This window comes from Salmonella sp. 32082101201600294FB01SM01, assembly GCF_017572865.1.
Taxonomy (GTDB): Bacteria; Pseudomonadota; Gammaproteobacteria; order Enterobacterales; family Enterobacteriaceae; genus Salmonella; species Salmonella enterica.
The window spans coordinates 1-57671 of the sequence record NZ_JAGESB010000006.1 but is presented as its reverse complement, the minus strand read 5'-3'; the positions used below and the strand labels follow the sequence as shown (position 1 = coordinate 57671).

Below are 57671 nucleotides of genomic sequence, written 5' to 3'. Positions count from 1 at the left end.
CTTTTTCGGCTGCCATATTATGAATGATGAGAGCGTGGTGTTCGGCCTGTCGCAAAAAACACCCGAACAACGTAAAGCCGCCTACTGGCTATGCGGTCTGGGCGTCGCCCTATTCTGGCCGATTGGCACACTGATTGGCGCAGGTGTCGGCAAACTGCTCCCGGCCCCAGAAACCATTGGTCTGGATGCCGTATTTCCGGCAATCTTACTGGCGCTGGTGATCCCGGCGTTTAAAAACCGCACCACATTGATTCGTGGTTGCAGCGGCGCCGCGCTGTCGCTTGCCGCCGTTCCCTTTGTGGCTGCCGGATTGCCGGTGTTGCTTTCGCTGCTTGGCCTACTGGCGAGGAAAAAATAATGGGCAATATGACGCTATTTATTATCGGTATTGCTCTTTTGTCTGCGGGAACCTATTTGATGCGCCTCGGCGGCGCGAAACTTGGCAGCCGTCTGGCGCTGTCTGAGCGTTCACAGGCGCTGCTCTCGGATGCGGCAACGGTGCTGCTATTCTCCGTCGCGCTGGCGACCACCTTTTACGAAGGCGAACATTTTGCCGGAATGGCGCGCGTTCTTGGGGTTGGCTTCGCCGTATTTTTAGCCTGGCGTAAAATGCCGCTTATTGTGGTGATTATCGCCGCTGCGGTAGTGACCGCGTTATTACGAATGGCGGGTATTAATTAACGTCTTACAGAACAGTTGGGCGTGACACCCTATAAGTGATGAAGGCTGGGCCGCCCTATGCTGAAGAGGCCCAGAATTTTCGCATCAGGCGGGATAAATGCTTTCCATATAAATGCCGATCCTCAATTACACTACCAGTGTCTTCCAACGTGACGTCAACATCTTGTGATAGCTTCAGATTACTGGTTTTTCTAATAACTCTCTTTAGTTAATGTTTACGTCGGCTATTTTTACGGATATTGCCTGACGAAGAACACATGAACGAAAAAAGCGCCTGATCGGCGCTTTTTATTGGCGTTATAGCGTAATTTTATAGGCGCTTGCGCCAGCCTGCACGCAGTTAATGTGCCGTCACTCAACGCAGGCGATTATAATCATCCACCATCTCGTTATAACTTCTCAACGACGCCGGATAAGAATCCGCAACCATCCATCCTGTTGCAGGGTCCTGCACCCGTTTCTTTTCAAAATCAGAATACGGAACATTGTCCCTGATGCGACGAATATATTTTTTAGCTTTTAGCTGATAATCCGCCGCAGAATTAACGAAAGGAAAATTCCGTCCATCAGTATCCGACTGTTTCAATTGCGCAATCATTGTTTCCAGTTCCGCGACTTTTTTCATCATCGCTTCGGCATCAAAGGTATCGGCAGAAATAACCTTGTTGATCTGCTTTGCCGAAATCATGACAGCCAGAGAATAATAGTTAAATGTTTTACCTTCCGATTCTTCTATTTTCTTCAACTGTGTCAATTGCCGCTTGTCATTTATTTCCTGAATAGCCTCATGATATTTTTCCGAGACGGGTTTAAAATCCTCGATATTCTTCAGTAATGTCTGATGCAGCGCCTTACCTTTAGCAAAGGCATCATCTTTATAGTTTTCCTGGGTATAATATTTTTCCATTTCGTTAATGGTATTACCCAGCGCGGCGGCGCTATCAATATAGCTAACGGCAACGCCATCAATAGGCTCAAGCAATGGCGTTAAGGCGGCCACCTGTTTCATCTCTTTCTGGCAATTCGTTATGTAAGACTCCGTAATACCATAAATGCCATAAACCAGGCTCTCTTTCCCTGTCGGACCTTTTTTAAAGTCTTTCACCCAATCCGCGTAACGCGCCAGACTGTGCTGAACGGGCAATTGAAGTTTATTAAAACAATCGATATAGACATCCATTTTTTCACTATAAACTTCTTCAGCGTCAACCTCCGGCTGAGCTGGCGTTTCTGGCTTCGCCGCCGGGGGCTGAGTTGCGGTTTCTGGCTTCGCTGCTGGGGGCTGCGCTGGACTTTCGCCAGATTGCGCTTCCGGCGTCTGAGAAGGCGCTGGCGTCGCAGGCTGACTGCTGGCGGCCGGCGTCGCCTCGGTTTTAACATTATTGTCATCACATCCTGTTGCGCCCAGGGTCATTAGCGCAATGATTATCGCTGAGGATAATAAATTCCTTTTCATTTAATTGCCTTCTGTATATTTACGTTGGGGTTCTCTTATTTTAACGAACACATTGATATTGATAATGTTAATTATAATGAAACATGGATTAAGTATTTTTCGTGTTGAATAAATCACATACCTATTTTCTTCATTAAAATGAATCTGTAAATTTCAATAATGTTATTTATAGGTTACTCTAATGAAAAAGAATTTGTTATCATCAATCTGGCCGGATCTCAAAAAATGCATAGAACTAAAACGGGTCTATTTACAGTAAGACTTGCCGAGACCCAACTCTCGCCCAGCGCCTACGGTGGCGGATGTTGAATGTTGGGTTTCGCTTCGCGCCACCCTGCCTACAAAGTCCGCAATATCAACATGTTGTAAAACGATCTCGCAAGCCTTAAAGCTGCGCTCCATCAGGTACTGAGTTTGTCATTACAACAGACAGCGGGAGCATTTCCCGCTGTCTCAGATGATTGACAAGCCTTGCCTGAGTTTTGCCGGATGGCGGCGCTTGCGCCTTATCCGGCCTACAAACAACGCTAATTTCAACAAATTACACTATTTCTGACAGTATTCGGCGGGAATATAACCCCGCAGGTTACATCCCGTACCGTTCAGCAATGGCGCGGTGTTTCTCTTCATTTACGCCTGCGGCCTGCGCCAGCCGCCACCAGCATAGCGGATGCTCCCAGTCGGCGGTCAAACCCGTCAGCGTTTTATCGATATCCGCCTTCGTTACCGACTGCGGCGCGCTGATAACAAAGTAAAATCCAGGGAGGGGAGTCGCATCATCGCCCTGATGGCTATCGGTTAAGGTGTAATCATCCGGGCTACTGCTCCAGTAATGCCACCCCAGCTCCCTGATAGCCTCGCGGAAAGCATTGTACTGCGCTTCTTCCGGCATGACACCGTCGCAAAACCAGGATTCGCCGTACTCTGTTGGGATCACCGTTTTCAGGCTGGCATACAAAGGCGTGAAGTTCTTCCGCTCTTCTTCGTCTTCCGGCGGCGTATTCAGCCGCTCAGCGTCAAAGACCACGATTTCACCGACATGCTGTGGGTAATCAGTACGATAAGTGGGTTCGACTACTCTTGCCGTCACCGGCCCAATACGCTGGGCGAAATAGTATCGGTATTCGTAATCTTCGCGGAAACGCAGGTTTATTAGCCCCCAGTTTTCATCAATAAAACCTTCGCCTTCGGTGAGTTCAATCTCCAGCTCCGCCGCAAGCCTGCGCACGATATCCCATTTCTGCAAAATGCTGGCCGCCGCCATCATATCCCACTGGGTGTTGCGGGGATCTTCTTCGCGCCGTGTGAGCAGTGCCAGTAGCTGCTGTAAATATTCCAGTTGCCTGTCGTAAGCTTCCTGTTTTTGCGCCGCCCACGCGCACATCCGGTAAGCGCCAATCCATTCGCCGCCAATTTTAGTTTGCAGCAGTTTTTGCCCTGTCGCTTCCAGTTGCGCCCAGTCTTCCTGCGAGCCGAGAACCCGCGCACGGAACCACAGCGCCATATGCTCCTGTCCGGATGCGTCATACTGCCGGGCCAGTCGTTCAATCTCCTCCAGCTCGTCTTTCGCCAACAGCAGGTCCAGCAGATCAAAAGGAAGACCGTTGTCCTCTTGCAGATGGTTTTCAACATAATGGCGCAAAAGCGCGATCGACTCGTCCCGCGCGTAACAGGCGTTCAGCGCATTGACCAGTCGGCCAAGTAACTCCGCATCCTCAGGTGACTGCATAAAGGCGCGGCGGAACTCTTCAACATCTTTTTCTGGATCGGCCTCTGCGTCTTCCGCCGTACTTTCAGTTTGTGGCATAGCGGGGCGCGCCGACAGTTCTGCTTCTTTGGCGGCAATTTTCTCGCTGAGTTCCAGATACTCCCGGTCAACGCCCAACAGGGCGCGCAGTTTTGGCATATGCCGCTGGGCAAGTTTAAACGCCTGCTTCGCGACCCAGACAGATTCACGATCCAGCGCCAGGTTAATCTGCATTTTCGCCAGATCCACCAATTTACGGTGCGCCCCCACCTTAGAATAGTGTTCCAGCATGTGCTGGAAAATTCTCGCCAGCCGCCAGTGGTTACGTTCCGGATAACGGGGAAGCAACACAATCAAAATATCCAGCCACAGATCCCAGGAGTAAGGCGTAAGGTCCGACCAGGCGGGTAACGCTTCCCAGACCTCCTCGTCCTGCCCGCCGCTCAGCGCCATGATGTACAGCTTTTTCAGCGGATAACCAATGCGATCGCGCCCCCAGTAGTCATTTTCGTCGATCAAATGTTCAACCAGCTCACGCGCCTCTTCATAGCGCTGCAGCGCGATCAGGATATCGACTCGCGTCGAGAGCAATGCCTCAACGTATTCCTCTCCCGAATCCTTCACTGCCGCAATCTGTTTATCCACATATGCTAACGCTTCTTCGTGCCGATGGGTGTCCATCAGGGCGCTGGCATATTCCGTGGACAAACACTGAAAACAGTTCCAGGTGGGGTCGATGCGCGCAATCGTCTCTTCGCATACCGCCATTCGCTCTGCCGCCCAGCCAGGGCCATCTATGTTTTCATAGCAGGCGGATAAATCCTGGGTGACGCAGATGGATTGCGGACAGTCTTTCGCTTCTTCCCGGTGCGCTTTTTCAAATAGGGCGACAACGTCAGGCAGGACTTTTTCGCCTTCACTATAATTCGTCAGGCGGTGACGCATCTCCCAGTGCCCGATAAATATCTCCAGCCACGGATTTTTGGCGACCTGATTCAGGGCTTTCATTTCTGGCAACAGCGCATCGCACTTTTCCAGTTGTAAATTTAGCGCGCCTTCAGAAAAGTCATCAATTATCTGGGGAATATATCCCTGCCCGGCATCCCGCAACTCTTTACTGTAGTTGTTGTACCACTCCCATGTATCCATTTTTACATTCCTTGCTTAATTAATGAGGGGATAATCTGCGTGAAATCTTCCAGTGCCTGATGCAGATCCCATTGCTGTTCTTTATTCCCATTACTACATAAAATAACTTTCAGGGATTTTAATAATCGTAGCGCCGCCACCGGTTGCTGATGATTTTGCAATGCCGTAACTAATTGTTTGACGCAGGCGTTATTTAAATTGAGATATAAACTGGAGGTTTTGGTTTGTTTAATCTGCGAAGTAAACTGGCGCGCCAGCATTAATGCGGCGGTACTCATTCGCTTGTCCGCATCGTCCTGTTCAAGGATTTGTTTTAATTCGGCTTCACGATCGAGGGTCACCACCAGCGGCAAAACATCCGGGTCAAAGCGGGAGATAATTAATTGCTCGCCGTCGCATAAATGCGCTTCCAGATAATCGACCTGTTCCGCCGGTAAATCGGCGAGCGTAAAGAGCTGCTCGTTGCCGCTTTGCGTGCCGACTTCAATAATCCGACAATGGTATAACAGCGCCCAGCGTCGTAAAAACGGGACCACAGCATAGCGATCGCCTCTGGCGACAGGCCGTTGCAGAATATGGAATAGCATCTCTTCAAAGCCGCCATCAGCGCCCAACAAAATATGGATGCTGTTATTAATGCGGAGTTCCTTCGCCAACACCGCGCCTTTCGACGTGGGCACCTGCAACCGATCCTTCAGCAGATCAAAAAGACGATCATCACACAGCGCCGCGCCCAGCAGCGCTTCGTTATGACGCATTAAAACGCGTCGCCATATCTCCGGCTGGTTTTGCGCGAGATCCGACAAACCGGTAATCAGCGCTTCTTTCAATGCCTCCTGTACCGCAACCCAGGTTTCGTCCCGCTGCAAATCTTCCCGGCTTGCCGTCGGCGTGAGTTTCGACGATTCAATCACGCCGCCAATAAACCCCGCCCACGGCGGCAGGAGTTCACGCGCTTCGTCATCAAGCAGCATTCCGCGTAAAAAGAGGGATAGATTACGGTTGTCGCTGGTGCCGTAAGTCGCGCCGTCCTGAATCCACAGAATGCCCACAGCATCGCTGCCCCCCTGCGGAACCACCGGCAGGGTGCAGATAGGTTCGAAGGACGATTCGAACTGCGCCGCGAACGCGAGGTTTTTACGCTGGACCAACGCACGGTGCATCGTCACGCCTTCCGGCGTCGATTCGCGCCAGGGCGGCTGGAGTTTATTTACCGGTTCGGTCGCATCGCCGACAAAAACAGGCTCATGCAACAAAATGCAGTACCTTGAGAGTACGCGATTAAGTAGATTATTACTGGCAAGATGGCTGTATTCTTCTTTCAGCGTCAGGATCACCTGGGTTCCCGGCGCGACGGCGTCAGAAGGCGTAACGGTATAGCGCTGCCCATCAACAGAGTGATATTTCCAGCCCTGGTCCGGCGTTTGCCAGGACGTGGTCAGCACGGTGACATCTTTCGCCAGCACAAACGCCGACAAAAAGCCCAACCCGAACATACCAATTAACCCTGTGTCATCATCCTGCTGGCGCAGCATCCGGGTATAGCCCACCCCAACGGTCGCCAGAAAGCCATGAATTTCGCTTTCCGTCAGGCCCGCGCCGGTGTCAGATATCGTTATAGTCGATTTTGCCACATCCGCCACAACGCGGATGTGGTTATCCTGCGGGGCATCGGGCTGTTCGATTCGTCTGCGGACAATCGCATCGTGCCCGTTCTGCACCAGCTCCCTTACCGCAACAACGGGCGTTGAATAAAGATGCTTACTGAGAACTTCTATTAATCCATTTAAATTGACTTCAGTAGAAAAAGAACTGTCGGATAGCTGCAATGCACTCATTTTTCAACACTCATAATCCATCACCTGCTGTTGAAAAGTTTTATTTTTACAGTCGGTGCGTAGTTTTCGGTTTAACACGCAATCATCGCATCCAGCTCATATTCATTATTGATACGATGATTGTTTCTTGGCTATACACTTCATCCTTCAAGCTGCCTCTGCGTTGGCTGCGCTCATTCACCCCAGTCACGTACTTATGTACGCTTCTGGGGATTCATTCTCTTGCCGCCTTGATGCAACTTAAATGATTTTTTGTATATATATAATCGGACAAATAATTAATATTACCGTCATGAGTATATACACAATCGGGAATAGTTACGATATTAGCAGTTGTATTGATAATGTAAAAATCATTGTAACTTATTCAACGCCGTTATATTTTCAAGAAAAACAAACAGTATAAATCATATGAATATTATTAAAAAATTGAATGAAAAACAAAAATCGCCATTAATTAAGCCCTGCGGAAACGTTGACGACATCACAATAAATAAAGAATATTTAATGTTTTTTAGTCACTGGTACATTCCGTTCTATTTACGAGGTTAACGGACCATCAGACGTTTATCACGTTGCTTAAGTAATTCTTCCCAATAAAAACACTTTACCTGAAAGTTTAATCATTCAGTTCATTAAATTAAACCTTGTCACTAAATCATTATAACCTCTGATTACCTTATCAAAAGAACCCTCAGCCCATGCCGGATTCTCTTTATCGCTGTCGGTCAAAGGGATGTGATCTCGTTCACGACGAACTCGCGTTTTTACAGCCAGCACATATTTGTCTGCAGCCTCAAGAAACTGCTCGCGCTGAAAAGAACCACTTTTGGTGTCATTTTGTTTGGCTTTCAGTTGCGCAACATGCTCATTCAACGCCTGTACTTGCTTCATCGCGTCATCCACATTAAACCCGTCATTTTGCAAAAGCTGATTGGTTTTCTTACTAATTAACATCATTGACAGTGAATAGTAGTCAAACGACTTACCTTCTTTAGCTTCAATCTTCTTCAACTGTAACATCTGGCGTTGATCATTCATTGTACGAATAGCATCTTCATAGGCCTCTGATGCCGGTTTGAATATCGATAATGTCTGCATAAACTGAGTATGCAGAGTTTTCGCTTTCGTGAAAGCATCATCCTTGTAGTTTTCCTGGGTATAGTAACTATTCATTTCACGTATTATTTTCTTCATGTCTATTGAAGAATTAATATAGTTTAGCGCCAGAGTATCGATGGGCTTTAGTTCAGGTTTCAATGATGAAACTTTTGTTATTTTTGCCAGACATCTATCTAAATCGACAGTAACATCTCCCATCCCTCTGATATACCGTTCTTTACCCGTTGGACCTTTATCCATGTCCACCCAATCGGCATAGCCTTTAACACTCGAAAGAATCATGGGATTAATATCATTATAGCATTCAACATAAACATTCATTTTTTGTGCCAATATTGCATCCGAATCATTCTGATTTACGGAGGTACTGGTAGCCGAAGAGTCTGTTAACGTACTTTTCTGGGATTTTTTGTCATCACATCCTGTTGCGCCCAGGGTCATTAGCGCAATGATTATCGCTGAGGATAATAAATTCCTTTTCATTTAATTGCCTTTTATATATTTACGTTGGTGTTCTCTTATTTTAACGAACACATTGATATTGATAATGTTAATTATAATGAAATATGCATTAAGTATTTTTCGTGTTGAATAAATCACATACCTGTTTTTTTTCATTAAAATGAATCTGTAAATTTCAATGATATTATTTATAGGTTATTCTAATGAAAAAGGATTTGTTATCATCAATTATTATCGCTATGCTGATGACTGCCGGGCTAAGCGCTTGTGATGAAAAAAAAGCGGACGAACAACCTGTAGCTCAGAGTGCAGATTCATCAGCGAGCAATACACAATCCACATCAGCGGAAAGCGCAGATGCGAACGATGTTCTTAACCAAAAGCTGAATGTTTACATTGATTGTTATAATAATCTCCAGGCAGATATTTACCGTGCTGTAAATCGTTATGCTAACACATTCGACGATTTCCGCGCCGGTCCTACCGGTAAGGAAGACGATCCCTCTCCGCTGGTTCCTGTGTATCCTGCACTTATCCAGGACTGCCGGAAAGACATCAAGGCGGCGGCTGAATTAAAGCCGGCGTTTGCCTCTCTGGATAGTGCTGCACTGGCATTTATTAATGCGGCTGGGCCACTAGCTGAAACAATCAATAGTATGAATAAATACTATGATCAAGATAACTTCAAGGATGATGCCTTTGCTGGCGCTAAAGCGTTCCATAAAACGTTTATAAAACAGTTTGATGAGTTTGATCCCATTGCGAAGAAATATATCGCCGAGATTACCATTATGAGTGGGCAGCATGCGGCTAATGAAATTAAGGCAGCCGAGAAGAAAGAAGGTAAATCCATTAAGTACTATACGCTTTTGACGATGCAGGAAGCCGAGACGCTTAATGACGCTGTAGCTGATGATTCTTTTGATGTGGCAGCAGTAAGCAAACAGCTCGCTGATTTTGAAGAGCATACTCAGAAGCTAAACGAGAAGATCAACGTTGATATAGATAAACATCGTAGCTTCCCTGGTTTTATTTCTGAGCTGGAAAAATTCCAGGGCAAGGTGAAAAAACGCATTCGGCGCGTGCGCGATAACGTGGCGTATACCGCGCATGAGCAGGACTACCTCAATAGAGGCAACGGCGATATGGTAGACGGTTCTTATGAGGCTGTGGTTAAAGCTTATAACGGGCTCATCGATACCTATAATGGCTATCATCTTGAGCGTGAGTTCTAAGCTTTGCACGCTGCAAATCGCGTGCATATGACCGCTGAACTGAGCAAATAAGTCGTTAGCGACTGTCGAAAGAGCGCCCCAGGGGCGCTTTTTTCGTTCGAAGTATTACCGGTTAGCAAGCGCCTCGTGAATGGCTGGAATAAGCTGCGATCCAGCATAAAAACGATTAAAATTTGTATGGCCTCGCCACTATACGTGATTCCGTTATTAAGAGAGGCTGTAAAATTGAAAAAATATATATTTTACGCAAATGTAGAGGGTACTATTTTAGTCTGCGATTAACCGCTGCGGATGGGTATAAATCGTCGCCCGACCCGGCTTACAGAACCCCACCAGCGTAAGATTACACCGTTCAGCGACGTCAACCGCGAGCGTGGTGGCAGCAGAAACCGCAAACAAAATTTCCACACCGCACATCGCCGACTTCTGCACCATTTCGTAACTCGCGCGACTGGAAACCAGCGCCGCGCCTTGCCGCCATTCCTCACCCTCCGTGGCGCGGCGGCCGAGCAGTTTATCCAGCGCAACGTGGCGTCCGACATCTTCATGGCCCCCCGCCAGTTCACCCGACGGCATGACCCACGCCGCAGCGTGCGTACAACCCGTCAGCTTACCCGTCGGTTGAAAATCATTCAGATGTTTTAACGCGCGATCAAGGTTACCGAGATTAAACGTTTGGCTAAACGGCAGCGGTTGCACCGGCTTACCGATGTCATTGAGCTGTTCCACGCCACACACGCCGCAACCGGTGCGTCCGGCCAACGCGCGACGACGCGCTTTCAGCCCCATAAATCGACGGCTGGAAAGATCAATCTGCACTTCAAGTCCGTTACAGGACGGTACAACGTCCATGCCATAGATTTCACGCGGGCTGTCAATGATCCCTTCCGACAGAGAAAACCCCATTGCAAAATGCGTCAGATCTTTTGGAGAGGCCATCATAACGACATGCGAAATACCGTTATACACCAGTGCCACAGGCACTTCCTCGGCAACATCATCAAGTTGGGGGGACTGCAAATCCTCGCGTTTCCAGAGAGCCAACTGGCGTGAGGTTGTGAAATCAGTCACATTTAGGACTTCTTCAGACAGTATATTGTTCACTTTCTTTTAACCATATAAGAACACACACACCAACATTATGGTATTCTGTTACAACTCCTCCCGGATGGAGGAAAATTTATCCAATTCTGAACCTTTGCGGGCCCGTCCGCAAAGAAAAATAACAACCACTCCCTGAGCGTTTCGGATAGAGAAATGTGAAAGAGAAGTGACAATGTCGAAACAAGGAGCAAACCATGCAGGTCAGCAGAAGGCAGTTCTTTAAGATCTGCGCTGGCGGTATGGCAGGCACCACGGCGGCGGCACTGGGCTTCGCGCCCGGCGTAGCGCTAGCGGAAACACGGCAATATAAACTGCTGCGCACCCGCGAAACCCGTAACACCTGCACCTACTGTTCCGTTGGCTGCGGGCTGTTGATGTACAGCCTCGGCGACGGTGCGAAAAACGCCAAAGCATCTATTTTCCATATCGAAGGGGACCCGGATCATCCGGTAAGCCGTGGCGCGCTGTGCCCGAAAGGGGCCGGTCTGGTGGACTTTATCCACTCTGAAAGCCGCCTGAAATTCCCGCAATACCGCGCGCCGGGTTCAGATAAGTGGCAACAGATCAGTTGGGAAGAAGCGTTTGACCGCATCGCTAAACTGATGAAGGAAGATCGCGACGCCAACTATCAGGCTCAGAACGCCGAAGGCGTTACCGTTAACCGCTGGCTCACCACCGGGATGCTGTGCGCTTCCGCATCCAGTAACGAGACGGGTTATTTAACGCAAAAATTCTCCCGCGCGCTGGGTATGCTCGCGGTCGACAACCAGGCGCGTGTCTGACACGGACCAACGGTAGCAAGTCTTGCTCCAACATTTGGTCGCGGTGCGATGACCAACCACTGGGTCGACATCAAGAACGCCAACCTCGTCGTGGTGATGGGCGGTAACGCCGCAGAAGCTCACCCGGTCGGGTTCCGCTGGGCGATGGAAGCCAAAATTCACAACGGCGCGAAGCTGATTGTGATCGATCCGCGCTTTACGCGTACCGCGTCGGTGGCCGATTACTATGCGCCAATACGCTCTGGTACTGACATTGCCTTCTTGTCAGGCGTGATGCTGTATCTGCTGACCAACGAAAAATACAACCGTGAATACACCGAGGCCTATACCAATGCCAGCCTGATCGTGCGTGAAGATTTTGGCTTCGATGATGGTCTGTTCACCGGCTACGACGCAGACAAGCGGCAGTACGATAAAACCAGTTGGCACTATGAGCTGGACGAAAACGGTTTTGCCAAACGCGATACGACACTGCAACACCCGCGCTGTGTCTGGAATCTGTTGAAACAGCATGTCTCACGCTACACGCCGGACGTGGTAGAAAATATCTGCGGTACGCCAAAAGCGGACTTCCTGAAAGTGTGCGAGTACATTGCAGAAACCAGCGCAAAAGATAAAACCGCGTCGTTCCTGTACGCGCTGGGCTGGACGCAGCATTCCATCGGCGCGCAGAACATCCGTACTATGGCGATGATCCAGCTTCTGCTCGGTAACATGGGGATGGCGGGCGGCGGCGTTAACGCCCTGCGCGGTCACTCCAATATTCAGGGACTGACCGACTTAGGACTGCTGTCGCAAAGTCTGCCGGGCTACCTGACGCTGCCGAGCGAAAAACAGACCGACCTGCAAACCTATCTGGCTGCCAATACGCCGAAGCCATTGTTGAAGGATCAGGTCAACTACTGGGGCAACTATCCGAAATTCTTCGTCTCGATGATGAAGGCCTTCTTTGGTGATAAAGCGACAGCGGAAAACAGCTGGGGCTTTGACTGGCTACCGAAGTGGGACAAAGGGTACGACGTGTTGCAGTACTTCGAGATGATGAAACAGGGTAAGGTCAACGGCTATATCTGCCAGGGCTTTAACCCGGTGGCCTCATTCCCGAACAAAAACAAAGTGGTCGCGTCGCTTTCCAAACTGAAGTACCTGGTGACTATCGATCCGCTCAACACCGAAACGTCCACCTTCTGGCAAAACCACGGTGAGTCGAACGACGTTGATCCCGCGAAAATCCAGACCGAAGTGTTCCGTCTGCCTTCCACCTGTTTTGCCGAGGAAAATGGTTCCATCGTTAACTCAGGTCGCTGGTTACAGTGGCACTGGAAGGGCGCGGACGCCCCGGGAATTGCCATGACCGACGGCGAAATCCTCGCCGGTATCTTCTTACGCCTGCGTAAGATGTACTCTGAACAGGGCGGCGCCAACCCGGAACAGGTGTTGAATATGACCTGGAACTACACCAAACCATACGAACCCGCCTCTGAAGAAGTGGCGATGGAAAGTAACGGTAAAGCGCTGGCCGATCTTATCGACCCGACAACTGGCGCGGTGGTGGTGAAGAAAGGTCAACAGCTCAGTTCGTTCGCGCAACTGCGCGATGACGGTACGACGTCCAGCGGCTGCTGGATTTTCGCCGGTAGCTGGACGCCGGAAGGCAACATGATGGCGCGTCGTGATAACGCCGACCCGTCTGGTCTCGGCAACACGCTGGGCTGGGCATGGGCATGGCCGCTTAACCGCCGCATCCTCTATAACCGCGCCTCCGCCGATCCGCAGGGTAATCCCTGGGACCCGAAACGTCAGCTACTGAAATGGGAAGGCGGAAAATGGGCCGGATGGGATATTCCGGACTACAGCGCCGCCGCGCCCGGCAGCGACGTCGGACCGTTTATCATGCAGCCGGAAGGGATGGGTCGCCTGTTTGCCATCGATAAGATGGCGGAAGGGCCGTTCCCGGAACACTACGAGCCGTTTGAAACGCCGCTGGGCACTAACCCGCTGCACCCGAACGTTATCTCTAACCCTGCCGCCCGTATCTTTAAAGACGATGCCGACGCGCTGGGTAAAGCGGATAAGTTCCCGTATGTCGGAACCACTTACCGTCTGACCGAGCACTTCCACTACTGGACCAAGCACGCGTTGCTTAACGCTATCGCCCAGCCGGAACAGTTTGTGGAAATTGGCGAGAAGCTGGCGAATAAGCTCGGCATCGCGCATGGCGATACCGTGAAGGTCTCCTCAAACCGCGGCTATATCAAAGCCAAAGCGGTGGTGACCAAGCGTATTCGCACGCTGAAAGCGGACGGCAAGGATATAGATACCATCGGTATTCCTATTCACTGGGGCTACGAAGGCGTGGCGAAAAAAGGCTTTATCGCCAATACGTTAACGCCTTTCGTCGGTGATGCGAACACGCAAACGCCGGAGTTTAAATCCTTCCTTGTGAACGTGGAAAAGGTGTAACGGAGACGACCTATGGCTTATCAATCGCAAGACATCATTCGTCGTTCCGCCACTAACGGTTTCACCCCCGCGCCCCAGGCGCGGGACCACCAGGAAGAGGTGGCGAAACTCATCGACGTCACCACCTGTATCGGCTGTAAAGCGTGTCAGGTGGCGTGCTCCGAGTGGAACGACATCCGTGATGAAGTGGGCAATAACGTCGGGGTGTATGACAACCCGGCGGACTTAACCGCGAAATCCTGGACGGTGATGCGCTTCTCGGAAGTGGAACAGAACGACAAACTGGAGTGGCTGATCCGTAAGGATGGCTGTATGCACTGCGCCGATCCCGGCTGCCTGAAGGCCTGTCCGGCGGAAGGGGCGATCATTCAGTACGCTAACGGTATTGTCGACTTCCAGTCCGAGCAATGTATCGGCTGCGGCTACTGTATCGCTGGCTGCCCGTTCAACGTGCCGCGCCTCAACCCGGAAGACAACCGCGTCTATAAATGTACGCTGTGCGTCGACCGCGTGACCGTGGGGCAAGAACCGGCCTGCGTGAAGACCTGTCCAACCGGCGCTATCCACTTTGGCTCCAAAGAGGCGATGAAAACGCTGGCGGGCGAGCGCGTGGCCGAGCTGAAAACCCGTGGTTATGACAACGCGGGTCTGTACGATCCGGCGGGCGTAGGCGGTACGCATGTCATGTACGTGCTGCATCATGCCGACAAGCCGAATCTGTATCACGGTCTGCCGGAAAACCCGGAAATCAGCGAAACCGTTAAGTTCTGGAAAGGCGTCTGGAAACCGCTCGCCGCGTTCGGTTTTGCCGCGACCTTTGCCGCCAGCGTCTTCCACTATGTCGGCGTCGGTCCGAACCGCGCGGAAGAGGAAGATGACAACCTGCATGAAGAGAAAGACGAGGTGCGCAAATGAAACGACGTGACACCATCGTGCGCTATACGGCGCCGGAACGCATCAACCACTGGATCGTCGCCTTCTGCTTCGTGCTGGCGGCGGTGAGCGGGCTGGGCTTTTTATTCCCATCCTTCAACTGGTTGATGCATATCCTGGGCACCCCACAACTGGCGCGAATTCTGCACCCGTTTGTGGGCGTGGTTATGTTTGCCTCGTTCATCATCATGTTTTTCCGTTATTGGCACCACAATCTAATCAATCGGGATGATATCTTTTGGGCGAAGAATATTCGTAAGATCGTCGTCAACGAGGAAGTGGGTGACACAGGGCGTTATAACTTCGGTCAGAAATGCGTATTCTGGGCGGCGATTATCTTCCTGGTGCTGCTGCTGGTGAGCGGGGTAATTATCTGGCGTCCGTACTTTGCGCCTGCTTTCTCAATCCCGGTGATCCGATTCGCGTTAATGTTGCATTCTTTTGCCGCAGTAGCGTTAATTGTGGTTATCATGGTGCATATCTACGCCGCCCTTTGGGTGAAAGGCACCATTACCGCGATGGTGGAAGGCTGGGTAACCCGGTCGTGGGCGAAGAAACATCACCCGCGCTGGTACCGAGAAGTCCGCAAGACAACGGAAAAAGAAACTGAATGAGTATTCGCATAATCCCGCAAGATGAGCTGGGGTCGAGCGAGAAACGTACGGCGGATATGATTCCGCCGTTATTGTTCCCCCGACTCAAAAACGTCTACAACCGCCGCGCCGAACGTCTGCGCGAGCTGGCTGAAAATAACCCGCTGGGCGATTACCTGCGCTTTGCCGCGCTTATCGCGCACGCACAGGAAGTGGTGCTGTACGACCATCCGCTGGAGATGGATCTGACCGCACGTATTAAAGAAGCGAACGACCAGGGCAAGCCGCCGCTGGATATCCACGTGCTGCCGCGTGATAAGCACTGGCAAAAACTGCTGCATTCGTTAATTGCCGAGCTAAAACCCGAGATGAGCGGCCCCGCGCTGGCGGTGATTGAGAACCTGGAGAAAGCCTCAGAGCAGGAGCTGGAGCAGATGGCCAGCGCGCTGTTTGCCTCGGATTTTGCCTCCGTCAGCAGCGATAAAGCCCCATTTATTTGGGCCGCGCTCTCCCTTTACTGGGCGCAAATGGCCAGCTTGATTCCAGGCAAAGCCCGCGCGGAATACGGTGAAGCGCGCCAGTATTGCCCGGTGTGCGGTTCGATGCCGGTCTCCAGCATGGTGCAAATCGGCACCACGCAGGGGCTGCGTTATCTGCACTGTAACCTGTGCGAAACCGAATGGCACGTCGTGCGCGTAAAATGCAGTAACTGCGAACAGAGCCGCGACTTACACTACTGGTCGCTGGAAAATGAGCAGGCTGCGGTGAAAGCCGAAAGCTGCGGCGATTGCGGGACTTACCTGAAGATTCTGTATCAGGAAAAAGACCCGAAAGTAGAAGCAGTGGCCGACGACCTCGCCTCGCTGGTGCTGGACGCGCGCATGGAACAGGAGGGCTTCGCCCGCAGTTCCATCAACCCGTTCCTGTTCCCGGGGGAAGGGGAATAAGTTCTCTGGTATACCGGCTAGCAATCTACGTTAGCCGGATCATTGCTCAATAACGCAATGCTTGTATAACGTTTCTCGGGTCGTTGGCAATGGCGCGAAGTAACGCTTTGGCTGGCCCTGTCGGTGAACGTCTTCCTTGCTCCCAGTTGCGCAGCGTATCCACGTTGACCGAAATCAGTTCTGCAAACTTAGATTGCGACAACCCAGATGCCTGCCGTATTTCTTTAATCTTCATTGCATCAATATGAAAGGTACGAGAAGGCTCACGGGTCCCTTCAATGATTTCATTCATTTGAGACATACTTTGAGTTAATCGCTCAAATAACACTTTATCCATCTACCACCTCTCATTCAGCATACGAAGTACCGCTTTTTCCTGCGGCGTGAGATCATCTTTAATGCCTTTTTGATAAATCAGAAGCAAGCGAATCTCATACCGTTGACTACGGTGAAAATAGATAATTCGCACGCCACTACGCTTTCCTTTGCCTCGCGATCCCCAGCGCATTTTTCTCAGGCCGCCCGTTTCCTGAATGACATCACCACAATCTGGATGCTGAGCCATAAAAACCTGAAGCTTATGGTATTCATCATCATCGAGCAGTTTTTTAACATCTTCAGTAAAGAGTTCCGTTTCTATAAATTGCATATTCCATACGCCATTGGCTTATAGTAGTGAAAATAATCTATACGTCAATGGCGTATAGCATCATCATTTCACAGTACAAAAATTAAAAACCCAGCGCCAACCGCATTCCATTTTTTGCGAACCTCTATCCAGAATCATTATCCCCTCATTTCACCACTTTCCATCCCCAACAAATCAGGTTATAAACTGTACATACATACAGCTTAAGGAGCCTTATATGCCACTGGAAAAAGGAATTGCCGAACTGGTCGCCGGGTTTATCGCTGCGGGCCGCCCCCCTTCACGAGAGCAGAATATTGATGACCGGAGAGCGGGTTATATTGCCAGCACGTCGCTGGCGGGTGAGAAAGAAATTCGGGTGAGTTCGGAAGATATCGTGCTGGAAGGGATGACATTTCGCGTCGTTTCGCCGCCAAACGCATCCGGTTCTCTACCCTGTATCCTCTACTATCACGGCGGCTGTTTTGTTAGCGGCGGCTTTCTGACTCATGACCCCCAGCTACGGCAACTGGCCTGGAAAAGCGGCTGTAAGGTGATTGCCATTCAGTATCGTCTTGCGCCAGAACACACCTTCCCTGCGGCTCATGACGACGCTGAACGCGGGGCCAATATCGTCCATCAATACGCGGAGCAGTTAGGCATCGATCGTGAACGTATCACGCTTGCTGGCGACAGCGCAGGCGGGCACTTGGCATTGGTCAGCGCGCTACGCCTGAAATCCACCGCCCACTGGTCTCCGGCGAAGCTGCTGTTGATCTACCCGATGCTTGACGCTACTGCCAGTTTCCCCAGCTATGCCAGCAACGGGCAAGACTACATCATCACCCGCGATACGCTGTTATCGGGTTTCGAAATGTATCTCTAGGATACCGACCTCCGCCACCCGGAAGCCAGTCCGATATGGCGTGAAGATTTTGCCGGTTTACCGCCGGTGCATATCCTCACCGCAGAGTTCGACCCACTGCGTGATGAAGGCGAAGCGCTATATCACCGTCTGAACGACCAGGGTGTGGAATGTACTTGCCAGCGCTATCTCGGCGTTATCCACGGTTTTTTCCAGCTCGGAGGCGTGAGCCAGGCGGCACGAAGCGCCATGCGAGATGTGGCCTGGCGTGTTGTAAGTCCATCAACAGGCAAAATGACCTAAAATTCAATTTTGTTTTCAACTTGAAAACTGGATAACGTTGCGCTAAATTGTTTTCAGGTTGAAAACTTTGTAATGGAACTACATTGTGCATGTTATCAGCCGAAAACCGTTCAATGAAGCGATGCTCATGTATCCAAACCATGAGCTTGCCCTCACTGAGTTGCTGAATGTTCTTGAGAAAAAAACATTCACTCAGCCTGAAGAGATGAAGCGGTATATTCCTTCACTGGATAATTTTAAGTACAGAGATAAATGGTGGGTGATTGATGTTTCTGGTAACAGCCTGAGACTCATTTCCTACATAGATTTCAGGTTACATAAGATATTTGTGAAACATATCGTTTCCCATGCCGAATATGACAAACTGACCGCATATTATCGGGGTAATAAAGAATGAGAACTCATCGCCAGATGGATGCAACCAGCGCAAAAAAGATCGTTGATACCTTCAGCGATGCGGTAAAAACCGTCCCACTGATGGGGGAAGACCGAAATGACAATGAGTATCGCAGGGCACTAGCGCTAGTGGAGTTTCTGGTCGACCACGACGATCTTGAAAACCCACTATTTGAATTGCTCTGTGCCCGAATCAGTGAATACGAAAAACATGCGCCGGAATTCAAAGCACTCAACCAACACCTGGAGAAAACGCCCCCTGGCGTTTCAGTATTGCGAACGCTCATGGATCAATACGGTCTCAAAGCAGCAGATCTTGCCAACGAACTTGGTTCTAAATCGAACGTCAGCAACATCTTAAATGGCCGCAGAGCACTAACGGTTAATCATATTAAAGCGCTTACACAACGCTTTAAACTACCAGCGGATGCCTTCATCGAGTAGTTGGATATGTCCAGCTACTCTTCCTCATTCCCGCCCTCTTCATACGGGCCGAACGGTTTCGCAGGTAGTACGATATAAATGCCTTCGAAAATTGCTCCGGCGGTCTCGCCGCCCAACAGTTCAACCTGCAGCTGGACACGCGCTTTTTTACCCCGCGCCAGCCTGTCCAAATCACCGCTTAGCGAGCCCAAATCAGCCACGGCGTTTGGCTTTCCGCTAATCGGTTTACTGTAGCGAATATGGGCGTCAGCAAGAATAATCGTCCCGCCCAGGTGACGTTCACGGAGCATCAGCCAGATAAGTCCCCATCCGGTCAGCGTCGCCAGGGAGAACAGGCTGCCGGCAAACACCGTGTGATGCGGATTTTGATTACCGGTTTCCGGCATCGTGGTAATAAATTTTTGCCCGGTGTACTGCTGAATGCGCACCCCCATCTTTTCGCTCAATGGAATGTGCTCATACCAGGCCTGCTGAAGCTGCCCGCACCAGTCGCCGCGATGCAGGATATCATCCAGCGATGCTACCGGTTTAATCATCAGAAAATGGCGGATTGGCGTAGTTGTGGGCGTAGTAATCTCCCCTTGATTGACAAATCCGAGTTTGGCAAAGAACTCAACCGCATCTTCACGTGCGCTACAGGTTACACGCTTCACGCCTTCCTGGCGGGCGACAGACTCCAGAGTCATCGCCATTAATGTCCCCAGCCCTTTATCCTGTACCGAGGGATGTACAGCCATAAAACGGATAGACGCCTCGTTATCTGCATTGATATACAGGCGGCCCACTGCAACTAAGTTTCCTTCTTCGTCCACCACCATTTGATGGTGCGCCAACGCATCCCAGCCATCCCGTTCCGACCCTTTCGGCTGGTGCAGCGGTTTACGCAGCATCTCCCAGCGAAACTGGTAGTAACGTTCTAATTCTTCTTCTGTTTGCGGAACTCGAAGGTGATACATAGCCGTACTCTCTCTTGTTATCCGCGGCCACGCCGGAAGCTGACTCATACCTGGAGCCAGAATGTCACGGGACCGTCATTAACCAGCTCAACCTGCATATCGGCAGCGAAGCGTCCGGTTTGCGTGTTTATCGCCTGCTGGCGGCAGCGTTCGACAAAATATTCATAAAGCGCCTGCGCGCGATCCGGCGCAGCCCCGCCGGAAAAGCTTGGTCGCATACCGCGCTCGGTATCTGCCGCCAGCGTAAACTGCGACACCACCAGCACGCTGCCGCCAGCCTGTTGTACATTCAGATTCATCTTGCCGTCAGCATCGCTGAAGATACGGTATCCCAGCACGCGCTCGCACAGACGATTCGCTTTTTGTTCGTCATCTTCTTTTTCGACACCCAATAACACCAAAAGTCCTGGGCCGATTTCACCCGTCACCTCGTCCTCCACGGTGACGCTGGCACGGGTTACGCGTTGAATTAATGCAATCATGGTTGGTCAGCTTCTTCTTGTTCTGCGGCTTGTTTGAGTTTTCGGTATTCCCCGAGAGTGACAGTTATTTCTGCGCCAAGCAAGACTATACACCAGGTCCAGTATACCCAGACAAACAGGATTGGGATCACTGCCAGTACGCCATAAATGAGCTGATATGACGGGAACATGGTGATATAAAGCGCGAAACCTTTCTTTCCGGCCTCGAACAGCAACGCTGCGACAAACGCGCCGACAAGGGCGTCACGGTTCGGTACGCGAGTTGTTGGGACAATACTGTAAAGTAACCAGAATGAGATCCACGAGAGCAGCAGCGGAAGGATGCGCAATACATTGTCGATGACCGTATTCAGATCGCTGGCCCAGCGTAAAGAAAGCAGGTAGGAGCTGATCGCCAGGCTGGCGCCAGCGAGAAGCGGGCCGAGCGTGAGGATCATCCAGTACACCGCAAAAGAGTACACTTTTGGCCGTGTGCGTTTGCTGCGCCAGATAGTGTTTAAGGCGCTATCAATGGCGTACATCAACAGCAATGCCGTCACAATCAGTCCACAGGCGCCCACCGCCGTCATTTTGTTGGAATTAGCGACAAACTGCTCAATATAGCGCTGAATCACGTCTCCGGTGGCTGGCATAAAGTTAGCAAAAATAAAATGGCGTAACTGAATGCTGACATCAGAAAACATCGGAAAAGCAGCGAAAAGGGCAAAAACGACGGCAATAAGCGGTACTAAGGAGAGTAATGAGACATAGGCGAGGTTTCCCGCCAGAGTCGTCATATTATCCTCATCGATACGCTGCCATAATAGCTTGAGCCAGGCCCGAACAGGGCGCGTATGGCGTCCAGCTTTTTGGTGAACGGTTTTTAGCATAACAGCTTCGCGAAATAGTCAGGGATGGTGGCTTTATCCTTCACCAGAATGCTGGTGATCCCCAACTGGTTGGCCCCTTCTATATTATCGGCATTGTCGTCGAAAAAGACCGCATCGGCAGCGGAAAAACCTTCTTTCTGCAGGACGTGCTGATAAATACGCGCTTCCGGCTTACGCATTCCCAAATTCTGCGATAAATAGATATGGTCGGCGGCAGCGCGCACCTCCGGGTATTCCTCCGGCCAGAAGTGGGTATGCAGTCGGTTAGTATTGGATAGCACCACCACGCGATGCCCCTGCTCGCGCAGTTTATGCATGATAGCAATCACTTCGGGCCGTAATCCGACAAATACCGCCTGCCAGCCGTGCGCAAATTGTTCATAACTGAGCGATAACGCCATTTCATGACAGAAAGCTTCAGCAAACGCTTCGTCCGTTATCTCACCGCGTTCATGTTGGTGAAAAGTCTCGCCCATCGTAAATTTTTGCTTCAGCGAAGCCAGCGGTACTCGACTCAGATCGCTCCACACACCTAATACGCGGTTAAAGTCGATGTCGACAATCACATTACCTAAATCAAAGATGTAGAGCATGTCATTCTCCTTGCTAACCGGGGATGAATAACTGTAGCGGGAAAGGAGAAGTTTGACTATGTATCCCTTTATAAATCAATTAACAAAAAGACAATAGAAACGCAGACGATGTTCAATATCGCCTGCATCACAGCGCCGTTTTATTGGCCGGATAAAGCGCTGACGCGCCCCTCCAGCGCAAGGACGCTTGTCACGCTGAAACGGCGTCGTCCAGCGAAGGACTCACCTGAACCACTTCGATTTGCTGGGATTGAAGTAAATTCTGTAATGCCGGACCGGGATACTCGTCCGTAAACAGAGCGGTAATCTGTGACACATTGCCGATCTCAACCGCCGCAGAAGCATGGTATTTCGTATGATCGGCGGCCAGCAAAATATGTCGCGAGTGGGCCATCATGGTTTTCACTACGCTGGCTTCGTTGACATCAAACTCCAGTAACGCGCCATCGCTCTCTATCGCGCCTACACTGGTGACGAGATAATCCGCCCGGAACCCCGCCACAAACGCCGCCGCGGATGGCCCGATAATGCCGCTATTATGCGGGCGCAGCGTGCCGCCAGGCACCATCACTTCAAAACGAGGGTTATTATAAAGAATGTGCGCGACGCGCAGGCTATTGGTGATAATGCGCAGATGATTATGGTTGAGCAGCGCGCGCGCCACCTGCTCAACCGTCGTTCCAATCGTGATAAATATCGTGGAGCCATCCGGAATATAGTCAGCCACGGCTTCCGCAATGGCTTTTTTCTCTTGCGTCCAGGAGACCTCTCGCTGCTCAAAGGCGGTATTGACCACACTGGACGCTCTGCCGGCGCCGCCGTGATGACGCGTAATCAGCCCCTGCTCGCTTAATTTACGAATATCGCGGCGAACCGTCTGGGTAGAGACCTCCAACAAACTGGCTAACTCATCGATATTCATATAGCCGCGCTCATCAATAAGCATTAACAGCCGATCGTGTCGCGGATTACCGGTCAGTTCGGTAAGACTCATGAGCATTCCTCTAAAAGCTTCCTACTGCTCATATTATACAAAAAGTGACAAGAAAGATCGGGTTTGCTCACAATCAGGGATACCCGCCCGGCCACCCGGGCGCGTACACTTCAGCGCGGCAACGCCGCTGGCGAATCTGACAGCCTCTTCGATGGCGTATCCGCTTGCCAGGCCAAATGCCAGTGCGCCATGAAAAACATCACCCGCGCCGGTAGTATCCACCACCTCCACGGTAAAACCCGGTTGGTGGCGCACCGCCGCTTTTTCCAACCAGTTGCAGCCTTCGCTGCCTCGCGTGACATAGACATGTCCATTTGTGAGCATTTGTGCTTTTTTTAGCGCATCAATGGCTTCGCTCATCCCCGTCAGGCGTGCCAGCCCTGGCTCGGAGAAGGCGGCGTGGTCGCTTAACGCCACCAGCTCGCTAATATCCTGCGGCGTAATATCGCCATCAAGAACAGTCATGACGCCAGCCTGACGCGCCAGCGTAAACGCCTGTTTTGCGCCGTCATGCCAGCGCACATCCGCCAACACCACATCCCACTGCGAAAAATCGATGTCGTTAAGCCAGTCGGCGTCAGGTAATAAATCCGGGCTGGGATAATTAACGATAATCCGCTCTCCTTTGGCATCCACCATAATCGCTGACTGCGACGACATGGCCTGCGTGTAGCGGCGGGTATAACGGGTATTTACCCCCAGGGATTCCAGTTCCGCCAGCAGGCTGTTTCCGGTGTCGTCATCGCCCACACGGCCAATAAAGTCCACCTGCGCGCCCAATTTCGCCGCAGCCACGGCAGCGGTCGCCGCAGGCCCGCCGCCCACTTCCGTATAGCGCTTCGCCACATATTTACCCCCTTCTGTCGGTAATCCTTCCACGTAATAGATGCGATCCATCACGGTAATACCTACACAAGCAATACGAACCATGGTCATTCCTCAAGCATTTTCGATGTGCTCATTTTAATTTCACGAAATGTTTAAAAAGTGACGGCTGTCAATTTTTTGACTATAAATTACAAATACGATCACAAACAGACAGAAAAAGGCTCATTAATGACAAAAAATGACACCACCGTGTTCAGGAGAACGATATGGCAGTTATAGCATTTATCGGGTTGGGACAGATGGGCTCTCCTATGGCGAGCAATCTGCTAAAGCAGGGCCATCAACTCAGCGTCTTCGATGTTAATCCCGACGCCGTACAGCGTCTGGTAGACAAAGGCGCGCAACCTGCAAGCAGCCCGGCTCAGGCAACCATCGGCGCTGAATTTGTTATCACCATGCTCCCGAACGGCGATCTGGTTCGTTCCGTTTTGTTTGGCGAGCAAGGCGTTTGTGAAACCCTTTCCCGTGAAGCGCTGGTCATTGATATGTCCACTATTCATCCGTTGCAAACCGATAAGCTGATTGCCGACATGCAGAGCAAAGGGTTCAGCATGATGGATGTGCCGGTAGGCCGGACATCCGACAACGCGATTACCGGCACATTGTTGCTGCTGGCAGGCGGTACGGCGGAGCAAGTAGAGCGCGCTACCCCTGTTCTGATGGCGATGGGTAATGAGCTGGTCAACACCGGCGGCCCGGGAATGGGTATTCGCGTAAAACTGATCAACAACTACATGAGTATTGCGCTAAATGCGCTCTCCGCCGAAGCCGCCGTGCTGTGTGAAGCGCTGGGGCTTTCCTTCGACGTGGCTTTAAAAGTGATGAGCGGCACTGCCGCAGGCAAAGGGCATTTCACCACCACCTGGCCGAATAAAGTGATGAAAGGGGATCTGTCTCCCGCCTTCATGATCGATCTGGCGCACAAAGATCTTGGCATCGCGTTGGATGTCGCCAATCAACTGCACGTACCGATGCCGCTCGGTGCCGCCTCCCGGGAAGTTTATAACCTGGCGCGGGCCGCAGGCCGCGGTCGGGAAGACTGGAGCGCCATCCTGGAACAGGTGCGCATCAGCGCCGGGCTGACCGCCAACGTAAAAAAGTAACGACTGTATAAAGGAAAATTGAATGAACAACTACACCATCAAAGACATTACGCGAGCGTCCGGCGGGTTTGCCATGCTGGCTGTCGATCAGCGCGAGGCGATGCGTTTAATGTTTGCTGCTGCTGGTGCGAAAACACCCGTTGCCGATAGCGTGCTGACGGATTTCAAAGTGAATGCGGCGAAAATTCTTTCCCCGTATGCCTCTGCCGTTCTGCTGGATCAGCAGTTCTGTTATCGCCAGGCCGTAGAACAAAACGCGGTCGCTAAAAGCTGCGCCATGATCGTCGCGGCGGATGATTTCATCCCGGGCAACGGTATTCCCGTTGATAACGTTGTCATTGATAAAAAAATTAATGCGCAGGCGGTAAAACGGGATGGCGCGAAAGCCTTAAAACTGTTGGTGCTGTGGCGCAGCGACGAAGACGCGCAGCAGCGTCTGGATATGGTCAAAGAATTCAATGAATTATGTCACTCCAATGGTTTGCTGAGCATTATCGAACCGGTTGTACGCCCGCCGCGCTGCGGCGACAAGTTCGATCGCGAGCAGGCGATTATCGATGCGGCCAAAGAGCTGGGCGACAGCGGCGCCGATCTTTACAAAGTTGAAATGCCGCTCTACGGCAAAGGCGCGCGTTCCGATCTTCTTACCGCCTCACAACGCCTGAATGGGCATATCAATATGCCGTGGGTCATCCTCTCTTCCGGTGTGGACGAAAAACTGTTCCCTCGCGCGGTCAGGGTCGCCATGGAAGCTGGCGCATCCGGGTTCCTGGCGGGACGCGCGGTCTGGTCATCAGTGATTGGTTTACCGGATACCGAGCTGATGCTACGTGATGTTTCCGCGCCTAAATTGCAACGTCTGGGCGAGATCGTCGATGAAATGATGGCAAAACGTCGTTAATACGAGGATGAAAGAATGAAATGGTTTAACACGTTGAGCCACAACCGCTGGCTGGAGCAGGAAACCGACCGCATCTTTAATTTCGGTAAAAACGCCGTGGTGCCGACAGGCTTCGGCTGGCTGGGAAATAAAGGGCAAATTAAAGAAGAGATGGGCACCCATCTTTGGATCACGGCGCGTATGCTGCACGTTTATTCCGTGGCGGCGTCGATGGGCCGACCGGGCGCTTATGATCTGGTCGATCACGGTATCAAAGCCATGAACGGCGCGCTGCGCGACAAAAAATACGGCGGCTGGTATGCCTGCGTTAATGATCAGGGCGTGGTAGATGCCTCTAAACAGGGTTATCAACACTTCTTCGCCTTGCTGGGCGCGGCCAGCGCCGTCACGACCGGGCATCCTGAAGCCAGGAAATTGCTGGATTACACCATAGAAGTGATTGAGAAATACTTCTGGAGTGAAGAAGAGCAGATGTGCCTGGAGTCCTGGGATGAAGCCTTTAGCAAAACCGAAGACTACCGTGGCGGCAACGCCAATATGCACGCCGTCGAAGCGTTCCTGATTGTTTATGACGTTACCCATGACAAAAAATGGCTGGATCGCGCACTGCGTATCGCGTCGGTAATTATTCATGATGTGGCGCGCAACGGTGATTACCGCGTCAATGAGCACTTCGATTCACAGTGGAACCCTATCCGCGACTACAACAAAGATAATCCTGCCCACCGTTTCCGCGCCTACGGCGGTACGCCAGGCCACTGGATTGAGTGGGGCCGTCTGATGCTCCATCTCCATGCTGCGCTGGAAGCCCGCTTCGAAACGCCACCCGCCTGGCTGCTGGAGGATGCGAAAGGTCTGTTCCATGCCACTATCCGCGACGCCTGGGCGCCAGATGGCGCAGACGGCTTTGTCTACTCAGTCGACTGGGACGGTAAACCTATCGTATGTGAACGCGTGCGCTGGCCGATTGTGGAAGCGATGGGTACGGCCTACGCCCTCTACACCCTGACGGGCGATAGCCAGTATGAAGAGTGGTATCAGAAATGGTGGGACTACTGCATTAAGTACCTGATGGACTATGAAAATGGTTCCTGGTGGCAAGAGCTGGACGCCGATAACAAAGTGACCACCAAAGTGTGGGACGGCAAGCAAGATATTTACCATCTGCTGCACTGCCTGGTCATTCCTCGTCTGCCACTGGCGCCAGGCCTGGCTCCAGCGGTCGCGGCGGGTCTCCTGGATATCAACGCGAAATAGGTCATGAGGATGGCAGCCATGCACAGCGGTGGAAAAACTATTCAGCTTAATGCGGGCCATTACCAGGCGAAAATCGTCACGGTTGGCGCAGGTCTGGCGGAACTGACCCATCATGGACGCCATGTGGTCATCCCGCATAAACCGGAAGAAATACCCATGGCGCATCTGGGGAAAGTATTGATTCCCTGGCCCAATCGCGTGACAAATGGCTGCTACTCCTATAACGGCAAGGTTTTCCAGCTTGCCGTTAACGACCCGGTTTCGCAGACCGCCATTCACGGTCTGTTAGCCTGGCGAGACTGGCAGATTAATTATCAGTCGGCGACGGAAGCGTCGCTAACGATTTTTCTGCCGCCCTCTTACGGCTATCCCTTTGCGTTGATATCGGAAGTAATTTATCGGTTAGATGCCGCCAGTGGGCTGCGCGTATTGATTCGTACGCAAAACATTGGCGATGAATCAGCCCCTTATGGCGCGGGCGCACATCCTTATTTGACTTGTAATCTACAAAGCATCGATAGCTGTGTATTAACACTGCCTGCAAGCGAAGAATTGCCCGCAGGCAGGGATTTTTCCGCATCATGCCTGCTCGGCGAAACGCGCCTTGATCATGCGGTTAAGACCGCGACTACCCCGGCTGAGTGGGAGGTCAGACTTACCAGCTCAACGCAGAACATGTCTACATTTTTACGCAGCAACCAACCCTGGCTACAGATCTATACCGGCGAAAAACTCAGCCGAAAAGGTCTCGCGGTAGAGCCTATGAGCTGCCCACCCGATGCATTTAATTCCGGGATCGCACTGATTCATCTTGCCCCAAAAGCGATCCATCAACTGCATTTTTCCATCGGCTGTGACTAGCCCAAATGGATTACCGAATTACCCTACATTCACGGAGATTACAATGAATTCTCTACCACAACGGTCAACCGATTTTGAACTGACAACATCACAGGATGGTTTTGCGCTTAACTGGCAGCAGCGCCTGATTTTACGCCACAGCGCCGAAAACCCCTGTCTGTGGATTGGCGCGGGCGTTGCCGACATTGATATGTTCCGCGGCAACTTCAGCATCAAAGACAAACTTAACGAGAAGATTGCATTAACGGAGGCCACGGTCAGCGAGCTACCCGACGGCTGGCTGGTACAATTCAGCCGTGGCGCAACAATTAGCGCCACCCTTCGCATCTCCGCCGATGAGGCGGGACGCCTGAAGCTGGATCTGCAAAACGACGACCTGCACCATAACCGTATCTGGTTACGCCTCGCAGCTAATCCAGACGACCATATCTACGGCTGCGGCGAACAGTTCTCTTATTTCGATTTGCGCGGCAAGCCGTTCCCGCTGTGGACCAGCGAACAGGGCGTTGGCCGTAATAAAACCAGCTATGTCACCTGGCAGGCAGACTGTAAAGAGAACGCCGGCGGCGACTATTACTGGACCTTCTTCCCGCAACCGACCTTTGTCAGCACGCAGAAGTATTACTGCCACGTCGATAATAGCTGCTATATGAATTTCGACTTCAGCGCGCCGGAGTATCACGAACTGGCGCTGTGGGAAGATAAAACTACGCTACGTTTTGAGTGTGCCGACACCTACATCGCCCTGCTGGAAAAACTGACTGCGCTGTTAGGCCGCCAGCCGGAGCTGCCGGACTGGGTTTACGACGGCGTCACGCTAGGCATTCAGGGCGGTACGGAAGTTTGCCAGCAAAAACTGGATACCATGCGCAACGCAGGCGTAAAAGTGAACGGTATTTGGGCGCAGGACTGGTCCGGTATCCGCATGACCTCCTTTGGCAAGCGCGTGATGTGGAACTGGAAGTGGAATAGCGACAACTATCCACAGCTGGATAGCCGGATCAAACAGTGGAAAGAAGAAGGCGTCCAGTTCCTCTCTTATATCAACCCATACGTCGCCAGTGATAAAGACCTCTGCGCTGAGGCGGCGAAACACGGCTATCTGGCGAAAAACGCCACGGGCGGCGACTATCTGGTCGAGTTTGGCGAATTCTATGGCGGCGTGGTCGATCTGACCAATCCTGAAGCTTACGACTGGTTCAAAGACGTCATCAAAAAGAACATGATCGCGCTCGGCTGCAGCGGCTGGATGGCGGATTTCGGCGAATATCTGCCGACCGACACGTATCTGCACAACGGCGTCAGCGCCGAGATCATGCATAACGCCTGGCCTGCGCTGTGGGCGAAATGTAACTACGAAGCGCTACAGGAGACCGGCAAACTCGGCGAGATCCTGTTCTTTATGCGTGCGGGTTACACCGGCAGTCAGAAATATTCCACCATGATGTGGGCAGGCGACCAGAACGTTGACTGGAGCCTTGATGATGGTCTGGCCTCGGTAGTGCCTGCGGCATTGTCGCTGGCGATGACCGGCCACGGTCTGCATCACAGCGATATCGGCGGCTACACCACCCTGTTTGACATGAAACGCAGCAAAGAGTTGCTGCTGCGCTGGTGCGATTTCAGCGCCTTTACGCCGATGATGCGCACCCATGAAGGCAACCGCCCCGGCGATAACTGGCAGTTCGACGGCGACGCGGAAACTATTGCCCACTTTGCCCGTATGACCACCGTCTTTACCACGCTGAAACCGTATCTCAAGCAGGCGGTGGCGCAAAACGCGGCTACCGGTCTGCCGGTCATGCGTCCGCTATTCCTGCACTACGAGAACGATGCCACAACCTACACCCTGAAATATCAATATCTGCTCGGTCAGGATCTGCTGGTCGCGCCGGTTCACGAGCAGGGGCGTTGCGACTGGACGCTGTATCTGCCGGAAGATCACTGGGTGAATATCTGGACCGGCGAAGCTCACCACGGCGGTGAAATTACCGTGGATGCGCCCATTGGCAAGCCGCCAGTCTTCTATCGCGCGAAGAGCGAGTGGGCTTTACTTTTTGCTTCTTTACGGAATATCTAATACGGCTCGCCCGCAGGGAAACCTGCGGGCAGATGGAGAAGAATAATGAGTCAAACATCATCGAATCCGGCAACCCTACGCTTGCCGTTTAAAGAAAAACTTGCCTATGGACTGGGGGATTTAGGTTCCAATATCCTGTTAGATATCGGGACCCTCTATTTACTCAAATTTTATACCGATGTGCTGGGTTTACCAGGGACTTACGGCGGGATCATTTTCCTGATCGCCAAATTTTTCACCGCATTTACCGATATGGGTACCGGCATTATGCTCGACTCGCGGCGTAAAATTGGTCCGAAGGGCAAATTCCGCCCGTTCGTGCTTTACGCGGCATTTCCAGTAACGCTACTGGCGATTGCTAACTTTGTCGGCACACCGTTTGAGGTGACGGGAAAAACCGTCGTCGCAACGATACTGTTTATGCTGTACGGGCTGGTTTTCAGCATGATGAACTGCTCGTATGGCGCGATGGTGCCCGCGATTACCAAGAACCCGGATGAACGCGCCTCGCTTGCCGCGTGGCGTCAGGGCGGCGCCACTCTCGGCCTGCTGCTGTGTACCGTTGGCTTTGTGCCGGTCATGAACCTGATCGAAGGCAATGCCCAGCTCAGCTATATTTTCGCCGCCACGCTATTTTCATTGTTTGGCCTGCTATTTATGTGGCTGTGCTACGCCGGCGTTAAAGAGCGCTACGTCGAAGTGAAACCTGTCGATAACGCGCAAAAGCCCGGATTATTGCAGTCGTTCCGCGCCATCGCCGGTAACCGTCCGCTGTTTATTCTGTGTATCGCCAACCTTTGTACTCTCGGCGCCTTCAACGTCAAACTGGCGATTCAGGTTTATTACACCCAGTACGTTCTTAACGACCCGATCCTCCTCTCCTGGATGGGCTTCTTTAGCATGGGCTGTATTTTTATCGGCGTCTTTTTGATGCCCGGCGCAGTAAGGCGTTTTGGCAAGAAGAAAGTCTATATCGGCGGGCTGTTAATATGGGTGGCGGGCGATCTGCTCAACTACTTCTTTGGCGGCGGCTCGGTCAGTTTTGTCGCCTTCTCCTGCCTGGCGTTCTTCGGTTCCGCCTTCGTCAACAGCCTGAACTGGGCGCTGGTTTCCGACACGGTGGAGTACGGTGAATGGCGCACCGGCGTCCGCTCGGAAGGGACGGTTTACACCGGCTTCACGTTCTTCCGTAAGGTCTCCCAGGCGCTGGCAGGGTTCTTCCCCGGCTGGATGCTGACGCAAATCGGTTATATCCCGAATGTGGTGCAATCGGCAGGCACCGTCGAAGGCCTACGCCAGTTGATCTTTATTTATCCTTGCGTGCTGGCGGTCATCACCATTATTGCGATGGGCTGTTTCTACAACCTCAACGAGAAGATGTACGTGCGAATTGTGGAAGAGATTGAGGCCCGGAAACATACGGTTTAACAACAATAAAATATAACGCCCTGCGGGGCGTTTTGAGAGGCGATTATGTCTAATCATGATCCGCTAACGCTAAAGTTGAGCCTGCGGGAAAAATGCGCCTATGGCGTGGGCGATTTCGGCTCAAATCTGATGCTGTGTATCGGTACGCTGTATCTACTGAAGTTTTATACCGATGAACTCGGGATGCCTGCATATTACGGTGGAATTATCTTTCTGGTGGCGAAATTCTTCACTGCTTTTACCGATATGCTCACCGGCGTATTGCTGGATTCACGCCGTAATATTGGCGCAAAAGGAAAGTTTCGGCCTTTTATTCTGTATGCGTCATTTCCGGTGGCTCTGGTTGCTACTGCGCAATTCTTTGCCACTCACTTTACTTTACCCGTTAAAACAGCCTTCGCGACGGTGCTGTTTATGTTGTTCGGTTTGTTCTACAGCCTGATGAACTGCTCATACGGCGCGATGGTACCCGCTATTACCAAAAATCCGCATGAGCGGGCCCAGCTCGCCGCATGGCGACAAGGCGGCGCTACCATTGGCCTTCTTCTTTGTACCGTAGGTTTTATGCCCATTCAGGCGCTGTTTACCCGTTCCCCTTCGCTGGGTTATCTGATTGCAGCAGTCATTTTTTCGGTCTGCGGGCTGTTCAGCATGTGGTGGTGCTTTAGCGGGGTGAAAGAACGGTATATCGAAACCGTACCTGACACGCATAAACCCAGCATATTGAAGTCCTTCTGCGCGATTTTTCGTAATCCGCCGCTGCTGGTGCTCTGCGTTGCCAATTTGTGCACGCTGGCCGCCTTTAATATCAAGCTGGCCATTCAGGTTTATTACACTCAGTACGTGCTGAACGATATTCATTTGTTGTCATGGATGGGTTTTTTCAGCATGGGCTGTATCCTGATTGGTGTTTTATTAGTACCTGCTGCGGTAAAACGCTTCGGGAAAAAACAGGTTTATCTTGGTGGTCTGATATTGTGGGCCGTTGGCGATATCCTGAATTTTATCTGGGGTGGAACGTCATTCCTGTTTGTTATTTTCTCTTGTATCGCCTTCTTCGGTACCGCTTTCGTCAACAGCCTGAACTGGGCGCTGGTTCCGGATACGGTTGACTACGGTGAATGGAAAACGGGTATTCGCGCTGAAGGCTCGGTGTATACGGGTTATACCTTTTCCCGCAAAATTTCCGCTGCGCTTGCTGGCTTTTTGCCAGGTATTATGCTGACGCAAATCGGTTATATCCCCAACATAGCTCAAAGTGACACCACGTTGCTTGGTTTGCGTCAGCTCATTTTTTTATGGCCTTGCGGTCTTGCCATTATCGCAGCACTAACGATGGGCTTTTTTTATAAGCTCAATGAACAACGTTTCGCTTTTATTATCGAGGAAATTGCCCAACGAAAGAAAACAGGTAATCAAATTGTCGCGACTAATAATAAACAAAGTATTTCTACTGTAAATAATTAAACGACGCTTGCCGCTTTATCCATCCCGATGGATGGCGGCTTCCCTATATTTGAAAAATGGATTTATTATGAAATCTCTGAATACTCTAGTGATATTAACTTCAGTAATATCCACCTCTGTTTTTGCTGGCGCTTATGTAGAAAACCGTGAGGCCTATAACCTGGCGTCTGACCAAATGGAGTTTATGCTGCGCGTCGGCTATAACTCCGATATGGGGGCCGGAATTATGTTGACCAATACCTATACGCTACAGCGTGATGATGAATTAAAGCATGGTTATAATGAGATTGAGGGCTGGTATCCGTTATTTAAACCTACAGATAAATTAACCATCCAGCCAGGCGGGTTAATAAACGACAAAAGCATTGGTTCCGGCGGCGCCGTCTATCTGGATGTTAACTATAAATTTACCCCGTGGTTTAATCTTACGGTACGTAACCGATATAATCACAATAATTATAGTTCAACCGATTTGAATGGCGAACTGGATAATAATGACAGCTATGAAATCGGTAACTATTGGAATTTTATCATTACCGATAAATTTTCTTATACCTTTGAACCACACTATTTTTATAACGTTAATGATTTTAATAGTAGTAATGGTACGAAGCATCATTGGGAAATCACTAACACCTTCCGTTATCGTATCAATGAACACTGGCTGCCCTACTTTGAATTACGCTGGTTAGATCGTAACGTGGGCCCCTACCATAGAGAGCAAAACCAGATTCGTATCGGGGCGAAGTATTTCTTCTGATATTATCGCCTCTATTTTCCGAATCTGCATCACAGCGGGTAGTTGTTCTGCCCGCTCATTCATCCTGAATCAGACTCCCGATATCCCTCCTCTAAGCGCCATGATAATATTCGCAAAGCGTTTTACCATATTTATGCTTATAGAGAAGGGAAACAAATGAATAAGCGATTTAATATTGATTGGGACAATGAATTAACCCAGGAACAGCTCATTAATTTAATTTTAACCGATGAAGATCTGCCAAAGCTTCGCTCGCTGACCATTGGTAACTGGGGTGATTGTTGGGAAGACGAAACCTGCCAGCCTATTATTGATATGATTGTGGAGAACGCCTCCCGCTTTACTCACCTGGAATCACTGTTTATCGGTGATATGGAGAGCGAAGACTGCGAGATCTCCTGGATTAAACAAGGTGACTATTCCAGGCTCTATGCGGCGTTACCCAATCTGAAAGAACTGATCATTAAAGGCGCGTCGGATCTACGACTGGGTGCTATACATCATGAGAAACTGGAGCACCTGGAAATCATTTCCGGCGGCATCCCTTCTAACGTGCTTGCCGAACTACAAAATGCGCAGCTCCCTGCATTAAAAACGCTGAAGCTCTTCCTGGGCGTAGAGGAATACGGTTTTGACGGTTCGCTGGATGACGTGATGGCGCTGGCATCGAAAGATCTTTTCCCTCAGCTCACCCATCTGGGGTTGATGAATAGCGAAGAGCAGGATGGTATCGTCCGCCGGGTGCTGGAAAGTAATATCCTGCCGCAGCTTAACGTGCTGGAACTCTCATGCGGTACCTTAACGGACAACGGCGCAGAGGCGCTGCTGGAGCATAAAGACCGAATTGCGCATCTGGAAACACTCGATCTCCACCACCACTATTTGACGCCGGAGATGCAGGAAAAGCTAAAAGCCACACTGCCGATAAACCTGAATCTTTCAGAAGCTCTGGAGCCTGAAGATTACGATGGCGATATTTATATGAATGCGATGTACACCGAGTGATTGTGTTGGGGAATGTGCACATTCCCCTACTCACCGATAAAGGGATTTATTGTGATTACGCTCATTGGCCCCCGTCAGAGCAAGCGCACGCATTATTTTATGCAGGCTGCCGCCGTACTTGGGGAATCCGTCACGGCGCTGACTCATCCGCACGCGCTGGACGCTTCGCTGACCTCTGGCATCGTTAAAATCGACCCGCCAGTACACAGTGAAACTGACATCCGCAAAATAAACGCGATCGGCCTGGACTATATCCATTTTTTGCAGAACATGGCGGCGCGTCCTGGCGTCACATGGCTTAACCATCCGGCGGGCCTCATTCACCTGTTGGATAAAAAACGCTGCAAGCGGCGCTTACTGGAACACGGCATCCCCACGCCGCCGTTGGTAGCGGAAGACGTAAAAAGTTTTGCACATCTCACCGCCATCATGGAGGAAAAAAGGGTCGCCAGCGTGTTCATTAAACCCTCGCTGGGTTCTGGCGCGGCGGGCGTTATCGCTTTGCGCCGCCATCCTGATGGCATAAAGCAGGTGCTTTACAGCGCAGTTGCCATATCAGGACAACAGCTATTTAACAGCAAAAAAATCCAACAGTATCGTCAAAAAGAAGATATCCAGCTCATTATTGATGGCGTTCTTCAGCAGGAAAACCTCGTCGAACAGTGGCTGCCCAAAGCCAGCGTAAAGCATAAAACCTATGATTTACGTATCGTCTGTCTGGATGGCGAAATTATCTGGCGAGTGGTCAGAACCTCCTCGCAGCCCATTACTAACTTACATCTGCAAAACCAGGCTTACTGCTTCGAAAGTCTGGAGTTATCTGCCGCAAAAGTGACTGAGATCGATACGCTCTGTCAAAATGCCATGCGACTTTTCCCTGGCATTCGCTTAGCGGGTATTGATGTTTTACTTACCACCAGCCTGACGCCGTATATTATTGAAATTAATGGCCAGGGTGATTTGATTTATCAGGATGCGCAGCAGAATAATCTAATTTATCAGGCGCAAATCCGGGCCATGAGGAAGCAAAATGTATAATTCAATGGATGAAGTCCCCGTCTCGCTGCACGCGTCGATTGACACAGGCGATGGCGAATTCGATATGAATGCGCTAATTAGTAATAACGCTCATATTCTTTTTATTGTGCTGGACTCGTTACGCTACGACATTGCGCTTCAGGAACAAACCGCCGGAAATACGCCCAACCTTAATCATTATGGACAATGGACGAAATGCGAAGCGGCCGGTAATTTTACCTGGCCTTCGCATCACGCCATGTTTTCAGGTTTTATGCCAAAACCTATTGATGATACCGTTAATCAGACCATGCTGTTTTTCCCAAAAGATATCGGACTTGGTCGTAAAGGGCCGAAAAATGCATTTGCCTTTGATGACGCAACATGGATAAAAAGTCTGGAAAATAAAGGCTACCAGACCATCTGTATTGGCGGCGTCTCTTTCTTTAATAACCGCTCCGGCATGGGAAAAGTGTTCCCGTCGATGTTTAAAGAGAGTTACTGGTATCCACGCTTTGCCTGTACGGTTAAAGAAAGTATGGATAACCAGATCCATTATATCCAGAAAATCATGGCCGAGCGTGCTGGCAGCCAACCGGTCATGATGTATATCAATATCGATACGATTCATTATCCTAACCATTTTTACGTGGAGGGCGCGGCCCCTGGCGATACCGTTGAGACCCATGCCGCCGCGCTACGCTATATCGACGCCCGCATCGACGGATTACTGAACATTTTCCGCCAAACCGGCGGCGAAACGTTCGTTATTGTCTGTTCCGATCACGGTACCTGCTATGGCGAAGACGGGAAATATTTCCATAGTTTTAACCATCCGATCGTTAATACCGTTCCCTATATGCATTTCTTGCTGAGCTGTAATCATTAATATGAATAACAATGATATTTATCGTCAGTATATGTACAGTTATCCGCATAAGACGGCTTATCGGGAGCTGGAGAACGTCAGCTTTAGCGAAGTAAAACCGCGCATTTACGAGCACGACACACATCTGTATGCTCATATGCCCTTTTGTCAAAGTCGCTGCGGGTTCTGTAATTTATTTACCTGCACAGGCGCAGATAATACGTTCATTGATAGCTATATCGATGCGATTATTACCCAGGGCCGACAAATGGCGCTGGCGCCCGTCCACTGGGCAAGCTTTACCGTAGGCGGCGGCACGCCTCTGCTATTAAACATTGCGCAATTAGAAAAGTTATTTTTTTCCGTCTTTGAGGTGCTCAATGTTGACTGGAATATTTATAAAACAATTGAAACTTCCCCTACGGATACCACAGCAGAAAAAGTAGCGCTATTAAACGCCTTTTCCGTTAATCGCGTCAGTATTGGCGTACAAAGTTTTCATGATAGCGAGTTACATACGCTGCATCGCCGCCACAATGCCGCCAGCGCGCACCAGGCGCTGGAGTGGCTAAAGGCGGGTCATTTTCCATCACTCAATATTGATATTATTTACGGCATTCCCGGCCAGACTCACGCAAGCCTGACGGAATCGTTACATCAGGCGCTCATTTATCAACCGGAAGAGCTGTTTATTTATCCGCTTTATAATATGCCTCGCCAGGAAAATATGCATAGCTACTACGTTGTAGCCCGCGATCTTTTATGCAACGCGGGCTACACCCAAACGTCCATGCGCCGTTTCGTCCTTAATCCAGCGCCATCCGCCGCGGCGGAAAGCTGCGGATTTGAAAACTCACTGGCGCTCGGCGCGGGCGGCAGAAGTTATCTTGGCAATCTGCATTACTGTTCGCCGTGGTCGCCGAACCTGCAAACATCACGAAAAATCATTCAGGCGTTTATCGACAGCGCGGATAAAACCGTCATTAATCACGGTTATCTGCTCCCCCCTGATGAAATGAAACGCCGCTTTATCATTAAAAATCTATTTTTCTGGCAGGGACTTTCTCTTAGCGATTATCAGCAATATTTTGCCAGCGATGCGCTAAGGGATTTCCCCGACCTGGAACTCTTCATACGGCAGGGCTACTGTTATCAGAATGGCAGTCGCCTCCGGCTAACGGAGACCGGTATGGCATTATCCGATTGCCTTGCTCCTGTGTTCGTTTCGCCTGAGGTGATGCTACGGGAGAATCGGCAGAGATGAGCATCCCCGCCCTGCGCGATATTCACACGCTGTTTTATCGCGGCTACCTTAAATCGTGTAATTATCATTGCGGCTATTGCCCGTTCCATAAACACGCCCGCAACGATAAAAAACGCGACGAAGCCGCGCTATGGCGCATGGTTGACCATTTGCCTCTTTTAGGTACGCCGTTGAATGTGATGATTACGCCTTATGGCGAGGCGCTACGCTTGCGTTATTACATGGCGGCGCTGGCAGAAATTAGCCGCTATCCTCATGTTCAGGCGGTCGGCATACAAACTAACGCCTCTTTTTCGTTAATGTCATTGCTGGAGTCATTTCATGCTGGCGGCGGAGATATCTCAAAGCTTCGGTTATGGTGTTCTTTTCATCCCTCACAAATTACCGCTGAGCGCTTTCTCCAGCAGTGTTTAGCGCTCTCTGCCGCCGGAATAACCTGGTGCGCGGGGGCTGTCGCCAGTATGAAAGATATCGACCAGTTTCGTTGGCTACGCCAGCAGTTGCCTGACCAGAATTATTTTTGGTTTAACGCCAACGAGTGTGCCAATACCCGGCATACCGTTGAGGAAACCATCGCCTTCGGCGAACTCGATCCGCTGTATGTGATTGAAACGCAGCAGTGGCCAGCGCAGCTGGATATCTGTACCGCAGGAAGAAAAAGTATTTTTATGAATGCAGAAGGCGATCTTTTTGCTTGTCATATCAGCAAAATTAAAATGGGTAATTTATATCAGCAACGGCTTAATTCTCCCGCCTGCCAGGCAAAACAATGCCACTGTTTTCTCGCTTATCAGCACCGTCTCGATATTCCATTGCTGAATCATCTGGATGCCTCACGCTGTTTTAGGATCGGGCGCTCATGCGATATCGTTTAATCGCTTTTGATCTTGATGGAACGCTGCTAAACCGTAATAAACAAATTCTGCCAGAGTCGCTAACCGCTATCCGTCAGATGCAGGACATGGGCTGCCGAATAATGCTTGTTACCGGTCGCTCTCATCGTGAAGCCTATGCGTATTATCAAACGCTGGCGCTCACCGAACCGATGATCTGTTGTAACGGAAGTTATATTTATCAACCGGCTCAACAGCAGATCCTTCATCCGCAGCCGCTGACGCACTTACAAACGGAAAAAATACTGGCGCGGGTATATCCGCTTAAACCAACAATTCGTGCTGATGATAAAATAATCTTTCAGGCTGATGAGCTAAGCAGTAGGGAGAATATTTGGCAAATCAGCATCGTTCATCGGCACATAAAACAACTACAAAATATTGCTGAGTTTATACAGCATGAATTACAGCTAAGCTGTACCTGGTCCTGGCATCATCAACTGGATATTCTCCAGAAGGGGTGTAGCAAAGGACAAAGCCTCGCCAGATATGCACAGCAACAGCATATCGCAATGCGTGAAGTGATGGCGTTTGGCGATAATGATAACGATGCGGAAATGCTACGTTTAGCCGGATTGGGCGTCGCGATGGGGAATGCCAGCGCTCGGGCAAAGGTTTATGCGGATAGCGTCATTGGTCGGCATAATACGCCAGCGATTGCTGATTTTTTGGCAACCTTATCCCTTTATCAATGTGAATAAAAAAACCCCGCCGAGTTTTCATTTCGGCAGGGTTTTTATCCGTAAGAACGTTAATTACTCTTCTTTCTGACCACGGTTCGCACGGCGGCGATCGTTTTCCGTCAGGTGACGTTTACGGATACGGATAGAGGTTGGGGTGACTTCTACCAGTTCGTCGTCATCAATGAACTCCAGCGCTTGCTCAAGGCTCATTTTAATTGGCGGAACCAGAATCACCGCTTCATCCGTACCAGACGCACGCATGTTGGTCAGCTTCTTACCGGTCAGGCAGTTTACCGTCAGGTCGTTGGAGCGACTGTGGATACCAATAATCTGGCCTTCGTAAACTTCCGCGCCGTGACCCAGGAACAGCTTACCGCGATCCTGCAAACCGAACAGCGCAAACGCCACCGCTTTACCCTGACCGTTGGAGATCAGTACGCCGTTCTGACGCTGGCCCACTTCACCCGGACGAATATCGTCGTAATGGCTGAAGGTGGAGTACAGCAGACCCGTACCGGAAGTCATGGTCATAAATTCTGAACGGAAACCAATCAGCCCACGGCTTGGGATCACGTAGTCGAGACGTACGCGGCCTTTACCGTCCGGATTCATGTTTTTCAGGTCGCCTTTACGCTCGCCCAGCGCCTGCATGACAGACCCCTGGTGCTGCTCTTCGACGTCCAGCGTCACGTTTTCGTACGGCTCTTGTTTACGACCGTCGATTTCACGGAAGATAACTTTCGGACGGGAAACCGCCAGTTCGAAACCTTCACGACGCATATTTTCAATCAGCACGGACAGGTGCAGTTCGCCACGACCGGATACACGGAACGCATCCGCATCTTCGGTTTCTTCAACGCGCAGCGCCACGTTATGCACCAGCTCTTTGTTCAGACGGTCAAGAATTTGACGAGAAGTCACAAACTTACCTTCTTTACCGCAGAACGGCGAGGTGTTAACGCAGAAGAACATAGACACGGTCGGCTCATCAACGGACAGCGCCGGCAGCGCTTCAACGTTCTGCGGGTCGCAGATGGTGTCGGAAATGTTCAGCTCGCCCAGACCGGTGATCGCAATGATATCGCCCGCTTCGGCGATATCGCTGTCGATACGCTCCAGACCCAGATGCGTCAGCACTTTACCTACTTTCGCGTTACGGGTTTTCCCTTCACTATCGATGATAGTGACCTGCTGGTTCGGCTTCACTTTGCCGCGTTTGATACGGCCAATGCCGATAACGCCAACATAGTTGTTGTAGTCCAGCTGGGAGATCTGCATCTGCAACGGACCATCGAGGTCAACGTCCGGCGCCGGAACATGATCAACGATCGCCTGATACAGCGGGGTCATGTCTTCCGCCATATCTTCGTGGTCCAGACCCGCGATACCGTTCAGCGCCGAAGCGTAGATGATCGGGAAGTCCAGCTGTTCGTCGGTCGCGTCGAGGTTAACAAACAGGTCGAATACCTGGTCAACAACCCAGTCAGGGCGCGCGCCAGGACGGTCAACCTTGTTGATAACCACAATAGGTTTCAGGCCATGAGCAAAGGCTTTTTTGGTCACGAAGCGCGTTTGCGGCATCGGGCCGTCAAATGCGTCAACCACCAGCAGCACAGAGTCAACCATGGACATGACGCGCTCTACTTCACCACCGAAGTCAGCGTGCCCGGGAGTATCAACGATGTTGATACGGTAATCATTCCATTTAATAGCGGTGTTTTTAGCGAGGATAGTAATACCACGCTCTTTCTCCAAATCGTTGGAGTCCATCACTCGCTCTTGAGTTTCGGCACGCGCGTCGAACGTACCGGATTGCTGGAGCAGCTTATCAACCAGGGTAGTTTTACCATGGTCAACGTGCGCGATGATGGCGATGTTACGCAAATTTTCGATCACAACTTTGCCTCAGGCATTAGAAATAGCGCGTTATTGTACACGGATTAATCGCACTACAAAACAGGATCACAAACATCCTCCGCAAACAAGTATTGCAGAGTCTCTTTGTGATCGCTTTCACGGAGCGTTAAAAGGGTGGCTTGCGTTCTATTGCACCAATGTGGTGCTTAATGTTCACATTGAAGCACTATTTTGGTGCAACATAGTCACCGTGGTGCAGCCCTTTTGCACGATGGTGCGCATGATAACGCCTTTTGGGGGCAATGTGAAAGTTGGCACAGATTTCGCTTTATATTTTTACGGCGACACGGCCAGCAGAATTGAAGATCTCGTTACCACGACGACCGACCATGACCAATCCGGGAGAGTACAAGTATGTCCGCTGAACACGTTTTGACGATGCTGAACGAGCACGAAGTGAAGTTTGTCGATCTGCGCTTCACCGATACCAAAGGCAAAGAACAGCACGTCACGATTCCTGCTCATCAGGTAAATGCCGAATTCTTTGAAGAAGGCAAAATGTTTGACGGCTCCTCTATCGGCGGCTGGAAAGGCATTAACGAATCCGACATGGTGCTGATGCCAGACGCATCCACCGCAGTGATTGACCCGTTCTTCGCGGACTCTACCCTGATTATCCGTTGCGACATCCTGGAGCCTGGCACTCTGCAAGGTTATGACCGTGACCCACGTTCCATCGCAAAACGTGCGGAAGACTACCTGCGCGCGACCGGTATCGCCGATACCGTCCTGTTTGGGCCGGAACCTGAATTCTTCCTGTTCGACGACATCCGCTTCGGCGCATCTATCTCCGGCTCACATGTGGCGATTGACGATATTGAAGGCGCCTGGAACTCCTCTACCAAGTACGAAGGCGGCAACAAAGGCCATCGTCCGGGCGTGAAAGGCGGTTATTTCCCGGTTCCGCCAGTTGACTCCGCGCAGGATATCCGTTCTGAAATGTGTCTGGTCATGGAGCAGATGGGCCTGGTCGTTGAAGCGCACCACCACGAAGTAGCGACCGCAGGTCAGAACGAAGTGGCGACCCGCTTTAACACCATGACCAAAAAAGCCGACGAAATTCAGATTTACAAATATGTCGTACATAACGTGGCTCACCGCTTCGGTAAGACCGCGACCTTTATGCCAAAACCGATGTTCGGCGATAACGGTTCCGGTATGCACTGCCACATGTCGCTGGCGAAGAACGGCACCAACCTGTTCTCTGGCGACAAATATGCCGGTCTATCTGAGCAGGCGCTGTACTACATCGGCGGCGTCATCAAACACGCCAAAGCTATCAACGCCCTGGCGAACCCGACCACCAACTCCTACAAGCGTCTGGTCCCGGGTTACGAAGCGCCGGTGATGCTGGCCTACTCCGCCCGTAACCGTTCCGCCTCCATCCGTATTCCGGTGGTGGCGTCTCCGAAAGCGCGCCGTATCGAAGTTCGCTTCCCGGACCCGGCGGCTAACCCGTATCTGTGCTTTGCCGCCCTGCTGATGGCCGGTCTGGACGGGATTAAGAATAAGATTCACCCGGGCGAAGCCATGGACAAAAACCTGTATGACCTGCCGCCGGAAGAAGCGAAAGAGATCCCACAGGTAGCGGGTTCTCTGGAAGAAGCGCTGAACGCGCTGGACCTGGACCGCGAGTTCCTGAAAGCAGGCGGCGTGTTCACTGATGAAGCGATCGATGCGTATATTGCGCTGCGTCGCGAAGAAGATGACCGCGTGCGTATGACCCCGCACCCGGTAGAGTTTGAGCTGTACTACAGCGTTTAATCGTATATTAAAAATCCGACGAATTTCGCGTTGCTGCAAGGCGGCAACTGAGCACATGCCCAGGAGCATAGATAGCGATGTGACTGGGGTAAGCGAAGGCAGCCAACGCAGCAGCAGCGTGAAAGACGTCAGGAGTTTTTGAGTTGCCGTGGAAACTTTCAGCCCATCCCAGGATGGGCTTTTTTCTCCACCAACAATCTGATCTCACGCGCTTTTTAGTGGTAAAAAGCTATAATGCACTAAAATGGTGCAACCTTTTCCAGGAGACTGCTGAATGGCAAGCGGCATACAGCCCGATGCTGGGCAGATCCTCAATTCGTTAATCAACAGCGTGCTGGTGGTCGACGACGCGCTGGCAATCCATTACGCCAACCCTGCCGCGCAGCAGTTGCTCGCGCAAAGCTCACGCAAACTGTTCGGGACGCCGTTACCTGAACTGTTGAGCTATTTTTCGTTAAACATTGACCTGATGCGCGAAAGTTTAGCGGCAGGGCAAGGCTTTACCGATAACGAAGTGACGCTGGTGATTGATAGTCGCTCGCATATTCTCTCTTTGACCGCCCAACGTCTGCCCGACGATTTTATACTGCTCGAAATGGCGCCGATGGATAACCAGCGTCGTCTGAGTCAGGAGCAGTTGCAGCACGCGCAGCAAATCGCCGCCCGCGATCTGGTGCGCGGTCTGGCGCACGAAATCAAAAATCCGCTCGGCGGCCTGCGCGGCGCGGCGCAGCTACTCAGCAAGGCGCTGCCCGACCCGGCGCTAACGGAATATACCAAAGTCATCATTGAACAGGCCGACAGGCTACGCAACCTTGTCGATCGTTTGCTGGGGCCGCAGCACCCGGGAATGCACATTACCGAGAGCATACATAAAGTCGCGGAGCGCGTGGTGGCGCTGGTGTCGATGGAACTGCCGGATAATGTCCGGCTTATCCGCGATTACGACCCCAGTCTGCCAGAACTGCCGCATGACCCGGAACAAATTGAGCAAGTACTGCTGAATATTGTCCGCAATGCCTTGCAGGCGCTGGGGCCGGATGGCGGCGAAATTACGCTGCGTACCCGTACCGCCTTCCAGTTAACGCTGCATGGCGAACGCTATCGCCTGGCGGCGCGTATAGACGTTGAAGACAATGGGCCGGGCATTCCTCCCCATTTACAGGATACGCTGTTCTACCCGATGGTCAGCGGTCGCGAAGGCGGCACCGGGCTTGGGTTATCTATCGCCCGCAATCTTATCGATCAACACGCCGGCAAAATTGAATTTACCAGTTGGCCGGGGCATACCGAGTTTTCGGTTTACCTGCCGATTCGGAAATAGAGGTGTTTATGCAACGAGGAATAGTCTGGGTCGTCGATGATGATAGTTCCATCCGTTGGGTGCTTGAGCGTGCTCTCGCCGGGGCAGGGTTGACCTGTACCACCTTTGAGAATGGTAATGAAGTACTGGCTGCGCTGGCCAGTAAAACGCCGGACGTCTTGCTGTCGGATATCCGAATGCCGGGAATGGACGGGCTGGCGCTATTAAAGCAGATTAAACAGCGTCACCCGATGCTTCCGGTCATCATTATGACCGCGCATTCCGATTTAGATGCCGCCGTGAGCGCCTATCAGCAGGGGGCGTTTGATTATCTGCCTAAACCGTTTGATATTGATGAAGCCGTCGCTCTGGTCGAGCGCGCGATTAGCCACTATCAGGAGCAGCAGCAACCGCGTAATATCGAGGTTAACGGCCCGACAACAGACATGATAGGCGAAGCGCCCGCCATGCAGGATGTGTTTCGCATTATTGGTCGGCTGTCGCGTTCTTCGCTTAGCGTGTTGATTAACGGCGAATCAGGAACTGGTAAAGAACTGGTCGCCCATGCGCTACATCGTCATAGCCCGCGCGCCAAAGCGCCGTTTATCGCGCTCAATATGGCGGCCATCCCGAAAGATTTGATTGAATCCGAACTGTTTGGCCATGAGAAAGGCGCTTTTACCGGGGCGAATACCATCCGGCAGGGCCGTTTCGAGCAGGCTGACGGCGGCACGCTGTTTCTGGACGAAATTGGCGATATGCCGCTGGATGTCCAGACTCGTCTGTTACGCGTGCTGGCTGACGGACAGTTCTACCGCGTGGGCGGGTACGCGCCGGTAAAAGTGGATGTGCGCATTATCGCCGCCACCCACCAGAACCTCGAACGACGCGTTCAGGAAGGGAAATTCCGCGAAGACCTGTTCCACCGCCTGAACGTGATTCGTATCCATCTTCCGCCGTTGCGCGAGCGCCGTGAGGATATTCCGCGCCTGGCGCGCCATTTTTTGCAGGTCGCCGCCCGTGAATTAGGCGTGGAAGCCAAATTATTACATCCGGAAACCGAAACGGCGTTAACGCGCCTGGCATGGCCTGGTAACGTGCGTCAGTTAGAAAATACCTGCCGCTGGCTCACCGTCATGGCCGCCGGACAGGAGGTATTGATCCAGGATTTACCGGGCGAACTGTTTGAAGCCTCGGCGCCGGATAGCCCGTCCCACCTGCCGCCGGATAGCTGGGCTACATTACTGGCGCAATGGGCGGACCGCGCCTTGCGATCCGGTCATCAAAACCTGCTTTCTGAAGCGCAGCCAGAACTGGAAAGAACGCTACTGACCACGGCGTTACGCCATACGCAGGGTCATAAACAGGAAGCCGCCAGGCTGCTCGGTTGGGGGCGAAACACCCTAACGCGGAAGTTGAAAGAGCTGGGAATGGAGTAAGCATTACCCGCGAGTGTAAAGATTAATAATTGAGCGCAAAACGCTGCTATTTTGCGCTTTACTGTTCCGATGAGTTCAGTATGATCATGCCCGGCAAACGGGGGGATTCATTATGTTAGAATCTATTATTAATCTGGTATCGAGTGGAGCGGTCGACAGCCACACGCCACAAACTGCGCTAGCCGCCGTATTGTGTGCCGCGCTGGTGGGACTGTTCAGCTGACAATGTGCCGGATGGCGCTAATGCTTATCCGGCCTACAGGTTGTCGCAACGTGTAGGCCCGGTAAGCGCAGCGCCACCGGGCAACCCGGCTAAATGACGCGCGAGAACTGCTGCATCCGCGCTTTCTGGCGCAGATACGCGTCAAAGCACATGCAGATATTGCGGATCAGCAAACGACCTTTCGCCGTCACCTGAATTCCCTTCTCGCTAATATCCACCAGCCCATCTTTTGCCAGCGGCGACAGTAACTGCAAATCTTCGGCAAAATACTCAGCGAAATGCAAACCCCACTGTTGTTCGACAGCGTTAAAATCCAGGCGGAAGTTACAAATCAGCGCTTTGATAACATCGCGACGAATGCAATCATCACGGGTCAGCGTAATACCACGCCATAGCGCATTGCCCCGCTCATCCACTTGCTGGTAATAACGCTTCAGCTCTTTCTGGTTCTGCATGTAGCCATCGCCAATCATGCTGATAGCAGAAACCCCCATCCCCAGCAGATCGGTATCGCCCTGGGTCGTATAGCCCTGAAAATTACGGTGCAGCACGCCTTCGCGCTGCGCGACGGCCAGTTCGTCGTCCGGACGGGCAAAATGGTCCATCCCGATAAACTGATAACCGGCCTGAGTAAGCGATACGATCGTCTCCTGCAAAATATCCAGTTTCTGCTGCGCGCTGGGTAAATCGGCATCTTTAATTTTACGCTGGGCGGCAAAAAGCGTTGGCAGATGCGCATAGTTAAAGACGCTCAAACGATCGGGGTTCAGTTCCGTCACACGCTTCAGCGTGAAAGCGAAGCTTTCCGGCGTCTGTTTCGGTAGACCGTAGATCAAATCGATATTGGTCGAGGTAAAGCCGATATCGCGGGCGTGATTAAGCAACGCAAAGATGAATTCTTCATCCTGCTCGCGGTTAACCAAGCGCTGCACCTCTTTATTAAAGTCCTGCACCCCCATACTCAGGCGGTTAAAACCTTCCGCACGTAAATGATCGAGCACATCCAGCTCAATTTCACGGGGATCGACTTCGATCGAGATTTCCGCGTCGGTATTAAAGTGGAAATTTTCACGCAACAGCGTCATTAAGCGGCTGATTTGCGCTTTATTCAGGTAAGTAGGCGTACCGCCGCCCCAGTGAAGCTGGCTGACATGACGGTCTGCAAACAGCGGCGCGCGATGGCGAATTTCCTGCTCAAGCGCGTCAAGATACTGGTCAGCTTTATGCTGTTGGCGGGTGACAATCTTGTTGCAGCCGCAGAAATAACACAACTTGTGACAAAACGGGATATGCACATACAGCGAGAGCGGACGTTCAGGATAACGCGCCACAGCCTGCAAGAATGCGGCGTCCTCGAAGTCTTCAGAAAACTCCAGCGCGGTTGGGTACGAGGTATATCGTGGCCCGGAATAGTTATATTTCTGGATCAGGGCCAGATCCCAGTCTATTTGCTGTTCAGACATGCTCACTCCTTCCGATGGCGTCTCTGGCGGGTACGGCGTACCGGCTTCGCGCCATGACGGGCGGCAAGCCGGCTGCGCAGCCATTTCTGTCGCCGCGACAATCGCTGTAGTTTAACGAATAACCACACCAGATAACATATAACCGGAAGGGTTATAAGCAGGACGGGCAAGCCCACGGTGTAAATCCGTTAGTTGCCGCCTCTTAGCAGGCGCATCATATCTTCCTGCTTCTCGTCCTCTTCGTCGTCTTCTTCGTCGTCATCGTAAGACAGACCAAGCTTCTGCATCAGTTCATCAATACGATCCAGTTTGGCATCTACCCAGGCTTGATCTTCCGCACTCAGGGTTTCGCCCGCTTCCAGACGTTCTAACAGCGCATCCAGGCGCTCATCCGTTTCCAGTAAATCCAACTCCGCCTGCGGTGAAAGCATAGGTTTCTCACTTTTCGGTTTATGCTGTTGGGTCACTTTTTCAGTCACGCCCAATGGAATAGGTGTTTTACTGCCAATGCGTGGATCTTTTTGTTGATTCTGATTGCCGCCGCCCGAAGCGGAATTGCCGCCCGCCGCGCGACTTCCCGGCGCATGACCGCGATGTTTTTTCAGGCGTTTACGGTCGCGCGCCTCCTGGTTTAACTCTTCACGCGTTTTACGACGCTGTTTGCCAAAGGCTTTACTGCGCGGTGCAGAGGTTGGTTTTTTCATGATGTCAGATCTTTAAGCCGTTTTATTCAGTATAGAATTGAGGCGGAATCTAGCAGAAAGCAAGCAAAGAAAAAAGGCGACAGAGTAATCTGCCGCCTTTTTTCTTGACTCACGACCCTTAACGGGTTCCACCATCCCTGTTGGCTATCAACACGCCCTGTTTTTCCCTTAGCCTGAAACATTCCATGTTGTTTCCATTTCCTTTTACTAACGTCTCCGGACGTTTGTCTTCCTGACAATCCTGTGTCTTCGCCTCCTGGCGCTCCTGACCCTCATCCTGAGTCGTTGATCCTGTTAGCGTCCTCGCTATGTGCATTACTTTACTCTTTTGGGGTAAACTCACAAGATACCGACACGGCAAATCCCTTTTTTTCAGACAATTACCTTTCTATAAATTCATGATTTAACTATATTAACTGGCTTTGAGCCTGACAACGACTCTGTCATGTCGCATAAGTGCAATGGACAATGTCTCACAAAGCGTATGGCTTTTACTTACAGCACCGCCGCGCCGAAAAATCCGTCTTTTGCTGGCGTTCAGGTATAATCGCCACAATGCTTTGACTGACGGAGACGACCGCTTTGACTAACCTGAATTATCAACAGACGCATTTTGTGATGAGTGCGCCTGATATTCGCCATTTACCTTCCGATTGCGGAATTGAAGTGGCTTTTGCTGGCCGTTCCAATGCAGGCAAATCCAGCGCCCTGAACACGTTGACCAACCAAAAAAGCCTTGCGCGCACCTCTAAAACGCCGGGCCGTACCCAATTGATTAACCTGTTTGAAGTCGTAGATGGCAAACGGTTGGTCGACCTGCCGGGCTATGGCTACGCGGAAGTCCCGGAAGAGATGAAACGCAAGTGGCAACGCGCGCTGGGGGAATATCTGGAGAAACGTCAAAGCCTACAGGGCTTAGTCGTTTTAATGGATATCCGCCATCCGTTGAAAGACCTCGACCAGCAGATGATCCAGTGGGCTGTAGAGAGCAATATCCAGGTTCTGGTTCTGCTGACCAAAGCGGACAAACTGGCCAGCGGCGCGCGCAAGGCGCAGTTGAATATGGTACGTGAAGCCGTGCTGGCCTTTAATGGCGATGTGCAGGTAGAAGCGTTTTCCTCGCTGAAAAAGCAGGGAGTGGATAAGTTACGTCAGAAGCTGGATAGCTGGTTTAGCGAACTGGCACCGGTCGAAGAGATTCAGGACGGGGAATAATCATCCGCTATGCCGGATGGCGCCGCTGCGCGTCTTATCCGGCCTACGGTGCGAGCGAAACTTTTTTTACGCCCAATAAAAAACGCCCCAGTCATAAACTGACTGGGGCGGCTAAAATATTCAGCCAAATCCGATTACGTGAAGTAAAAGGTCTGAAAGATAGAACATCTTACCTCTGTACCCTACGTGAATAACTTTACTCTTTTTTGAGCAACACAGAAAGACCTTTTCGTAATTTTTTTTCATTCTTTACATAGGGAATTCTAATACCCATCACAAAACCCCCGTGCTTATGTTGCTTAATTACGAAAAAAGCGCGTTATTCCTTAAATGCTTAGTGCGCTTGATCCCAATTTTCTCCGCTACCGACTTCCACCAGCAACGGCACATCAATACGCGTGCAGTTTTCCATCAACTGATGGATACGTTTTGATACCGCATCTAAGTCGTCTTTATGCACCTCGAACACTAATTCATCGTGTACCTGCATAATCATCCGCACGCGCGGCTGCTCGGCCTGTAGCCAGGCATCGACGGCAATCATGGCGCGCTTGATGATATCGGCAGCCGTTCCTTGCATGGGAGCATTGATCGCCGCGCGTTCCGCCCCCGCGCGCCGCGCCGCGTTGCTGGATTTAATATCCGGCAGGTAAAGGCGGCGTCCCTCCAGCGTTTCCACATAACCTTGTTCTTTTGCCTGAGCGCGTGTGCGCTCCATATATTCCAGCACGCCAGGGTAGCGTTCGAAGTAGAGATCCATATACTTCTGCGCCTCTTTACGCGGAATATTAAGCTGGCGAGAAAGACCGAAGGCGCTCATCCCGTAAATCAGGCCAAAGTTAATGGCTTTCGCACTTCGGCGTTGCTCCCCGGTCACGCTATCCAGCGGCAAGCCAAAGACTTCCGCCGCCGTTGCGCGGTGAATATCCTTCCCTTCGGCGAACGCCGTAAGCAGTCCTTTATCACGGGAAAGATGCGCCATAATACGCAGCTCAATCTGTGAATAGTCCGCAGATACGATGAGATAATCCTCAGGCGCAATAAATGCCTGACGAATGCGGCGGCCTTCTTCATTGCGCACCGGAATATTTTGCAGGTTCGGATCGGTGGACGATAAACGTCCCGTCGCCGTTACCGCCTGATGATAGGACGTATGGACGCGCCCGGTTTTCGGGTTAATCATCAGCGGCAGCTTATCGGTATAGGTGGATTTTAGCTTCGCCAGACCACGATACTCCAGAATCACTTTCGGCAGCGGATAGTCCAGCGCCAGCTCTTCCAGCACCTCTTCCGACGTTGACGGCGCGCCGCCAGGCGTTTTCTTCAACGGCTTAATACCCTGCTTTTCAAACAGGATAGTCTGCAACTGCTTCGTTGAGGACAGGTTGAACGCCTCGCCCGCAATGTCATGCGCTTTCTTTTCCAGTTCCGCCAGACGTAGTGTGATTTCTTCCGAATGTTTGTGCAGGACGGCAGGATCGATTTTTACGCCATTGCGCTCAACGCGTGACAGTACCGGCACCAGCGGCATTTCGATGTTTTCGAAAACATTCAGCGGGCCTTTGTGCTGCTGGAGCTCTGGCCACATTTTGAGATGCAACTGTAACGTGACATCCGCATCTTCTGCCGCATAGCGCCCCGCTTCCTCCAGTGCGATCTGGTTAAAGGTGAGCTGGTTTTTACCTTTACCGGCAATGTCTTCAAAGGTGATAGTTTTGTGCTTCAGCCAACGATCGGACAAACTGTCCATATCATGGCGTCCGGCGACGCTGTTCAGAATGTAAGACTCAAGCATGGTATCGAAGGCGATACCGCGCAGCTCAATACCGTAATTTTGCAAGACGCCGCGATCGTACTTGAGGTTTTGCCCCACTTTGCGCACTTTTTCATCTTCCAGCAGCGGCTTCAACAGTTCCAGAGCACGCTGGCGGGAGATTTGATCCGGAGCGTCCAGATAATCATGCGCGACAGGTACATACGCGGCAACGCCAGGTTCGATGGCAAACGAGAGGCCCACCAGGTTGGCGGCGATATTATCCAGGCTGTCGGTCTCCGTGTCGAAAGCAAAAACTGGCGCTTTTTTCAGCTTTTCAATCCAGCTTTCCAGCGTAACGTCGTCCAGAATAGTGACATAATTTTCATAAGAGAGCGCCGCTGCCGGTTCGCTGGGCGATTCATCAATAACGACCGTTTCCTGCGGTTTGGCCGCCGGTTTCGCGCCCTTTGCCTGTAGCCATTTGCCGGACTCAACGTCCGCCGTCCAGCGCTTAAACTCATATTTTTTAAACAGGCCCAGCAGTTCATCCGCAATCGGCTGCTGTACTTCAAGCTGTTCGCAGGTCAGCTCCAGTTCAACATCCGTTTTAATGGTGGCGAGTTTATAAGACAGGTACGCTACGTCTTTATTCTGCGCTAATTTAGCGGCCATCGTTTTGGCGCCGCGGAAAGTGAGACCGGCAATTTTTTCCGGCTCGGCGTACAGCGTATCCAGGCCGCCCAATCCCTGAAGCAAGGCTTGCGCCGTCTTCTCACCCACGCCAGGTACGCCCGGAATATTATCCGAGGAGTCCCCCATCAGCGCCAGAAAGTCGATAATCAGCTCAGGCGGCACACCGTACTTATTAACGACTTCATCCGGGCCGAGGATGGTGTTAGTCATGGTGTTGATCAGCGTAATATTCGGCGTCACCAACTGTGCCATATCTTTATCACCGGTGCTGATTAATACCGGACGCCCCACCTTCTCCGCTTCCCGCGCCAGTGTACCGATAACGTCATCCGCTTCTACGCCAGAGACCGCCAGCAGAGGTAACCCCATGGCTTTAACCATGGCATGTAACGGCTCTATTTGCGCACGCAGATCATCCGGCATCGGAGGGCGATGCGATTTGTAATGTTCAAAGAGCTCATCACGGAAGGTTTTTCCTTTGGCGTCAAACACCACCGCAGCATGCGTCGGCTGATACTGCATGATCAGGCTGCGCAACATGTTGAGGACACCATACATTGCGCCCGTAGGTTCTCCCGCGCTGTTGGTTAACGGCGGAAACGCATGATAGGCGCGATAGAGATAGGATGAGCCATCTACGAGAATAAGTGGATTTTCTGGGATCTGAACCATAATGTCCGTGCCTGTTTAACAGATTATGGTTAAAGGATGCCACATACAGGAGGAAAACTTGAGTTTTTCGCCGCATTTGCGGAAAAGTTTTGTCGATCTTCAGGATCGCTCGCAAAAAAACCTGTGGATAACTTTGTGTGTAAATTCTTACCATTACTTTAAAATCAGCGCGATAGCCTTCTCCTCTTAATAATTACCCATTATTTTCAATGAGTTGTTAACATCACGTTTTTCTGATTATCTGATTCATGCCGTTATCATAATGTGGATAGTTGTTACGAGTGTTTCTATTTCACTCAGCGCCATCATTAGCATCGTTTTCTGATAGAATCAGCCTCTTGCGCCCTTTTCGCGCACCGTTTATGGCTAACTTTTGAATAATTTATTATGACGAGAATACTCGCGGCTATCACGCTCCCATTGAGTATCGTATTGACCATCCTGGTCACTATTGTTTGTTCAGTACCGATCATCGTTGCCGGTATGGTAAAACTCCTTTTGCCTGTTCCCGGTATCTGGCGCAAGGTCTCCATTTTCTGCAATTTCATGATGTATTGCTGGTGTGCTGGTCTTGCAGCGCTGTTACGCCTTAATCCGCACTTGCAATGGGATGTAGAAGGATTAGAAGGACTGAGCAAGAAAAATTGGTATTTACTGATTTGTAATCATCGCAGCTGGGCCGATATCGTTGTGCTTTGCGTTCTGTTCCGCAAGCATATCCCAATGAATAAGTACTTTCTTAAACAGCAATTGGCTTGGGTGCCGTTCATTGGCCTGGCGTGCTGGGCATTAGATATGCCGTTTATGAAGCGCTACTCCCGTAGCTACCTGCTCCGCCACCCCGATCGACGCGGCAAAGATGTTGAAACAACTCGTCGCTCTTGCGAAAAGTTTCGTCGGTATCCCACCACTATCGTTAACTTTGTTGAAGGCTCGCGATTTACGCATGAGAAACGCCAGCAAACGCATTCCCCCTATCAACATCTGTTGCCGCCAAAAGCAGCCGGTATTGCAATGGCGATTAATGTTTTAGGCTCACAGTTCGATAAGCTGCTTAATATTACGTTGTGTTACCCAAACAACGATCGTCACCCCTTCTACGATATGCTAAGCGGTAGGCTGACGCGTATTGTTGTTCGGGTGCAACTGGAACCCATAAATGAAGAACTGCACGGCGATTACGTGAACGACAAAACATTCAAACGCCGTTTTCAACGTTGGCTTAATACGCTGTGGGATAAGAAAGATATACAGATAGAAGAGATTAAAACATCTTATAAAAACGCCGGTCAGTGACCGGCGTTCTTTTTATTTTTTATCAACCAAATATTTCACGGTATCAGCATACTGCTGAACAAAAACATCCATGCTGCTGGTATCCATGCCTTGTGGGTTAATCTGGTATTTGCCATTGACGAACATCGCCGGAACGCCCTGCAGTTGCAGGTCAGCCGCGGCCTTCTCCTGTTGCGCAACCAGTGATTTCACCACGAAGCTGTTCCATGCCGCATCGTAATCTTCGCCTTTGACGCCCGCATCAACGAACACTTTACGGATATCCGCGGCAGATTGTACTGTCTGGGTTTTCTGTACGGCTTCAAACAGCGGGACCGTGACTTTATCTTCTACACCCAACGCCATCGCCACCGCCCATGCCTGGGTGAGCTCCTTGCCCAACGGCCCCAGGAACTCAACGTGGTACTTGGTCATTTTGGTGCCTTCCGGCAGCTTTTTCTTCACATTGTCAGACACATGAAGCACTTCTTCAAACTGATAACAATGTGGGCAGTAGAAGGAGAAAAACTCCAGTACCTGGGGTTCGCCAGCGACCGGTTTATCCAGCGTGATATACTGTTTACCGTCGCTGATCTGTGCTGCCGAGGCGCTAAAAGCTAAAACCATACCAGCCAGCGCCAGCCAAATCTTTTTCATGATCAACTCTCTCCGATTAATACATTGGCGTTAATTGTAAAGGGGGTTCGTGCAAAATTTTAGTCTGCTCAATAAAAGTCGTTGTCTGTCGCTGCCAGTAATCTTCCCCTGTTAACCAGGGAAAGTTTTTTGGAAACGCAGGATCGCCCCAACGACGAATCAACCAGGCAAGATAATAAACTAAACGCATGGCACGTAAAGGTTCAATGAGGCCAATTTCAGCCGTATCGAACTCACTAACTTCTTCATAAGCTTCAATAATGGTTTCAAGCTGCATTCGCTGTTCGGCTTTGTCGCCGTTCAGCAGCATCCATAAATCCTGTATCGCCGGGCCGTTACGGGCATCATCTAAATCGACAAACAGCGGTCCATCACGCCATAGAATGTTGCCGGCATGACAATCGCCGTGCAATCGCAGCGTGGCGAAATCGGGGCGCCAGCATTCGGTAACTGCAGACAGTAGAGTATCAGTGGCTTTCAGGAAAGCCGCTTTTTGCCCTGAGGGAATCAGTGCGGCATCTTCGAATACCTGGCGAGGTTCAAAAAGATACTCTGCAAGCCCAATGTCAGGCCGGAAAATGAAAGGACGTTTTCGCCCCGTCTGATGCAATCGGCCAAGATAACGCCCTACCGCCTCCATCTGATCGATATTGTCTGCTTCAAACTGACGACCGCCTACGCTGGGGAAAATGGCATAATGATAGCCCTGATGCGCTAACAGCGTCTGGCCATTAAACGCGAGCGGAGCAGCAACCGGAACCTCATCCTTCACCAGTTCAAGCGCGAATTGGTGTTCTTCCCGAATTTGATCAACAGACCAGCGTTCAGGACGATAAAACTTAACGACAAAACGTCGACGGTCTTCATCCTGAAACTGATAGACGCGGTTTTCATAACTGTTTAGTGGAGTCAGCCCGGAATCCACCCTGATCCCCTGTTCAAACAGCGCATCCATGATGGTTTCCGGGTGTAGCGTCTGGAAAGTAAAAGCGTTGTCGTTCATCCCATCATCCGGAAAATACTACGAATGATTCAGGATATCATTTCGTGACGATTTCGGTGGCGCCGCTTACAAGGTTTTACTCTTTAATAACGCCGCGGGCGCGTAAAAGCGCCGTTTTAAAGTCCTCTTCATAGTCTTTTTGAATCCCTGGAATGGCGGCATCTTTGGCGGAATCGCGCATTTTCAGATGGTAGATCAGGATATCATCAGTTAAATCTTCCAGTTTGCCGTCAAAACCTGACTCTTTCGCCAGTTTCTGCAAAAATTGCGTCAGATTAAGATCAGGCTCTTTCTGCCAGGCTGGCTGGAGGAGTTCAATGACTTCATTCAGGCGTTTACATTTCATAGCTGTGCTCCTTATTCTTGATACAGACACGGTAGCAGGGTCAATCCCACAATAAAAGAGGCGATATCGGTGAATCTGGATGAAGTAATAACCGGCGTGGTGCTGGCAGGCGGTAAAGCCCGGCGGATGGGAGGTGCGGATAAAGGTCTGCTTGAACTGGACGGGAAACCGCTCTGGCGACACGTTGCCGACGCGCTCGCGCCACAACTTGCTACGGTCGTCATTAGTGCTAATCGCCATCTGGATATCTACCAGGCCAGCGGCCTGAAAGTCATTCCGGATTCAATCGCTGACTTTCCCGGTCCGCTGGCGGGTATGCTTTCCGTTTTTCAGCAGGTAGCAGGCGACTGGTTTCTGTTTTGTCCCTGTGACAATCCCTGTATCCCCCACAACCTGGTCGATCGTTTAGCAGCGCAGCGTCATGGCGCACCCGTGGTTTGGGTTCATGATGGAGAACGCGATCATCCAACGATCGCGTTGATTAATCGTGCCGTTGAGCCCCAGTTGACAGATTATTTGCAAGCAGGCGAGCGGCGGGTAATGATTTTTATGCGCCAGGTAGGCGGACACGCCGTTGATTTCAGCGATTGTAAGGAGGCATTTGTGAACGTCAACACGCCGGAGGAACTCGCGAAATGGCAAAAGAGACCATGATACCGCTACTCGCCATTGCCGCGTGGAGCGGCACGGGAAAAACAACACTGCTGAAAAAACTGATCCCAGCACTTTGTGCGCACGGTATTCGGCCAGGGCTGATTAAGCATACCCATCATGATATGGATGTCGATAAACCGGGTAAAGATAGCTACGAATTACGTAAGGCCGGGGCGGCACAGACGCTGGTTGCCAGTCAGCAGCGCTGGGCGTTAATGACTGAAACGCCGGAGCAAGAAGAGTTGGATCTGGCATGGCTGGTGAGCCGGATGGATGCATCAAAGCTAGATATGGTGCTGGTAGAAGGGTTTAAACACGAAGCAGTTGCGAAGATCTTACTTTTTCGTCAGGGATGTGGGCACAACGAGGAAGAATTAATTCTTGATGAGCATGTTATTGCGGTTGCCAGTGATATTCCACTTGCCGTAGCGGTACCCGTTTTGGATCTTAATGATGTATCGCAGATTTCTGTCTTCATTTTGCGGTGGTTAGAGAAAGCACATTCCTTGTAGGCCGGATAAGGCGAAGCTGCCATCCGGCGGTGCAGGTTGCCTGATGGCGCTGCGCTTATCAGGCCTGCATTTTTACAGTTACCACACACGCAAAAAAGCCCATCCGTCAGGATGGGCTTCTTCACGAAATTGATGCCTGGCAGTTTATGGCGGGCGTCCTGCCCGCCACCCTACGGGCCGTTGCTGCGCAACGTTCAAATCCGCTCCCGGCGGATTTGTCCTCCTCAGGAGAGCGCTCACCGGCAGACTACAGACAAAAACAAAAGGCCCTGTCTTCCGACAGGGCCCTTCGCTTAATTTGATGCCTGGCAGTTCCCTACTCTCGCATGGGGAGACCCCACACTACCATCGGCGCTACGGCGTTTCACTTCTGAGTTCGGCATGGGGTCAGGTGGGACCACCGCGCTACGGCCGCCAGGCAAATTCTTTTATGCTCTGTACGCAATTCTTTATCGCATCAGCGGCGTTGCCTGCGCTCGTAAAGTCAGTCACATACTTCTGTATGCTCCTTCCTTTCCTTCGCTTGCCGCCTTGCTGCTGCGCAAATTATTGCGTACT

52 protein-coding genes, 1 rRNA gene and 1 pseudogene (1 of these 54 running past the window's edge) are annotated in these 57671 nt (G+C 51.2%); 32 read left to right on the top strand and 22 right to left on the bottom strand.

Features of this window, described 5'->3' with window-relative positions:
- A protein-coding gene (locus J4645_RS20315; protein ID WP_000683586.1) for an AzlC family ABC transporter permease crosses the window boundary here: on the top strand, positions 1 to 358 show its 3' portion. The gene continues 302 nt to the left of window position 1, outside the view; only the last 358 of its 660 coding nucleotides appear in the window; its start codon lies beyond the left edge, outside the window; its stop codon occupies positions 356 to 358.
- Positions 358 to 681 carry an AzlD domain-containing protein gene (locus J4645_RS20310; RefSeq protein WP_000527677.1) on the top strand — a complete coding sequence of 108 codons (324 nt, stop codon included), beginning with the start codon at positions 358 to 360 and terminating at the stop codon, positions 679 to 681. The genes J4645_RS20315 and J4645_RS20310 overlap by 1 nt, the downstream gene beginning before the upstream one ends.
- A 355-nt stretch (positions 682 to 1036) precedes the next feature.
- On the opposite strand, the gene J4645_RS20305 is transcribed toward J4645_RS20310, so the two are convergent.
- The 4 genes from J4645_RS20305 to J4645_RS20290 form a co-directional block, all read right to left on the bottom strand.
- Complete coding sequence (locus tag J4645_RS20305; protein WP_023214532.1) at positions 1037 to 2137, bottom strand: YiiG family protein; 1101 nt, start codon at positions 2135 to 2137, stop codon at positions 1037 to 1039.
- Between the two features lie 586 nt (positions 2138 to 2723).
- Positions 2724 to 5033 carry a hypothetical protein gene (locus tag J4645_RS20300; RefSeq protein WP_023214531.1) on the bottom strand — a complete coding sequence of 770 codons (2310 nt, stop codon included), beginning with the start codon at positions 5031 to 5033 and terminating at the stop codon, positions 2724 to 2726.
- A 2-nt stretch (positions 5034 to 5035) separates the two neighbouring features.
- Positions 5036 to 6871: an ATP-binding protein gene (locus J4645_RS20295; RefSeq protein ID WP_049883929.1), complete on the bottom strand. Its 1836-nt coding sequence runs from the start codon at positions 6869 to 6871 to the stop codon at positions 5036 to 5038.
- A 627-nt stretch (positions 6872 to 7498) separates the two neighbouring features.
- On the bottom strand, positions 7499 to 8476 hold the full coding sequence (locus tag J4645_RS20290; protein WP_023214529.1) for a YiiG family protein: 978 nt from the start codon (positions 8474 to 8476) through the stop codon (positions 7499 to 7501).
- 182 nt (positions 8477 to 8658) lie between these two features.
- Between J4645_RS20290 and J4645_RS20285 the strand changes: the two genes are divergently transcribed.
- Positions 8659 to 9690, top strand: a complete 1032-nt coding sequence (locus tag J4645_RS20285) for a YiiG family protein (protein WP_023214528.1) — start codon at positions 8659 to 8661, stop codon at positions 9688 to 9690.
- Between the two features lie 267 nt (positions 9691 to 9957).
- On the opposite strand, the gene fdhD is transcribed toward J4645_RS20285, so the two are convergent.
- A complete protein-coding gene (gene fdhD / locus J4645_RS20280; RefSeq protein WP_001059735.1) occupies positions 9958 to 10794 on the bottom strand; it encodes a formate dehydrogenase accessory sulfurtransferase FdhD in 837 nt (278 codons plus the stop codon).
- 194 nt (positions 10795 to 10988) lie between these two features.
- On the opposite strand from fdhD, the gene fdnG reads away from it, so the two are divergent.
- Genes fdnG through fdhE form a run of 4 tightly spaced genes read left to right on the top strand, consistent with a single transcriptional unit; the run spans position 10989 to position 16512 of the window.
- Complete coding sequence (gene fdnG, locus J4645_RS20275) at positions 10989 to 14039, top strand: formate dehydrogenase-N subunit alpha (RefSeq protein WP_077911078.1); 3051 nt, start codon at positions 10989 to 10991, stop codon at positions 14037 to 14039.
- Between the two features lie 12 nt (positions 14040 to 14051).
- Positions 14052 to 14954: a formate dehydrogenase subunit beta gene (gene fdxH / locus J4645_RS20270; RefSeq protein WP_000331360.1), complete on the top strand. Its 903-nt coding sequence runs from the start codon at positions 14052 to 14054 to the stop codon at positions 14952 to 14954.
- Entirely contained in the window at positions 14951 to 15586 is a 636-nt protein-coding gene (fdoI, locus tag J4645_RS20265; protein WP_000829025.1) for a formate dehydrogenase cytochrome b556 subunit, read from the top strand. The genes fdxH and fdoI overlap by 4 nt, the downstream gene beginning before the upstream one ends.
- On the top strand, positions 15583 to 16512 hold the full coding sequence (gene fdhE, locus J4645_RS20260; RefSeq protein ID WP_000027730.1) for a formate dehydrogenase accessory protein FdhE: 930 nt from the start codon (positions 15583 to 15585) through the stop codon (positions 16510 to 16512). Before fdoI ends, fdhE begins: the two co-directional genes overlap by 4 nt.
- A 46-nt stretch (positions 16513 to 16558) precedes the next feature.
- On the opposite strand, the gene J4645_RS20255 is transcribed toward fdhE, so the two are convergent.
- Both J4645_RS20255 and J4645_RS20250 read right to left on the bottom strand, forming a co-directional pair.
- Positions 16559 to 16849, bottom strand: a complete 291-nt coding sequence (locus tag J4645_RS20255; protein ID WP_000362050.1) for a DNA-binding transcriptional regulator — start codon at positions 16847 to 16849, stop codon at positions 16559 to 16561.
- A complete protein-coding gene (locus J4645_RS20250) occupies positions 16850 to 17161 on the bottom strand; it encodes a cytotoxic translational repressor of toxin-antitoxin stability system (protein ID WP_001159632.1) in 312 nt (103 codons plus the stop codon).
- A gap of 217 nt (positions 17162 to 17378) precedes the next feature.
- On the opposite strand from J4645_RS20250, the pseudogene J4645_RS20245 reads away from it, so the two are divergent.
- From J4645_RS20245 to J4645_RS20235, 3 genes and pseudogenes are all read left to right on the top strand, one after another.
- Positions 17379 to 18308 (top strand): annotated as a pseudogene (locus J4645_RS20245) (alpha/beta hydrolase).
- A gap of 85 nt (positions 18309 to 18393) precedes the next feature.
- Positions 18394 to 18705 carry a type II toxin-antitoxin system HigB family toxin gene (locus J4645_RS20240; protein WP_000558166.1) on the top strand — a complete coding sequence of 104 codons (312 nt, stop codon included), beginning with the start codon at positions 18394 to 18396 and terminating at the stop codon, positions 18703 to 18705.
- Positions 18702 to 19148, top strand: coding sequence for a type II toxin-antitoxin system HigA family antitoxin (locus tag J4645_RS20235; RefSeq protein ID WP_001259011.1), 447 nt, complete (start codon positions 18702 to 18704; stop codon positions 19146 to 19148). The genes J4645_RS20240 and J4645_RS20235 overlap by 4 nt, the downstream gene beginning before the upstream one ends.
- Positions 19149 to 19162: 14 nt before the next feature.
- Here the strand turns inward: J4645_RS20235 and fabY are convergent, their stop codons facing one another.
- The 6 genes from fabY to J4645_RS20205 all read right to left on the bottom strand — a co-directional run bounded on the left by fabY (position 19163) and on the right by J4645_RS20205 (position 23972).
- A complete protein-coding gene (gene fabY, locus J4645_RS20230) occupies positions 19163 to 20104 on the bottom strand; it encodes a fatty acid biosynthesis protein FabY (RefSeq protein WP_001518251.1) in 942 nt (313 codons plus the stop codon).
- A 44-nt stretch (positions 20105 to 20148) separates the two neighbouring features.
- Positions 20149 to 20586, bottom strand: coding sequence for a D-aminoacyl-tRNA deacylase (gene dtd / locus J4645_RS20225; RefSeq protein ID WP_000560969.1), 438 nt, complete (start codon positions 20584 to 20586; stop codon positions 20149 to 20151).
- Positions 20583 to 21455 (bottom strand): virulence factor BrkB family protein, encoded by an 873-nt coding sequence (locus J4645_RS20220; RefSeq protein WP_000921423.1) that lies wholly within the window; start codon positions 21453 to 21455, stop codon positions 20583 to 20585. The genes dtd and J4645_RS20220 overlap by 4 nt, the downstream gene beginning before the upstream one ends.
- Complete coding sequence (yihX, locus tag J4645_RS20215; protein WP_000965698.1) at positions 21449 to 22048, bottom strand: glucose-1-phosphatase; 600 nt, start codon at positions 22046 to 22048, stop codon at positions 21449 to 21451. Before yihX ends, J4645_RS20220 begins: the two co-directional genes overlap by 7 nt.
- A 190-nt stretch (positions 22049 to 22238) precedes the next feature.
- A complete protein-coding gene (locus J4645_RS20210; protein WP_000059693.1) occupies positions 22239 to 23042 on the bottom strand; it encodes a DeoR/GlpR family DNA-binding transcription regulator in 804 nt (267 codons plus the stop codon).
- Between the two features lie 33 nt (positions 23043 to 23075).
- Positions 23076 to 23972 (bottom strand): sugar kinase, encoded by an 897-nt coding sequence (locus J4645_RS20205; protein ID WP_001520529.1) that lies wholly within the window; start codon positions 23970 to 23972, stop codon positions 23076 to 23078.
- Positions 23973 to 24136: 164 nt separating this feature from the next.
- Between J4645_RS20205 and yihU the strand changes: the two genes are divergently transcribed.
- From yihU to J4645_RS20135, 14 genes are all read left to right on the top strand, one after another.
- The gene (yihU, locus tag J4645_RS20200) at positions 24137 to 25033 is read left to right on the top strand and encodes a sulfolactaldehyde 3-reductase (protein WP_000268248.1); all 897 of its coding nucleotides are present in this window, start codon (positions 24137 to 24139) and stop codon (positions 25031 to 25033) included.
- Between the two features lie 22 nt (positions 25034 to 25055).
- On the top strand, positions 25056 to 25934 hold the full coding sequence (gene yihT / locus J4645_RS20195; RefSeq protein WP_001067413.1) for a sulfofructosephosphate aldolase: 879 nt from the start codon (positions 25056 to 25058) through the stop codon (positions 25932 to 25934).
- 15 nt (positions 25935 to 25949) lie between these two features.
- On the top strand, positions 25950 to 27191 hold the full coding sequence (gene yihS / locus J4645_RS20190) for a sulfoquinovose isomerase (protein WP_023214525.1): 1242 nt from the start codon (positions 25950 to 25952) through the stop codon (positions 27189 to 27191).
- 3 nt (positions 27192 to 27194) lie between these two features.
- Positions 27195 to 28052: an aldose-1-epimerase gene (locus J4645_RS20185; RefSeq protein ID WP_023377048.1), complete on the top strand. Its 858-nt coding sequence runs from the start codon at positions 27195 to 27197 to the stop codon at positions 28050 to 28052.
- A 43-nt stretch (positions 28053 to 28095) separates the two neighbouring features.
- The gene (locus J4645_RS20180) at positions 28096 to 30132 is read left to right on the top strand and encodes an alpha-glucosidase (protein WP_023214523.1); all 2037 of its coding nucleotides are present in this window, start codon (positions 28096 to 28098) and stop codon (positions 30130 to 30132) included.
- Between the two features lie 45 nt (positions 30133 to 30177).
- Positions 30178 to 31560, top strand: a complete 1383-nt coding sequence (locus tag J4645_RS20175; RefSeq protein WP_000084245.1) for an MFS transporter — start codon at positions 30178 to 30180, stop codon at positions 31558 to 31560.
- Positions 31561 to 31605: 45 nt separating this feature from the next.
- Positions 31606 to 33027 carry an MFS transporter gene (locus tag J4645_RS20170; RefSeq protein WP_000064888.1) on the top strand — a complete coding sequence of 474 codons (1422 nt, stop codon included), beginning with the start codon at positions 31606 to 31608 and terminating at the stop codon, positions 33025 to 33027.
- A 67-nt stretch (positions 33028 to 33094) separates the two neighbouring features.
- Positions 33095 to 33787 carry a porin OmpL gene (gene ompL / locus J4645_RS20165; RefSeq protein WP_000838828.1) on the top strand — a complete coding sequence of 231 codons (693 nt, stop codon included), beginning with the start codon at positions 33095 to 33097 and terminating at the stop codon, positions 33785 to 33787.
- Between the two features lie 156 nt (positions 33788 to 33943).
- A complete protein-coding gene (locus J4645_RS20160; RefSeq protein ID WP_023214522.1) occupies positions 33944 to 34792 on the top strand; it encodes an STM4015 family protein in 849 nt (282 codons plus the stop codon).
- A gap of 12 nt (positions 34793 to 34804) precedes the next feature.
- Complete coding sequence (locus tag J4645_RS20155; protein ID WP_077906410.1) at positions 34805 to 35830, top strand: STM4014 family protein; 1026 nt, start codon at positions 34805 to 34807, stop codon at positions 35828 to 35830.
- The gene (locus J4645_RS20150) at positions 35823 to 36698 is read left to right on the top strand and encodes an STM4013/SEN3800 family hydrolase (RefSeq protein WP_023214520.1); all 876 of its coding nucleotides are present in this window, start codon (positions 35823 to 35825) and stop codon (positions 36696 to 36698) included. The genes J4645_RS20155 and J4645_RS20150 overlap by 8 nt, the downstream gene beginning before the upstream one ends.
- Position 36699: 1 nt before the next feature.
- Positions 36700 to 37941 carry an STM4012 family radical SAM protein gene (locus J4645_RS20145; RefSeq protein ID WP_023214519.1) on the top strand — a complete coding sequence of 414 codons (1242 nt, stop codon included), beginning with the start codon at positions 36700 to 36702 and terminating at the stop codon, positions 37939 to 37941.
- Complete coding sequence (locus tag J4645_RS20140; RefSeq protein ID WP_001530741.1) at positions 37938 to 38816, top strand: STM4011 family radical SAM protein; 879 nt, start codon at positions 37938 to 37940, stop codon at positions 38814 to 38816. Before J4645_RS20145 ends, J4645_RS20140 begins: the two co-directional genes overlap by 4 nt.
- Positions 38801 to 39535, top strand: coding sequence for a Cof-type HAD-IIB family hydrolase (locus J4645_RS20135; protein WP_001270597.1), 735 nt, complete (start codon positions 38801 to 38803; stop codon positions 39533 to 39535). Before J4645_RS20140 ends, J4645_RS20135 begins: the two co-directional genes overlap by 16 nt.
- Before the next feature lie 54 nt (positions 39536 to 39589).
- On the opposite strand, the gene typA is transcribed toward J4645_RS20135, so the two are convergent.
- Entirely contained in the window at positions 39590 to 41413 is a 1824-nt protein-coding gene (gene typA / locus J4645_RS20130) for a ribosome-dependent GTPase TypA (RefSeq protein WP_000572064.1), read from the bottom strand.
- A gap of 375 nt (positions 41414 to 41788) precedes the next feature.
- On the opposite strand from typA, the gene glnA reads away from it, so the two are divergent.
- The 4 genes from glnA to J4645_RS20110 all read left to right on the top strand — a co-directional run bounded on the left by glnA (position 41789) and on the right by J4645_RS20110 (position 46163).
- Complete coding sequence (gene glnA / locus J4645_RS20125; protein ID WP_001271699.1) at positions 41789 to 43198, top strand: glutamate--ammonia ligase; 1410 nt, start codon at positions 41789 to 41791, stop codon at positions 43196 to 43198.
- Between the two features lie 274 nt (positions 43199 to 43472).
- Positions 43473 to 44522, top strand: a complete 1050-nt coding sequence (gene glnL / locus J4645_RS20120) for a nitrogen regulation protein NR(II) (RefSeq protein WP_000146192.1) — start codon at positions 43473 to 43475, stop codon at positions 44520 to 44522.
- 8 nt (positions 44523 to 44530) lie between these two features.
- Positions 44531 to 45940, top strand: a complete 1410-nt coding sequence (gene glnG, locus J4645_RS20115) for a nitrogen regulation protein NR(I) (protein WP_023215528.1) — start codon at positions 44531 to 44533, stop codon at positions 45938 to 45940.
- A 112-nt stretch (positions 45941 to 46052) separates the two neighbouring features.
- Complete coding sequence (locus J4645_RS20110; protein WP_001578131.1) at positions 46053 to 46163, top strand: YshB family small membrane protein; 111 nt, start codon at positions 46053 to 46055, stop codon at positions 46161 to 46163.
- 89 nt (positions 46164 to 46252) lie between these two features.
- On the opposite strand, the gene hemN is transcribed toward J4645_RS20110, so the two are convergent.
- From hemN to J4645_RS20095, 3 genes are all read right to left on the bottom strand, one after another.
- Entirely contained in the window at positions 46253 to 47626 is a 1374-nt protein-coding gene (hemN, locus tag J4645_RS20105) for an oxygen-independent coproporphyrinogen III oxidase (RefSeq protein WP_000003520.1), read from the bottom strand.
- Between the two features lie 188 nt (positions 47627 to 47814).
- Positions 47815 to 48330: a Der GTPase-activating protein YihI gene (gene yihI / locus J4645_RS20100; protein ID WP_023207337.1), complete on the bottom strand. Its 516-nt coding sequence runs from the start codon at positions 48328 to 48330 to the stop codon at positions 47815 to 47817.
- 118 nt (positions 48331 to 48448) lie between these two features.
- The gene (locus tag J4645_RS20095; protein WP_023214975.1) at positions 48449 to 48673 is read right to left on the bottom strand and encodes a hypothetical protein; all 225 of its coding nucleotides are present in this window, start codon (positions 48671 to 48673) and stop codon (positions 48449 to 48451) included.
- A 239-nt stretch (positions 48674 to 48912) separates the two neighbouring features.
- On the opposite strand from J4645_RS20095, the gene yihA reads away from it, so the two are divergent.
- Entirely contained in the window at positions 48913 to 49545 is a 633-nt protein-coding gene (gene yihA / locus J4645_RS20090; RefSeq protein ID WP_000183327.1) for a ribosome biogenesis GTP-binding protein YihA/YsxC, read from the top strand.
- Between the two features lie 334 nt (positions 49546 to 49879).
- On the opposite strand, the gene polA is transcribed toward yihA, so the two are convergent.
- A complete protein-coding gene (gene polA, locus J4645_RS20085; RefSeq protein ID WP_000249961.1) occupies positions 49880 to 52666 on the bottom strand; it encodes a DNA polymerase I in 2787 nt (928 codons plus the stop codon).
- 387 nt (positions 52667 to 53053) lie between these two features.
- Here polA and J4645_RS20080 point away from each other — a divergent pair, with 387 nt between their 5' ends.
- Positions 53054 to 53962: an acyltransferase gene (locus J4645_RS20080; RefSeq protein ID WP_000196902.1), complete on the top strand. Its 909-nt coding sequence runs from the start codon at positions 53054 to 53056 to the stop codon at positions 53960 to 53962.
- Between the two features lie 12 nt (positions 53963 to 53974).
- Here the strand turns inward: J4645_RS20080 and dsbA are convergent, their stop codons facing one another.
- From dsbA to J4645_RS20065, 3 genes are all read right to left on the bottom strand, one after another.
- Positions 53975 to 54598 carry a thiol:disulfide interchange protein DsbA gene (gene dsbA, locus J4645_RS20075; RefSeq protein ID WP_000725364.1) on the bottom strand — a complete coding sequence of 208 codons (624 nt, stop codon included), beginning with the start codon at positions 54596 to 54598 and terminating at the stop codon, positions 53975 to 53977.
- 16 nt (positions 54599 to 54614) lie between these two features.
- A complete protein-coding gene (locus tag J4645_RS20070; protein ID WP_023214976.1) occupies positions 54615 to 55601 on the bottom strand; it encodes a serine/threonine protein kinase in 987 nt (328 codons plus the stop codon).
- A gap of 76 nt (positions 55602 to 55677) precedes the next feature.
- Positions 55678 to 55947 carry a YihD family protein gene (locus tag J4645_RS20065; protein ID WP_000649858.1) on the bottom strand — a complete coding sequence of 90 codons (270 nt, stop codon included), beginning with the start codon at positions 55945 to 55947 and terminating at the stop codon, positions 55678 to 55680.
- A 69-nt stretch (positions 55948 to 56016) separates the two neighbouring features.
- On the opposite strand from J4645_RS20065, the gene mobA reads away from it, so the two are divergent.
- On the top strand, positions 56017 to 56601 hold the full coding sequence (gene mobA / locus J4645_RS20060) for a molybdenum cofactor guanylyltransferase MobA (RefSeq protein ID WP_001631527.1): 585 nt from the start codon (positions 56017 to 56019) through the stop codon (positions 56599 to 56601).
- A complete protein-coding gene (gene mobB, locus J4645_RS20055; protein ID WP_072206356.1) occupies positions 56598 to 57113 on the top strand; it encodes a molybdopterin-guanine dinucleotide biosynthesis protein MobB in 516 nt (171 codons plus the stop codon). The genes mobA and mobB overlap by 4 nt, the downstream gene beginning before the upstream one ends.
- A gap of 303 nt (positions 57114 to 57416) precedes the next feature.
- Here mobB and rrf read toward each other — a convergent pair.
- A 5S ribosomal RNA gene (rrf, locus tag J4645_RS20050) occupies positions 57417 to 57532 on the bottom strand.
- Positions 57533 to 57671 lie beyond the last annotated feature (139 nt).

What these genes read in the sequence shown, in the direction of transcription:
- J4645_RS20310 (WP_000527677.1), top strand. Translation starts at nt 358, where the DNA reads ATGGGCAATATGACGCTATTTATTATCGGTATTGCTCTTTTGTCTGCG.
- J4645_RS20305 (WP_023214532.1), bottom strand. Translation starts at nt 2,137, where the DNA reads ATGAAAAGGAATTTATTATCCTCAGCGATAATCATTGCGCTAATGACC.
- J4645_RS20300 (WP_023214531.1), bottom strand. Translation starts at nt 5,033, where the DNA reads ATGGATACATGGGAGTGGTACAACAACTACAGTAAAGAGTTGCGGGAT.
- J4645_RS20295 (WP_049883929.1), bottom strand. Translation starts at nt 6,871, where the DNA reads ATGAGTGCATTGCAGCTATCCGACAGTTCTTTTTCTACTGAAGTCAAT.
- J4645_RS20290 (WP_023214529.1), bottom strand. Translation starts at nt 8,476, where the DNA reads ATGAAAAGGAATTTATTATCCTCAGCGATAATCATTGCGCTAATGACC.
- J4645_RS20285 (WP_023214528.1), top strand. Translation starts at nt 8,659, where the DNA reads ATGAAAAAGGATTTGTTATCATCAATTATTATCGCTATGCTGATGACT.
- fdxH (WP_000331360.1), top strand. Translation starts at nt 14,052, where the DNA reads ATGGCTTATCAATCGCAAGACATCATTCGTCGTTCCGCCACTAACGGT.
- fdoI (WP_000829025.1), top strand. Translation starts at nt 14,951, where the DNA reads ATGAAACGACGTGACACCATCGTGCGCTATACGGCGCCGGAACGCATC.
- fdhE (WP_000027730.1), top strand. Translation starts at nt 15,583, where the DNA reads ATGAGTATTCGCATAATCCCGCAAGATGAGCTGGGGTCGAGCGAGAAA.
- J4645_RS20255 (WP_000362050.1), bottom strand. Translation starts at nt 16,849, where the DNA reads ATGGATAAAGTGTTATTTGAGCGATTAACTCAAAGTATGTCTCAAATG.
- J4645_RS20250 (WP_001159632.1), bottom strand. Translation starts at nt 17,161, where the DNA reads ATGCAATTTATAGAAACGGAACTCTTTACTGAAGATGTTAAAAAACTG.
- J4645_RS20235 (WP_001259011.1), top strand. Translation starts at nt 18,702, where the DNA reads ATGAGAACTCATCGCCAGATGGATGCAACCAGCGCAAAAAAGATCGTT.
- fabY (WP_001518251.1), bottom strand. Translation starts at nt 20,104, where the DNA reads ATGTATCACCTTCGAGTTCCGCAAACAGAAGAAGAATTAGAACGTTAC.
- dtd (WP_000560969.1), bottom strand. Translation starts at nt 20,586, where the DNA reads ATGATTGCATTAATTCAACGCGTAACCCGTGCCAGCGTCACCGTGGAG.
- J4645_RS20220 (WP_000921423.1), bottom strand. Translation starts at nt 21,455, where the DNA reads ATGCTAAAAACCGTTCACCAAAAAGCTGGACGCCATACGCGCCCTGTT.
- yihX (WP_000965698.1), bottom strand. Translation starts at nt 22,048, where the DNA reads ATGCTCTACATCTTTGATTTAGGTAATGTGATTGTCGACATCGACTTT.
- J4645_RS20210 (WP_000059693.1), bottom strand. Translation starts at nt 23,042, where the DNA reads ATGAGTCTTACCGAACTGACCGGTAATCCGCGACACGATCGGCTGTTA.
- J4645_RS20205 (WP_001520529.1), bottom strand. Translation starts at nt 23,972, where the DNA reads ATGGTTCGTATTGCTTGTGTAGGTATTACCGTGATGGATCGCATCTAT.
- yihU (WP_000268248.1), top strand. Translation starts at nt 24,137, where the DNA reads ATGGCAGTTATAGCATTTATCGGGTTGGGACAGATGGGCTCTCCTATG.
- yihT (WP_001067413.1), top strand. Translation starts at nt 25,056, where the DNA reads ATGAACAACTACACCATCAAAGACATTACGCGAGCGTCCGGCGGGTTT.
- yihS (WP_023214525.1), top strand. Translation starts at nt 25,950, where the DNA reads ATGAAATGGTTTAACACGTTGAGCCACAACCGCTGGCTGGAGCAGGAA.
- J4645_RS20185 (WP_023377048.1), top strand. Translation starts at nt 27,195, where the DNA reads ATGAGGATGGCAGCCATGCACAGCGGTGGAAAAACTATTCAGCTTAAT.
- J4645_RS20180 (WP_023214523.1), top strand. Translation starts at nt 28,096, where the DNA reads ATGAATTCTCTACCACAACGGTCAACCGATTTTGAACTGACAACATCA.
- J4645_RS20175 (WP_000084245.1), top strand. Translation starts at nt 30,178, where the DNA reads ATGAGTCAAACATCATCGAATCCGGCAACCCTACGCTTGCCGTTTAAA.
- J4645_RS20170 (WP_000064888.1), top strand. Translation starts at nt 31,606, where the DNA reads ATGTCTAATCATGATCCGCTAACGCTAAAGTTGAGCCTGCGGGAAAAA.
- ompL (WP_000838828.1), top strand. Translation starts at nt 33,095, where the DNA reads ATGAAATCTCTGAATACTCTAGTGATATTAACTTCAGTAATATCCACC.
- J4645_RS20160 (WP_023214522.1), top strand. Translation starts at nt 33,944, where the DNA reads ATGAATAAGCGATTTAATATTGATTGGGACAATGAATTAACCCAGGAA.
- J4645_RS20155 (WP_077906410.1), top strand. Translation starts at nt 34,805, where the DNA reads ATGTGCACATTCCCCTACTCACCGATAAAGGGATTTATTGTGATTACG.
- J4645_RS20150 (WP_023214520.1), top strand. Translation starts at nt 35,823, where the DNA reads ATGTATAATTCAATGGATGAAGTCCCCGTCTCGCTGCACGCGTCGATT.
- J4645_RS20145 (WP_023214519.1), top strand. Translation starts at nt 36,700, where the DNA reads ATGAATAACAATGATATTTATCGTCAGTATATGTACAGTTATCCGCAT.
- J4645_RS20140 (WP_001530741.1), top strand. Translation starts at nt 37,938, where the DNA reads ATGAGCATCCCCGCCCTGCGCGATATTCACACGCTGTTTTATCGCGGC.
- J4645_RS20135 (WP_001270597.1), top strand. Translation starts at nt 38,801, where the DNA reads ATGCGATATCGTTTAATCGCTTTTGATCTTGATGGAACGCTGCTAAAC.
- glnA (WP_001271699.1), top strand. Translation starts at nt 41,789, where the DNA reads ATGTCCGCTGAACACGTTTTGACGATGCTGAACGAGCACGAAGTGAAG.
- glnL (WP_000146192.1), top strand. Translation starts at nt 43,473, where the DNA reads ATGGCAAGCGGCATACAGCCCGATGCTGGGCAGATCCTCAATTCGTTA.
- glnG (WP_023215528.1), top strand. Translation starts at nt 44,531, where the DNA reads ATGCAACGAGGAATAGTCTGGGTCGTCGATGATGATAGTTCCATCCGT.
- J4645_RS20110 (WP_001578131.1), top strand. Translation starts at nt 46,053, where the DNA reads ATGTTAGAATCTATTATTAATCTGGTATCGAGTGGAGCGGTCGACAGC.
- hemN (WP_000003520.1), bottom strand. Translation starts at nt 47,626, where the DNA reads ATGTCTGAACAGCAAATAGACTGGGATCTGGCCCTGATCCAGAAATAT.
- yihI (WP_023207337.1), bottom strand. Translation starts at nt 48,330, where the DNA reads ATGAAAAAACCAACCTCTGCACCGCGCAGTAAAGCCTTTGGCAAACAG.
- polA (WP_000249961.1), bottom strand. Translation starts at nt 52,666, where the DNA reads ATGGTTCAGATCCCAGAAAATCCACTTATTCTCGTAGATGGCTCATCC.
- J4645_RS20080 (WP_000196902.1), top strand. Translation starts at nt 53,054, where the DNA reads ATGACGAGAATACTCGCGGCTATCACGCTCCCATTGAGTATCGTATTG.
- dsbA (WP_000725364.1), bottom strand. Translation starts at nt 54,598, where the DNA reads ATGAAAAAGATTTGGCTGGCGCTGGCTGGTATGGTTTTAGCTTTTAGC.
- J4645_RS20070 (WP_023214976.1), bottom strand. Translation starts at nt 55,601, where the DNA reads ATGAACGACAACGCTTTTACTTTCCAGACGCTACACCCGGAAACCATC.
- J4645_RS20065 (WP_000649858.1), bottom strand. Translation starts at nt 55,947, where the DNA reads ATGAAATGTAAACGCCTGAATGAAGTCATTGAACTCCTCCAGCCAGCC.
- mobB (WP_072206356.1), top strand. Translation starts at nt 56,598, where the DNA reads ATGATACCGCTACTCGCCATTGCCGCGTGGAGCGGCACGGGAAAAACA.